The organism is Kribbella lupini, from assembly GCF_039529595.1.
Lineage (GTDB): Bacteria > Actinomycetota > Actinomycetes > Propionibacteriales > Kribbellaceae > Kribbella > Kribbella lupini.
The window spans coordinates 1-56,069 of sequence record NZ_BAAANC010000002.1; the positions used below are offsets into that span (position 1 = coordinate 1).

The following is a 56,069-nucleotide window of genomic DNA, read 5'->3' on the forward strand; positions in this document are numbered from 1 at the left end:
GTTCCTTAGACAGCTCCACTTCACAACCGGAGGCCTTCACCTGTCTCAACGACCCGCCGACTCACCAACCAACGGGACAACCTCCCTGGACATCACAGCTAGGACTTCTTCGGTACGAAGTGCAGCGCCGTGATCCCACACTCGAACCCGACCGCCTCGACGAGGTCCAGCGGCTGAGCGCCGACCGGGAACACCGGCAGCCCGGCGCCGATCGCCGTCGGGTTGACGAACAGGTGGATGTCGTCGACCAGGCCCTCGGCGATCAGCCCGGTGACCAGCGTGCTGCCGCCGTACGCGATCAGGTCGCCGCCCGGCTGGGACTTGAGCTCGGTGACCGCCTTGACCAGGTCGTTCGCGACGACCGCGTTGTCCCACGGCGACTCGGTCAGGCTCCGGCTGACGACCACCTTGGGCGTGTTGTTCATCCAGTCGATCGACGCCTCGTCCTCGTGCTCCGGGCGGGACGCCCAGGCCGGGATGAAGCCCTCGGCCAGCTTGCGGCCGAGCACGATCGTGTCGACGGGCGAGGTCAGCGCGTCGACGTACGCGCTCAGCTCGTCGGTCCAGGGGAAGCGCATCCAGTCCATCTCGTGGTTCGGGCCGGCCATGAAGCCGTCGACGGTGGTCTGGACCTGGAGCTTGAGCTTGCGCATCGGAGTCACCTTTCGAACGGATCGAGTTGATGCCGAGAAGCATCGCCCGACCCGTTTACGGCTTCTTTACGGCCACTCCGGAAGCGGCCGAAAGCCGTCCGAGCGCGGCCCGCCGGAGCCGCGGCGGGTCGAGGTCGGCCGCCCGCTGCTGGGCGTACGCCAGCACGAGGCTGTGGAACCTGTAGCGACCAGGTCCGGCAGTCTCCAGCAGGTGGTGCCGGCGCAGCTCGTCCAACACCGACGAGGCCGCACCCGGGTCCAAGTCGCCCAGCGCAGCAGCGTCGTACGGACCGAAGTCCGGGCCCGGGTGCAGAGTCAGCAGCCGGAGCAAACGCCGCAGATCGTCCGGCAGCCGCTGGTACGACAGGTCGAGGGCCAGCGTCACCTCGGTGTCGAGCCGCTGGTCGCCGTGCCGCTCGTCCAGCCGGTCCGCGTGGTCGGTCAGCGTCCAGCCCGCCATGGTCCGCATGTGACCGGCCACCAGGCCGAGTGCCAGCGGCAGGTGTCCGCAGCGGCGAGCAATGCGCGCAGCCGCGTCCGGGTCTGAGCCGACCTCGACACCTGGCACAGCCAGCGCCAGGTACTCGATTGCTTCCGCAGTACTGAAGCTCTGGACAGTCAGAGAGCGCCCGACGTTCAGATCGCGCCTGCTGGTGACCAGAGTGCGGCTACTGGGCACACCCGGCAGCAGGTGCTCGAGCTGGAGCTCGTCGGCCGCGTTGTCCAGGATCACCAGCGTGCTGCGGTCCTGCAGCCGCTGCCGGTACAGCGCGGCTCGCTCGACGAGTCCGTGCGGCACCTTGTGACCCGGTACGCCGAGCAGCCGCAGGAACCCGTCCAGTACGGCGCCCGGCTCAGCAGGCGGCTGGCTCTCGTCCCCGTGGAAGCCGCGGAGGTTGACGAACAGCACCCGCTCGACGGTCCCCCGCAGCAAGTGCCCGATCCGCGTCGCCAGCTGGCTCTTACCAACCCCGGCCATCCCCACGATCGCCACCGGCTCCGGACCGGTCAGCAGCTTGGCCAGCCGGTCCAGCTCCGCCGTACGCCCGGTGAACTCGGCCAGCTGGCCCGGCAGCTCGTCCTGCACACGGACCTGCGCCGCAGCCTCGACCTCACCGGTGATCACTCGTAGCGCCTGCCGCCAGTGCGCCATCGCGCCCGGGTCCGGGTGCAGCGCCCTGACGATGGCCGCGACCAGCTCGGTGTTCACGCGGCGGCGTCCTTGCCGGAAGCAGTCGGCGACCGTCGTACGGCGAGCCAGCTCCCCAGCCGGCCTTCCGTCGGCCTGCCAGGCAGCGTTGATCCGCGTCGTGATCACGTCGTACGACGGATCGCCGGCCCACACCTTCAACACCCGCAACCGCTCGACCAACTCCGCGAGCGTGCTCGCCTCCCCCGGGTCCGGTGGCGAGTCCACCGCACGACCACGCATCTCAACCTCCCCGGACAAGACTGCCGCTCAGCAGGGGTTGGACGCACGCCGGAACCGAAATGTTCAGCCCCAGAGATCCCTACGACGACCGATGACCCAAGAAGTGCTTCACGAGCGCCGGCGCGAGCACCTCCGGCGGCACCTCGTGGAAGCTGCCCTCCAGCGCCAACACCCGGCTGTCCCGCATCGCCCCGGCCGCAGCAGCGACAGCCCGCTGCAGCCACTCCGGACTCGCCGTACTGTGCAGCGCCAGCGTCGGCTGCTCGATCTGCCCGAGCAGCTCCACCGGCAGCTCACTGTCCCCCAGCTGCAAGGCGTCGTACACCAGCGTGTGCCCGAGGGCCTCCAGCGCAGGCCAGTACGGCGACGCCTTCATCCCGTCGACCTGGTCCTTCGGCTGCCCGACCGCCTCGACCATGAACAGCTCCAGCGCCCCACCCGGGTTGCCCGCGGCGACGAACTCCTGCAGCCGTTCCAGGTACCGCTCCGGCGCCGGCGGCGCGCCCTCGACCCGGAACGGCGGCTCCATGATCGCCAGCTTGTCGAACGCCGACCCCGCCGCGACCGCCCGGAGCAGCACCATCACCCCCGACGAGTCGGCGTACCCGTACGACGCCCGCGTGGCCGCCCGGACCGCCTCCAGGTCCTCGACCTCCCGCTCCACCGAGTAGGCCGCCTGGTCACCCGAGTCGCCCCGGCCGCGTCGGTCGTAGGTGATCACCGTGAACGACTCCGCCAGCGCCTCGGCCCGCGGCCCGTAGTACGCGCGGGCGGTGAGCGCGCCGGCGACCAGGACCAGCCCGGGCCCGGAGCCGACCGCGTCGTACGCGATCTCGGTGCCGTCGGTGGAGATGACCTTGTCCATGGAAGTCCCTTTCGTTCGGTCGACCCTTCACCAGTACGTCGAACGGCCGATCGCCGGGCGGACATCCGCACATGTGACCCAGGCCACTCCCTTCCGGTCCGGTTCACGGGCGTGTAATACTGGATTATGTATACAAGCGATCGGTATTCCGTCCGGCCGGAACGAGGCTGATCCATGTTGCTGCGCCAGCTCGAGTACCTCGTCGCCCTCGCCCGGGAACGCCACTTCGCCCGCGCCGCCGACTCCTGCTACGTCTCCCAGCCGTCGCTGTCGGCCGCGATCCGCAAGCTCGAGCAGGAGCTCGACGTCCCGATCGTGCGCCGCGGCCGCCGGTTCGAGGGCCTCACCCCCGAAGGCGAACGCGTCCTGCTCTGGGCCCAGCGCATCCTCGCCGAGCGCGACGCCTTGCGCCACGAGCTGTCCGTGATGCGTGGCGGCCTGACCGGCACACTGAGGCTCGGCGCGATCCCGACCGCGATGCCGGTCGTCTCCTTGCTGACCACACCGTTCTGCGAGCGGCACGACCAGGCCCGGGTGACGCTGGAGTCGCTGTCGTCGCGCGACATCACCCAGAAGCTGGCCGCGTTCGAGCTCGACGTCGCGATGACCTACCTCGACGACGACACCCTCGGCAGCGTACGCAAAACTCCATTGTACGAAGAGCGCTACCTGCTGCTCACCCCACAGGACAGTGAGCTGGCCAACCTGCCGGTCGCCACCTGGGCCCAGGTCGCCGAACAGCCGCTGTGCCTGTTGTCGCCGCAGATGCGCAACCGCCGGATCATGAACGGGTATTTCACCGACGACGGCGTCAGCGCCGAGCCGGCGATCGAGAGCGACACCGTCTCCGGCCTCTACAGCCACCTGCACGGCAACCACTGGTCGACCGTCATCTCGCACGCCTGGTTGCACATGTTCGGCGTACCGGACGGGATGAGGGTCGTCCCGCTGAAGAGCCCTGCGCACGGACCGCGGGTGGGTCTGGTGATCGCCGCCCGCAGCCCCGAGCCGGTGCTCGCCCGGGCACTGCTCGACGTCGCCCGGCAGGCCGGCGTCCACACCGCTCTGGACGAGTTGCTCGACGTGCACCTGATGAGTTCCGGCTATGCGCCGGAGCTGGCGGGATAGTTGCCTCCTATCACCGGATAGCAAGCAAGTCTTGGACCCGCACCCTTCGGTGCGGGCATCCTGAAAGGGAAGAAAAAAGCCCTTCTGGAAGGCACTTCCGGAATTTCGGCGCGGCCCGTGACCGAGGTCACCGCTGCCGAATCGGCGTGGTCCCGCCTGGGTACCGGGCTTGTAACCGGGATCACGTGAGACCTGGGCATATCCGGTCGGTACGCCTGGTTGAATGTATGCAGTAGGCAGTATTACCCCGAGAAACAGAGAGGCAGAAATGATCTTCACCCGTAGGTTCGGCGCTCTTGCGGCTCGCCGGCAGTTCCCGGACTCCCCGGAGCTGCAGCGGGAACTGAACCTCGACGTCGAGCTCGACCGGACCGACGAGGCCCGGCGCGACGACGAGCACCAGCAGACCGTCCGCGAGACGACGGCGGCCTGACCGACACCCCCGATCGGTGCTCCGGACACGGATGACCGGCACTGGCCGGCACCTGGATCCGGACCGCGGCGGCGGACTCCCCGCGGACCAGGATCCATGGATCCGGAGCACCGGGAGCACGGCGAACTCGAACACCGGAAACTGCCCGCTCAAGGAAGAGCGTGGCATCAGACCTGGCACTTGGTAGACTGTCTACCAAGTGCCATTACGTTGTTCGGGAAGGACCTCATGACGACCATCAGCGCGGGCCCGGATTCCTCCGCCGACACCCCCGGCGTCCGGCACGTCAAGCGGCCGACACCGCTGCGCGAGTCGGTCTACGAGGCCCTCACCGAGATGATCATCGACGGCACGCTGGAGCGCGGCCGGCACCTGGTCGAGGTGGAGCTGGCCGGCATGCTCGGCGTCTCCCGCCAGCCCGTCCGGGAGGCTCTCCAGCGGCTCAACAACGAGGGCTGGGTGGACCTGCGCCCCGGCTTCGGCGCCATGGTGCACGTCCCGGCCGAGGACGAGGTCGACCAGCTGCTGGCCGCCCGCGCGGCGCTGGAGTCGGAGTCCGCGCGGCTCGCCGCCCGGCACGCCACCAAGGAAGCGGTCGCGCAGCTCCGGGAGCTCTGCAAGGTCGGCACCGCGTTCCAGGAGTCCGGTGACATCGACGGCGCGGTCCGCACCAACGGCGAGCTGCACTCGATGATCACCGAGATGTCCGGCAACCGCTTCCTGGTCGACTTCGCCGGCCAGGTCGACCGCCGCGTCCGCTGGTACTACACGCCGGTCGCGCCCGTCCGCGGCGCCGCGTCCTGGCGCGAGCACGCCCGCCTGGTCAAGGCGATCAGCGAGGCCGACGAGGACAAGGCCGCCCAGATCATGCGCGAGCACACCGAGCACACCCGTACGGCGTACCACGAGCTCCAGTCCGGCCAGGCCCCCGCAGCCCCCGCCCCGGAGAAGAAGCCCGCCACCCGTCGCCGCCGCAGCACAGACTGAACGACGTGAAGACGATGGCTGGTGGAGCACCGCTCCACCAGCCATCTTCTCTTCGAGTCTCACTCGACTCCAGCGACCTCTTCTTCTTGTGCCTTCTCTTCCTTGGCGACCCGCGCCGACTTCATCAGGCTCAGCACCGCCGTGATCACCAGCGTCCCGAGGATGATCGACAGCGACACCACGATCGGGATCTCCGGCGCCCACTTCACCCCGCTGTGGTGCAGCGCCTCGAGGATCAGCTTCACGCCGATGAACCCGAGCACCACCGACAACCCGTACGACAGGTAGACCAGCCGATCGAGCAACCCACCGATCAGGAAGAACAGCTGCCGCAACCCCATCAACGCGAAGGCGTTGGCGGTGAACACCAGGTAAGGCTCCTGCGTCAGCCCGAAGATCGCCGGGATCGAGTCCAGCGCGAACAGCAGGTCCGTGGTCCCGATCGCGATCATCACGATCAGCATCGGCGTCGCGAACCGCTTGCCGTCGATCCGCGTGGTCAGCTTCGCCTCGTGGTAGGCCTCGGTGGTCGGCACCACCTTGCGTACCTTCGCGAGCACGACGTTCTCCTTGAACTCGTCCTCGTCGTCGTGCGACGTCGCCAGCTTCCACGCCGTGTAGAGCAGGAAGGCGCCGAAGAGGTAGAACACCCAGTTGAAGTGCGAGATGGCCTCCGCGCCGACGGCGATGAAGATCCCGCGCATCACCAGCGCCAGCGCGACCCCGACCAGCAGCACCTTCTGCTGGTACTGCCGGGGGACGGCGAACTTGCCCATGATGATGATGAAGACGAACAGGTTGTCGACCGACAGTGAGTACTCGGTCAGCCAGCCGGCGAAGAACTCCCCGCCGGACTCACCGCCGGCGGCGAGCGTCAGGCCGACGCCGAACAGCAGCGCGATGCCGACGTAGAAGGACACCCACAGGGTCGCCTCGCGCAGGGACGGTTCGTGCGGCTTCCGGGCCACGATCAGGAAGTCCAGCACCAGCAGGGCCAGCAGGGCGGCGATGGTGACGACCCACGCCGACAGCGAAACGTTCATGAACTCCTCCAGGAGGTCGTGGGGCAGCACGGCCTGGATATGCGGCCGCCCGCGCCTGGCAGTGAGCAGACGCGGGCGGTCGAGGCGGTGCTTGTCAGGCGGTGCGTTCCCGCCTCTTCTTGCGGTGACGGTCGGTGGCCGCCTTGCGTTCGGCCAGCGAGTCGGCGAGCTCGACGTACTGCGCGACGACCCGGTGGGCGTACGGGTTGTGGTCCAGGATCCTCGGCCACCAGTGCCGGCCGAGCTGCTCGTGCATCCAGATGAAGCCGATCGCGAAGCCCATGCTGAGCAGGGCCCGGAACGCGAGGAACTTCCACGGTTCCGCCGGCAGCCCCGGTGTCCCGGCCACGGTCCACTCGGTGACCACCGAGTGCACCAGCAAGGACAGCGGGAACCCGATCACCCAGTAGACCGCGGCCGGGGCGAACACCCCGGCCGGGATCTTGCCGAGCGCCAGCAGTACGGCGTACCCCGCTGCGAACAGGGCGAGCGGGACCGCGAGACCGAGGCCGGTGAGCAGGGCCCAGCCGACGGGCTGACCGACGAACGCGGCCAACCCACCGGCGACGAGGCCTGCGGCGACGCCCACACTTGCGGCAGGTGCGGAGAACTCGGCCAGCTGCCGCGCCTGCGTCGTGGTGGCCATCTCAGCCCACGACCACGCCGAAGCGCACCAGGCTGTAGAACAGCATGCCCAGGTAGAACACCGCGCCGAACCCGATGATCACGTTGCGGATCGGGCCGGGCCGGATCGGTTTGGGCAGCAACTTGTTGTTCACCAGGAGCAACACGATGCAGTACGCGCCCATCGCGAACGTGGACAGGAAGGCCAGGACGTCCAGGATGCCCGCCGGGCCGTCGGCCGGCCCGAACAGAAGGATCAGGATGCCGAAGGTGATGACACCCCACAGGAACCCGGCGTACAACCGCGACATCGAGAAGCGCTTGGCGCCCGGGACGAAGTAGTACGTCATGTCCGCCTGGCCCCGGGAGAACGAGTCGAACAGACCCAGGGTCGCGTTCAGGCCGATCAACGCGATGAAGGCGAAGAACAACGTGCCCAGGATCGGGCTGCCGGCCGAGGCGAAGGCGTCCGACATGGCCTTCAGCGCGGCCTCCCGGTCACCACCCTCGATCAGCCCCGCCACGTTCGGGTTCTCCCGCGCCGCCGACATGGCCAGCACCGTGAACGAGATCGTGACGAGCATCGTGATGCCCCAGAACAGCAGCAGCGCGTCGAAGGTGACCCACTTGCGCCAGCCCTTCCACTTCTGCATCTCCTCGGGGTTCTCGGTGTCGAACATGTACCCCCGCGAGGGCATCGACTCCGCCTCGTCCGCCGACCGCAGTCCGCGGATCTTCGGGATGTGCGCGCCCATGCCGGCCCCGGAGTCGCGCAGCTGCAGCGTGTACCACATCTGCTGCATGCCGGACGGCCCGGCGAAGGCGATCGAGCCGACCAGGATCGGGAACCAGACGTCCGACAGGGCCTTGTCGGGAAGGAACCCGAACGCGAACATGCCGGAGATCGTCTGGGCCAGGTCGTCCCAGCTGCCGACGATCGCCGCGATGATCGAGGTACCGACCACCAGGAAGCCGATCAGGAAGCCGAGCAGCTTCTCCAGGAAGTTGTAGATCACCGAGAGCATGCTGAACAGCACGCCGACGAAGACCAGCGCGACACAGGCCGACGCCTGCCAGGGGATGCCGGAGATCTCCTCGAACGCGGCCGCCCCGGCCGACAGGTGCCCCGGCCAGATGTAGATCAGGATCGCCGCGACGTAGAAGAACCACATCAACGGTTTGAACACCCGGGCGGCGCCGAAGAAGATGCTCTCGCCGGTCGCCATCGCGTACCGGGCCATCTCGAGCAGGACGAACGCCTGCAGGGTGACCCCGACCATGAACAGCCACCGGATGTCCGGACCGAACACCAGGACGAGCCGGGGCCACATGTAGGACTCACCCATGCCGACGCCCAGCGCGACCAGGAAGACGGTCGGACCGAGGATGTGCAGGGACGGAGGGGCCGGCGGCAGCGGGCGGATCGGCATCGGCTCCAGCCGGCCTGCTTTCCAGACCCGCTCGGTTCCGGCCGCTGACGCGGGCTCTTCGGGTACTTCTGAGGTCTTGCTTGTGACGTCCAAGGCGGACTCCTTAGATCGACGTCAGCTGACGAGAATTGACCAAACCCCCGTGCACTCCCCCCGGACCAGACGCATCACCGGCTTTCCTGTGGTTGACGGAGCAGCTGACTAGGAGCCGAGCGGTCCCGCGTTGCGGGCCCACCGGTACTTGGCGCCGAGCACCTGGACGGGCGTCTCGGTGGTGTAGGGGTAGGCGACCACGCCGTGCTCGAACAGGTACTGACTGGCCTCCTCGACCTCGACGTCGCCGGACAGCGAGGCGACCACGGGCTTGTCGATGCCCTGGGCCCGGTACTCCTCGACCACCTCGGCGACCAGCTTCGCGAACACCATCGGAGGGGTGACGATGGTGTGCCAGTAGCCCAGGATCAGGGCGTGGATCCGGTCGTCCTGCAGCCCCAGCGCGACCGTGTTCCGGTACGTCGACGGCGGTTCGCCACCGGTGATGTCGACCGGGTTGCCGGAGGCCCCGAACGGCGGGATGAACTTCTTGAACGCCGCGTCCAGATCCTCCGGCATCGCCATCAGCTGCAGCCCGTTGTCGACGCAGGCGTCCGACAGCAGGACGCCCGAGCCGCCGGCGCCGGTGATGATGACCACGTTCTCGCCCTTCGGCGTCGGCAGCAGCGGGATGCCCCGGGCGTACTGGAGCATCTCGTTCAGTCCCGGCGCGCGGACCACGCCGCTCTGGCGCAGGATGTCGTCGTACACCTTGTCGTTGCCGGCCAGCGCGCCGGTGTGCGAGCTCGCCGCCCGGGCGCCCATGTCGGTGCGACCGGCCTTGAGCACGATCACCGGCTTCTTCTTCGACACCCGCGCCGCGGTCTCGGCGAAGGCCCGGCCGTCCTTGAGGTCTTCCAGGTGCATGGCGATCAGGTTGGTGTTGTCGTCGGTCTCGAAGAACGTCAGGAGGTCATCCTCGTCGATGTCGGCCTTGTTGCCTACCCCAACGATCGCGGAGACGCCCATCCGGCTGGACCGGCTGAACCCGAGGATCGCCATCCCGATCCCGCCCGACTGCGACGACAGCGCCACGCTGCCCTTCACGTCGTACGGCGTGCAGAACGTCGCGCAGAGGTTCTCCGGCAGGTAGTAGTAGCCGTAGATGTTCGGCCCGAGGATCCGCACGCCGTGCTTCTTGGCGATCGCGACGACCTCGTCCTGCAGCTCCTGCTCACCGGTCTCGGCGAACCCGGACGGGATCAGGATCGCGCCCGCCACGCCCTTCTGGCCGCACTGCTCGAGCGCCCCGCCGACGAACTTGGCCGGTACGGCGAACACCGCGACGTCGACGTCACCCGGGATGTCGGTGATGCTCGGGAACGCCTTCAGCCCGAGGACCTCGCCACCCTTGGGGTTGACCGGGTAGATGTCACCCTTGTACCCGCCGTTGACCAGGTTCTTCATCACCGAGTTGCCGATCTTGCCGTCCTCGTTCGAAGCGCCGATCACGGCGACCGCCCGGGGCTTCATGATCCGGGTCATCGCGGTCTGGATCTGTTCCTGGGTGTAGCGCTCGACCGGCTTGCCGGCCTCGGGGTCGACGATGATCCGGAAGTCCACCGCGGTGGCCCCGTCCGGCCCGGCCAGCACCGGGTTCAGGTCCACCTCGGCGAACTGCGGGAAGTCCTCGACCAGGTCGGACAGCTTGGTGATGATCTGGGCGATCGCCTCCTTGTCCACCGGCTTGGCGCCGCGCACGCCGTTCAGCATCTCGTGCGCGCCGATCCCCTCGATCATCGAGCGGGCCTCGTCCGGCGAGGTCGGCGCCAGCCGGAAGGTGACGTCCTTGAGCACCTCGACCAGGACACCGCCGAGGCCGAAGGCGACGATCTTGCCGAACGTCTGGTCGGTGACCGCACCGACGATGACCTCCTGCACGTCACCGCCGGTGACCAGCATCTTCTGCACCTGCACGCCGGTGATCTCGGCGTCCGCCTGGTACGCCGTCGCGTTCGCGACGATCTTGTCGTACGCCGCCCGCGCCGCCTCGGCGCTGTCGACGCCGACCACCACACCGCCCGCCTCGGTCTTGTGCAGGATGTCGGGCGAGACGATCTTCAGCACGACCGGGAAACCGATCTCGGCGGCCAGCGTGGCCGCTTGGTCGGCGGTGGTGGCCAGCCCCTCCCCCGGGGTGGGGATGCCGTAGGCGTCCGCGACCTGCTTGGCCTCGGGTGCGCTCAGCGAACTGCGGCCCTCGGCCAGCGCCTGGTCGAGGATGGACTGGACCACTGCCTTGTCATAGGTCATGCCTGAAGCTCCTTGGAAGCGGGGTGGGTGGGGCGCTCAGACGACGCCGGCGGCCTTGAGCTCTTCCAGCTCGGCGGTGTCGATGCCGAGTCCGCCGTAGATCACGGAGTTGTGCTCGCCGAGGCCCGGTGAGGTCTCCACCTGGACGGGCGAGTCGGACAGTTTGATCGGGCAGCCGACGGTCTTGAACGCGCCCCGGGCCGGGTGCTTGACCTCGACCACGGCACCGAGCTCGGCCAGCGTCTCGTCCTCGATCAGTTCCTTGGTGGACAGGATCGGGCCGCACGGCACGTTCAGCGCGTTCAGCTTCTCCATCACCTCGAACTTGGTGTGCTGCTCGGTCCACTGCTCGATCAGCGCGAACATCTTGTCGAGCTTGTCGAGCCGGGCGGCCGGCGTGGACCAGTCGGGGTCGTCGGCCAGCTCGGGCTTGCCGATCAGGTTCGCGATCGGGGCCCAGCCGGGCGGCTGGACGATCACGTAGATGTAGTCGTTCGGGCCGCCGGGCGCGGTCTTGACCGCCCAGCCGGGCTGCCCGCCGCCGGAGGCGTTGCCCGAGCGCGGCACCTCGTCGCCGAAGTTGTCGTTCGGGTACTCGCGCAGCGGGCCGTGGGCCAGCCGCTGCTGGTCGCGGAGCTTCACGCGGGTCAGGTTCAGCACGGCCTCCTGCATCGCCACGCTGACCCGCTGGCCCTTGCCGGTGGTGGTGCGCTGGTACAGCGCGGCCAGGATGCCGGCGACCAGGTGGATGCCCGTCCCGGAGTCACCGATCTGAGCTCCGGTGGCGGTCGGCGGCCCGTCCTCGAACCCGGTCGTGCTCATCGCGCCGCCCATCGCCTGGGCGACCACCTCGTAGGCCTTGAAGTCCTCGTACCGGCCCGGGCCGAAGCCCTTGATCGAGGCGTAGATCAGCTCGGGGTTGATCAGCTGCAGCCGGTCCCAGGTGAAGCCCATCCGGTCGATCGCGCCGGGGGCGAAGTTCTCCACCAGGACGTCGGAGTTCTTCACCAGGTCGGTGAAGATCTCCTTGCCGCGCTCGGACTTCATGTTCAGGGTGATGCTGCGCTTGTTGCAGTTCAGCATCGTGAAGTAGAGGCTGTCGACGTCCGGCAGGTCGCGCAGCTGCTGGCGGGTGATGTCACCGGTCGGCGCTTCGAGCTTGACCACGTCGGCGCCGAGCCAGGCGAGGATCTGCGTGCAGGACGGTCCGGACTGCACGTGGGTCATGTCGAGTACGCGGACACCTTCAAGGGCCTTACCCATAGTGGTCCTCCAGTACTGGGTGGCGGCCCGCCCCGGGGGGACGGACCGCCGCCGGGGATCGCTACTTGTACATGGTCTGGTTCATGGTTCCGGGCGCGTACGCGTCCGGGTCGACCCACACGTTGATCAGCGACGGCAGCCCCGACTCGCGGGCCCGCTGCATGGCCGGCCCGATGTCCTTGGGGTCGCGGACCTCCTCGCCGTAGCCGCCGAGCATCTTGGCGAACTCGTCGTACCTCACGTCGCCGAGGGTGTTGCCGATCCGGCCGCGGTCGTGGCCGTACTTGGCCTCCTGGCCGTAGCGGATCTGGTTCATCGAGGAGTTGTTGCCGACCACCCCGACGAACGGGAGCTTGAACCGGACCAGCGTCTCGAAGTCCCAGCCGGTCAGCGAGAAGGCGCCATCACCGAACAGGGCGACGACCTCCTTGTCGGGGCGGGCGTACTTGGCCGCCATCACGAACGGGATGCCGACACCGATCGTGCCGAGCGGGCCCGGGTCCATCCAGTGGCCGGGCGACTTCGGCTGGACGACGCCGCCGGAGAACGTGACGATGTCGCCGCCGTCGCCGATGTAGATCGAGTCCTCGGTGAGGAACTCGTTGATCTCGTGGGCCAGCCGCAGCGGGTGGATCGGGTTCGCGTCCGACAGCTGCTTGGGCAGCCGCTTCTGGTACGCCGCGTCCTCCTCGGCCCGCAGCTCGTTGAACCAGGCCTTGCGGTCACCGGCCTTCTGCACGCGGCCCGACGCGGCCTGGGTGACGGCGGCCAGGATCGCGCCCGGGTCGCCGACCAGGCCGAGGTCGATGTCGCGGTTCTTGCCGACGGTGCGGTAGTCCATGTCGATCTGGACCACCGTCGCGCCCTTGGGCAGCCGGCGGCCGTAGCCCATCCGGAAGTCGAACGGCGTACCGACGATCAGGATCAGGTCGGCGTTGTTGAAGCCGTAGCGCCGCGACAGGTGGAAGTGATGCGGGTCGCCGGGCGGCAGGGTGCCGCGGGCCGAGCCGTTCATGAAGGCCGGCACGTTGTTCTTGCGGACGAACTCGATCGCCGCGTCGCTGCCGCGCGACGTCCAGACCTGGGTGCCGAGCAGCACGACCGGCTTCTCGGCCCGGGCCAGCAGGTCGGCCAGCGCCTCGACCGCGGCCGGGTCACCGATCGACTTGGTCGAGCCGCGGTAGCGGCCGGCCTCCGGCACGGTCGCGGAGTCCACCGGGACGGAGTTGTCGAGGATGTCGCGCGGGATCTCCAGGAACGACGGGCCGGGAGCGCCGTTGTAGCACTCGCGGAAGGCCATCGACACCATGTCGGCGACCCGCGCGGTGTGCGGCACCGTGGCCGCGAACTTCGTGATCGGGGTCATCATGTCGACGTGCGGAAGGTCCTGCAGGGACCCCATCTTGTGCTGGTTCAGCGCACCCTGGCCACCGATCAGCAGCATCGGGCTCTCCGCGCGGAACGCGTTCGCGACGCCGGTGACGGCGTCCGTCGTACCGGGTCCCGCGGTCACCACCGCGCAGCCGGGCTTGCCGGTCATCCGGGCGTAGCCGTCGGCGGCGTGCGCGGCGACCTGCTCGTGCCGGACGTCGACGACGGCGATGCCCTCGTCCACGCAGCCGTCGTAGATGTCGATGATGTGACCGCCGCAGAGGGTGAAGATCACGTCGATCCCCTCGGCCTTGAGGGCCTTGGCCACCAGGTGCCCGCCCGAGATCATGGCGGTCTTCGGCTCCGGCTCGGTCGGGTGGGCGACCGCGTTCGATTCGGACACTGTTTGGGCCATCTGTGCAGTCATCTCCTCGTGGAAGGGTCCGGTCTCTGCCCGGCTGGATCGGGCCGCACTGCCTGTGCTGCTGCGAGATCTATGAGTTCGGTAGATTGCATACCGTATGGTGTAGTCGTAGTCATATCGCACCGCCGAACCCGTTGTCCAGGCTTCGACACCCAGCAGAAACTTCTAGGACGACTGTATGCAGTATCCCGTATGCTTGTACAGACCAGTCGGCGGAGAACCGCGATCCAGGGGAGCTGCGATGAGCATTCACGACGAACTCGACCGGACCCGGCAGGCGCTGCAGGCCCTGGACCAGGCGGTGGCCGGACTGCGCAGCCGCCTCGGCCCGCACCTCGACGTCCTGCGCCTGATGGACGACGTCGCCCGCTGCACGGCGGACCTGCGCCGGCTCGAGGAGCAGGTCCGGGCACCGCGCCGCCAGGAGCTGGTGGTCATCCCCGACGACGACCGCGACCACGGCCTGTGGGGCGCCGGCGACGTCGACCACGAAGGTCTCGGCGCGCCGGGCCGCAGAGCTCCTTAGGACGCGAGCGACAAGCACTGCCTCAAAAGCCTTTTCAGCCGTACGTCGTGGTCGCCGCCCCGCGCGGCGACCACGACCGCTTCCGCGGCGTGCTCGGTAGCGACGACCGTGCGGTAGAACGGCTCACTGAGCTTCAGCCGGTCCAGCGCGGGCAACCACCACCGTGCAGGCCCGCCGGGCGGAGCGCCCGCCCGTCCCGCCAGCAGGTACGACGCCGTCTCCTGGGCGTTCAGCAGCCGGGTGCGTTCGTCCCCGGCCACCTCCCCCGGCGCCGCGAGCGCGGTCGACACGCACAGCGCGACCAGCCGCGCGGACAGGTCGAACCCCGGCCGTGCGGTGTCGAGGAACAAAGGGGCCAAGGGCAACAAAGCCCGCCGGCCGCGCGGGCCGCAGTGGTCGTGCACGACCCGCGCGACCGAACCGAGGACCGGATGCACGCAAGTCGGCCGGTCTGTCCAGGGCTCCCGGGCGAGCTTGGAGACGAGCTCGAGAACACAGGGCTCCGGGCGCCGCACCCAGGCATATTCAGAAATGAGGTCGGCCCCCACCTCTGTCCGGCTCACTCGCCCGGCCTGATCGCACCGGTGACCGGCGTACCCAAGTGGGAGCTCACCGACAGCGCGGGCCGCCCGGGTTGCTTCAGGAAGCGGACGATCAGGGCGGTGATCAGCCCGAGCAGCCCGGCGGCGAGGAAGACGGGACGGTAGCCGACCGTGGCCACCAGGCCCGCCGCACCACCGACACCGAGCAGGCCACCGACCGCCTTGGCGCTGTACAGGATGGACTGGTTCTGCAGCAGGCTGTTCTCGCCGAAGAACTCCAGTACGAGGTTCGCCATGATCGCGTAGAAGGCGCCACCGCCGAGTCCGGCGAACATCGCACACAGGACGAACACGACGCCCGCACCGGCCTCCCCCGCCAGCACCAGACCGACGTGGGTGAAGCCCTCCACCATCAGTACGGCGGCCAGCACGCGCCGCCGGCCGAACCGGTCCGACAGCGTGCCCGCGAAGGAGCGACCCAGACCGTTGACCGCGGCAAGCATTCCGGCGGCGAGTCCGGCGACGGCGACACCGAGCCGGGCCTCGGTCGCGTAGCTGACCACGAACGCGATGCCGAACAGCGACAGCGCGGTACTGATCGCCAGCGTCAACCACATCAGCGGCAAGGCGCCCGTCTTCATCGCCTCGGCCGGGCGGTAGTACCGCACGGCGGGCAGGTTGTTCGGGATGCTGCGGTTCAGCCTGCGGTCGACAGCCCAGGCCTGGGCGTCGATGTGGGCCGGCCACCAGTGCCGCGGCGGGTCCTTGAGCAGGCCGCCCGCGGTCATCACGATCAGCAGGGCGACCACAGCGGTCAGGTCGAAGACGTAGCGCTGACCACCCGTGGTGTCGAAGATCGTGAGCAGCGCGATGCTCGGCACCGCGCCGACGGCGAAGCCGCCGGTGACGAACCCGATCGTCGAGGTCCGCCGGTCGGGGAACCAGCGCGCCGCGGTGGTGATGCACGCGGAGTAGACGAGTCCGGCGCCGGCGCCACCGACCACGGCGTACCCGAGGAGTGCACCGGCGTAGCTGCCGGCGTGCGCCAGCGTCACCAGCCCGACCGCGGCGAGGAACCCACCGAGTACGACGAGCTGGGTCGGCGTCACCCGGCGTACGCGCTGGAGCCAGGCGGCTGGAATGGCGACGAGTGCCTGGAACGCCACGAAGACGGCCAGCAGCCACATCGTCTGAACCGCACCCCAGGCGCGGCCCGCGTCGAGGCCGAGTGCGGCCGATCCGAAGGAGTACTGCAGCGGGCTGATCGCCGCCATGCAGGCCCAGGCGGCCCACACCTGCCACCGGCGGGAGTGCCCGGTCAGTTCACGAGCGTCCTCGCCGATCCGGTACCGCCGGCCGTACACGTCCCGAACGTCCCGGGGAGGCGTACTGGTGGTCGCGTCCTTCATGATCGCCTCCTGACTACTGCATACCGTATGGAACTTTGGTACTCCTCTCCGCTACCCCTTGTCCAGACCTCACGGCCCTTGTATGTGAACTTGCATACAGCATACAGTCGCCATACTGACCAGAGCAGGTGCTGTGTGAGGAGAGGACTGCCCCCGTGGACCTGATGGAGTACCAAGCCAAAGAACTCTTCGCCCGGCACGCCGTGCCGGTCACCCTCGGCCGGGTGGTCGAGGACGCCGCCGACGCGGCCGCGGCGGCCGAGGCGCTCGGCGGCCGGGTGGTCGTGAAGGCGCAGGTGAAGGCCGGCGGCCGCGGCAAGGCCGGTGGCGTCAAGCTGGCCGCCGACCCCGCCGAGGCGACCGCCCGGGCCGGGGACATCCTCGGGATGGACATCAAGGGCCACACCGTCCGGCGGGTCCTGCTCGCCCCGGCGGCCGACATCGCCGACGAGTACTACCTGTCGTTCCTGGTCGACCGGGCCAACCGCGGTTACCTGTGCATCGCGAGTACCGAAGGCGGCGTCGAGATCGAGGAGGTCGCGCACACCACCCCGGACGCGATCGCCAAGATCGCGATCGACCCGGCGGTCGGGGTCGACGACGCGAAGGCGGCCGAGATCGTCGCCGCGGCCGGTTTCCCGGACGGGTCCGCCGAGGTGGTCAAGAGCCTGTGGACGGTGTTCGTCGCCGAGGACGCCTCGCTGGTCGAGGTGAACCCGTTGGTGCGACTCGGCGACGGCAAGCTGGAGGCGCTGGACGGCAAGGTCACGCTGGACGAGAACGCGGCGTACCGGCACCCCGACCACGCCGCCTTCGAGGACAAGGCCGCGGCCGACCCGCTCGAGGCCGCCGCGCAGGACAAGGGCCTCAACTACGTCAAGCTCGACGGCGAGGTCGGGATCATCGGCAACGGCGCCGGCCTGGTGATGTCGACGCTCGACGTCGTCGCGTACGCCGGTGCGGCGCACGGCGGCGTGAAGCCCGCGAACTTCCTGGACATCGGCGGTGGCGCGAGTGCCGAGGTGATGGCCAACGGGCTGGGCATCATCCTCGGCGACGCGCAGGTGAAGAGCGTGTTCGTGAACGTCTTCGGCGGGATCACCGCCTGCGACGCGGTCTCCAACGGCATCGTGCAGGCGCTCGAGCTGCTCGGCCCGGCGGCGAACAAGCCGCTCGTCGTCCGGCTGGACGGCAACAACGTGGACGAGGGCCGCAGGATCCTCGCCAAGGCGAACCACCCGTTGGTGACGGTGGTGGACACGATGGACGGCGCCGCCGACCGCGCCGCCGAGCTGGCCGCGCAGGCCTGAGAGGAGCTGGACAGATGGCGATCTTCCTGACCGAGCACAGCAAGGTCATCGTGCAGGGCATGACCGGCGCCGAGGGGCAGAAGCACACCTCACGGATGCTTGCCGCCGGCACCAACATCGTCGGCGGCGTGACGCCGGGCAAGGGCGGCCAGTCGGTCGACTTCGCCAAGCGGTCGATCCCGGTCCACGGGTCCTGCGCCGACGCGGTGAAGTCCACCGGCGCCGACGTGTCGGTGGTGTTCGTCCCGCCACGGTTCGTCAAGGGCGCGGTGATCGAGGCCGTCGACGCGGGCCTCGGTCTGGTCGTGGTGATCACCGAGGGCGTGCCCGTGCACGACACCGCCGCGTTCTTCGCGCACGCCGAGGCGAACGGGACCCGGATCATCGGCCCGAACTCCCCCGGCCTGATCAGTCCCGGCCGCGCCAACGCGGGCATCATCCCGGCCGACATCGCCGGCCCCGGCCGGATCGGGCTGGTCTCGAAGTCCGGCACGCTGACGTACCAGATGATGTACGAGCTGCGCGAGTACGGCTTCACCACCGCGATCGGCATCGGCGGCGACCCGATCATCGGCACCACCCACATCGACGCCCTGCGGGCCTTCCAGGACGACCCCGACACCGAGGCGATCGTGATGATCGGCGAGATCGGCGGCGACGCCGAGGAGCGGGCGGCGGCGTTCATCGCCGAGTACGTGACCAAGCCCGTGGTCGGGTACGTGGCCGGCTTCACCGCGCCCGAGGGCAAGACGATGGGCCACGCCGGCGCGATCGTCTCCGGCTCGTCCGGTACGGCGGCCGCCAAGCAGGAGGCCCTTGAGGCGGTCGGCGTGAAGGTCGGCAAGACGCCGTCCGAGACCGCCCGGCTGATGCGGGCCGCGCTCGAGCAGAGCCTGAACCCCGTCTGAGAGGTGAACTGATGGCGACGAAGATCGGATTCATCGGCCTCGGCATCATGGGGTCGCACATGGCGGCCAACCTGGTCCGGGCCGGGTACGACGTCACCGGGTACGACGTGGTGGCGGCCTCGGTCGAGAAGCTGCTGCAGGCCGGCGGCAAGCCCGCGCCGACGATCGCCGAGGCGGTCGCGGGGGCCGAGGTGGTGATCACGATGCTGCCGGACTCGCCGCAGGTGGCCGAGGTGGTGCTCGGAGCGGGCGGCGTACTGGAGTCGGCTCCCGCCGGGCTGCTGCTGATCGACATGTCGTCGATCGCGCCGGAGACCTCGCTGGAGGTCGCCCGCGCGGGCGCGGAGCGCGGCGTACGGGTGCTGGACGCGCCGGTCAGCGGTGGCGAGCAGGGCGCGATCAAGGCCTCGCTGTCGATCATGGTCGGTGGTGACGAGGACGTGTTCGCGCAGGCACGGCCGATCTTCGAGGATCTCGGCCGGACGATCGTGCACGTCGGTGGTCACGGCGCGGGCCAGACGGTGAAGGCCGCCAACCAGCTGATGGTGGCCGGGATCATCTCGCTGGTCAGCGAGGCGATCGTGCTGCTGGAGGCGTCCGGCGTCGACGGCGAGCGCGGGCTCGAGGTACTGGCCGGCGGCCTGGCCGGGAACCGCATCCTCGACCTCAAGGCGTCGACGATGCTCGGCCGGGAGTTCACGCCCGGCTTCCGGATCGACCTGCACCACAAGGACATGGGCATCGCGTTGTCCGCCGCCCGCGCGGCCGGTGTCGCGCTGCCGGTGACCGGCCTGGTCGCCCAACTGGTGTCCGCGGCCCGCGCCATGGGTCACGGATCTCTCGACCACTCGGCACTGCTGAAGGTGGTCGAGGAACTGTCGGGACGGAACACCTGACACGGGACCGCTGGTGGGGGCGGCCGGCTCCCCCACCAGCGGTCCTCAGGACCTGCGCGGCGGCGCGGTGCTGCTGCGCACGATCAGTTCGGTCGGTACGGCGACCGGCTGGTGGTGGTGCTCGCCGGCCTGGATCTGACCGATCAGCGCGTCGACGCTGCGCCGGCCCACCTCCGCGAACGACTGGCGGACGGTGGTCAACGGCGGCCAGTAGTGGGCCGACTCGGCGGTGTCGTCGAAGCCGACCACGCTGATGTCGCCCGGGACCGCGCGGCCCTTCTCGTGCAGGGCGCGGAGGAGTCCGAGCGCCATGTGGTCGTTGGCCACGAAGATCGCGGTGACATCGTCGTTCTCCGCGAGCTGCAGACCGGTCGCGTAGCCGGAGTCGGCCGACCAGTCGCCCACGATGATCGGCGGTACGGCGCACCGCCGCGCGGTGAGCGTCTGCTGCCAGGAGCGCGCCCGCCGGTCGGCGGCGAACGACGACGACGGTCCGCCCAGGTGCCAGACCGTCGCATGACCCAGGTCGAGCAGGTGCTCGGTGGCGAGCCGGGCGCCCTGCGCCTGGTCGGTGTCCACGACCGGGTAGTCGTAGTGGGCGCTCGAGTCGACCACGACGACCGGTAGCCCGTCCGGGAGCATGACCTCCGCCTCGTCGAGCTCGTGCGCCTCGATCAGGATGATGACGCCGTCGACGGCCTGCTCGCCGAGCCGGGTGAACGCGGTCGAGACCGCTCCCTGGGTCGCGTCGAGCACGGGCAGCAGGTTCACGGCGTACCCGCTGGAGGTCGCGGCAGTCGCGACGGCGTCCAGCGTGCGGGTGTTGCCGAAGCTGGACAGCTCGAAGACGATCACGCCGATACTGCGGAACTGCCCGTTGCGCAGCGCGCGGGCCGCGCTGTTGGGCCGGTAACCCACCTCGCGCATCGCGGCGAGCACCCGGTCGCGAGTGGTGGCGTCGACGTTGTGCTTGCCGTTCGCGACCCGGGAGACCGTCTGGCCGGAGACGCCGGCGATCCGGGCGACGTCAGCCATCGACGAACCCCGGCGGCGCCGTACCGGGCTGTCCCCTGCTGTCATCGCACTCTCCTCCGGCTCAGAACTGAACCATAGACATGTTGACGTAAACACGCTACCGTCACGGCGATTCATGTTGACGTCAACATCGACGTGTCCCGCGCGTCGATCGAGCAGAAGGAGGGCGGCGCGCCGATGGCCGACTCCGTTGTCCTGCGTCCCCGGCGAGGCCGGCCGCACCGCGATGCGAAGGGCTGGATCTTCGTCGGCCCGTTCCTGGCGGTGTTCGCGCTGACCTTCCTGGCCCCGATCGGGTACGCGATCTACCTCAGCCTGTTCCGCGAGCAGGCGTTCTTCGGGGGCACCACGTTCGTCGGGCTCGGCAACTACGCCGACGTCCTGCGCGACGCCAAGTTCTGGGAGTCGTTCGGCCGGGTGGGGCTGTTCCTGGTCGTCCAGGTGCCGGTGATGCTGGTGCTCGCCCTGCTGGCCGCGCTCGCGATCGACAGCGCCCGGCTGCACGCCGCGGGCTTCTTCCGGATCGTGATCTTCCTGCCGTACGCCGTACCGGGCGTCGTCGCCGTGCTGCTGTGGGGCTACCTGTACGGCACCAACTTCGGCCTCGCCGCCGACCTCAACGACCTGCTCGGCAGCACCGTGATCCAGCCGCTCAGCCGGTCCTGGATGCTGCCGTCGATCGCGAACATCGTCACCTGGGAGTTCGTGGGTTACAACATGCTGATCTTCTACTCCGCCCTGCGGACCGTGCCCGAGGAGCTCTACGAGGCGGCCGCGATCGACGGCGCGAGCCCGGTCCGGACGGTGCTCGCGGTCAAGCTGCCGGCCCTGCGCGGCGCGATCGTGATCGCCACCATCTTCTCGATCATCGGCAGCTTCCAGCTGTTCAACGAGCCGAACATCCTGCGCACGCTGGCGCCGAACGTGATCACCACCTACTTCACGCCGAACATGTACGCCTACAACCTGTCCTTCGCGGGTCAGCAGTTCAACTACTCCGCGACGGTGGCCCTGGTGATGGGCGTCATCACGGCCGTGATCGCGTACGTCGTCCAGCTGCGTGGTTCCCGGGAGGCGCTGTGAGTACGACGACCTCGCCGCTGCGGCCCCGCCGTTCGCCGCTGCTCACCGGCCTGATGCTGCTGTACCTGGTCTACACGCTGGTCCCGCTGATCTGGCTGTTGCTCAGCGCAACGAAAACCCAGGCCGACCTGCTGGACAGCCCGGGGCTGTGGTTCGGCGACCACTTCGCGCTGTTCGCCAACATCAAGGACACCCTCACCTACGACGGCGGCATCTTCGTCCGCTGGCTCGGCAACACCCTGCTGTACGTCGTGGTCGGCGCCGGTGGCGCGACGCTGCTGTCGACCGCGGCGGGCTACGGCCTGGCGAAGTACAAGTTCGCCGGCCGCCGGATCGTCTTCGCCGTCCTGCTCGGTGCGGTCGCCGTGCCCGGTACGGCGCTGGCGGTCCCGACCTTCCTGATGTTCTCCGACCTGGGGCTGACCAACACGGTCTGGGCGATCATCATCCCGTCGCTGATCAGCCCGTTCGGCCTGTACCTGATGTGGGTCTACGCCGGCGAGGCCATCCCCGGCGACCTGCTGGAAGCGGCCCGGATCGACGGCGCCGGCGAGATCCGGATCTTCTTCACCGTCGCCCTGCGGCTCCTGGCCCCGGGCGTCGTCACGGTCCTGCTGTTCGCGGTCGTCTCGACCTGGAACAACTACTTCCTGCCGCTGATCATGCTCAGCAAGCCGAGCCTCTACCCGCTCACCGTCGGCCTCACCCAGTGGAGCAACCAGGCCACCGGCGTGGGCGCGCGGCCGATCTACAACCTGGTGATCACGGGGTCGTTGCTGACCATCGTGCCCCTCGTCGTCGCCTTCCTCCTTCTCCAGCGGTTCTGGCAGTCCGGCCTGACCGCGGGCAGCGTCAAGCAGTGAAAGGGAAACCATGAGAACAGCAGCTCGGCGGATCGCCGTCGCCGCGGCGGTCCTGGTGACCGCGGCACTGGCCGTCCCCGCCACCGCCCAGTCCGCCACCTCCCCGTCGGTCACCGCCCAGAAGAACACCAGCGAGTTCCGTGGGGTCAACTGGGCGGACCCCCGGGACAACTACGCCTCCGACGAGGTCGTGCCGTCCGGCCTGAGCACCGCCGACGACTACGCGACCACATACCGCCGCGCCACCGGGATCGTCGGCGAGTTCGGCCGCGAGCTGAGGGCGAACACGATCCGGATGCCGATCAACCCGTCCAGCGTCGGCACCGCCTGGTGGACGTCGTACCGCGGTGCGATCGACGCCGCCACCCGGCAGGGGTTCAAGGTGATCCTCAGCTACTGGGAGGCCGACGACGCCAAGGACGGCCGGGTCGACGACCAGGCCGCGTACGACGCGATGTGGAACACCACCGTCGCGACGTACCGGACGAACCCGCGGGTGTACTTCGAGCCGATGAACGAGCCGTTCGGCTACTCGCTCGACGAGTGGGTCGGGCTGACCTCCTCCTGGCTGGCGAAGCACCGTGACGTCCCGCGCGGCCGGGTGGTCATCTCCGGCACCGGGTACAACGACGACGTCACCGGCGTCGGCGCGGCCCGGCAGCTGAAGGGCACGTTGCTCTCGCTGCACTTCTACGGCTTCTGGGACGACGCCACCACCGAGGCGGAGTGGCTGGCCAACCTGCGGCCACGGATCGGCCCGTACGGCGCGCGCACGATCATCGACGAGGCCGGCGCACCGATGACGACCGGCCTGAACTACGGCAACCACGAGGGCAACGTCTACACGTCGTACTTCGGTGCGCTGACCCAGACCGCGCGGGAGCTCGGCATGGGCGTCGTCTACTGGCCTGGACTGCGGACCGGTGACGCGTACTCGCTGACGACGCTGGTCGGCGAGCGGGACCTGGAGGTCAACAGCGCGTCCGGTCTGGCGCAGCTGCAGTGGGGCTGGGGGCTGCTGAAGAAGGAGCCGGTGAACGATCTGCCGCCCGCGCCGCCCGGCGAGGTGCTGCGTGGAGTGGCGAGTGGCCGCTGTGTCGACGTACCGGGCTTCTCCACGAGCAACGGCACCGCCCTCGACCTGTGGGACTGCAACGGCGGCGGCAACCAGTCCTGGAACCTGACCGCCGAGCAGCAGCTGACCGTCTACGGCACCAAGTGCCTGACGATCGGCGGTGACGGAGCGAGCGCCGGCAGCCCGGCCGTCATCACCGACTGCACCGGAGCGCCCAACCAGGCCTGGCAGCTGAAGGACGACCTGTCCGTCAGCAGCGTCGCCCATCCCGACCTCTGCCTCGACGCCGCGGGTGCGGGCACGGGCAACGGGACAGCGGTCGACGTCTGGCTCTGCAACGGCGAACCGAACCAGCAGTGGACCCGGTCGTGATGAAGACGTCTGAGAAGTCGAACAACGAGAGGAACACCGCAATGAAGACCACTCATCGGCGGAGCGCGAGGCGGCTTCTGCTCGCCACCGCCGCCGTCACCGCCGCGTCGGTCCTGCTGGCCGCGTGCGGAGGATCGGACAAGACCGACAGCAGCGGCAGCCCGCAGGGATCGGCCGCGGCGGTCGACGAGGCCCTGACCAAGGGCGGCACCATCACGTACTGGAGCTGGACGCCGTCGGCCGAGGCCCAGGTGAAGGCGTTCGAGAAGCAGTACCCGAACGTCAAGGTGAACTACGTCAACGCCGGGACCGGCAACGACCACTACACCAAGCTGCAGAACGTCATCAAGGCCGGCTCCGGGGCTCCGGACGTCGCGCAGATCGAGTACCAGGCCATCCCGCAGTTCGCGCTGCCCGGCGCGCTGGTGGACCTGCGCGAGTACGGCTTCGGCAGCCTCGAATCCGCGTACACACCGTCCACGTGGACCGCGGTGCACGCCGGCGAGGGCCTGTACGGACTGCCGCAGGACTCCGGCCCGATGGCGCTGTTCTACAACAAGGAGGTCTTCGACAAGTACGGCCTGGCCGTGCCGAAGACCTGGGACGAGTTCATTGCCGAAGGCAAGAAGCTGCACCAGGCCGACCCGAAGAAGTTCATCACCAACGACACCGGCGACGCGGGCTTCGCGACCAGCATGATCTGGCAGGCCGGCGGGAAGCCGTTCAAGACCGAGGGCAAGAACGTCACGATCAACCTGGCCGACGACGGCACCAAGAAGTGGACCGGCGTCTGGAACCAGCTGGTCACCGGCGGCCTGGTGGCGAGCATCCCCGGCTGGTCCGACGAGTGGTTCAAGGCGCTCGGCGACGGCACCATCGCGACGCTGCCGATCGGCGCCTGGATGCCCGGCGTCCTGGAGTCGTCGGTCGAGGCCGGCGCGGGCAAGTGGCGGGTCGCTCCGCTACCGACGTACGACGGACAGCCGGCCACCGCGGAGAACGGCGGCAGCGCCCAGTCGGTGCTCAAGCAGAGCGCGAACCCGGCGCTCGCGGCGGCCTTCGTCCGCTGGCTCAACCACGACGAGGGCGTCAAGCCGTTCCTGGCCAGCGGCGGCTTCCCGTCGACCGTTGCCGACCTCAAGGACCCGGCGTTCGTCGACAAGAAGAGCGCGTACTTCGGTGGCCAGGCGGCCAACCAGGTGCTCACGGCCGCGGCCGGCACGGTGGTCAAGGACTGGAGCTACCTGCCGTTCCAGCTGTACGCCAACAGCATCTTCGGCGACACCGTCGGCAAGTCGTACCAGGCGAAGTCCGACCTCGACCCGGGGCTCAAGTCCTGGCAGGACGCACTGGTGACCTACGGCAACCAGCAAGGCTTCCAGACCAACAGCTGAGTTGCCCCCACGCCTCACGGCAGAAAGAGAAGCATGTCCGACTTCGCGATCGGTGAGTCCGATTTCCTGCTCGACGGCGAGCCGTTCCGGATCCTGTCCGGGGCACTGCACTACTTCCGGGTCCACCCCGACCTCTGGGCGGACCGGATCGACAAGGCGCGCCGGATGGGGCTCAACACCATCGAGACCTACGTGCCGTGGAACGCGCACAGTCCACGGCGTGGGGTCTTCGACACCACCGGGATGCTCGACCTGGGCCGGTTCCTGGACGAGGTCGCGGCGGCCGGACTGCACGCGATCGTGCGGCCGGGTCCGTACATCTGCGCGGAGTGGGACAACGGCGGTCTCCCCGCCTGGCTCTTCCAGGAGCCGGGTGTGGGAGTCCGCCGGTACGAGAAGCAGTTCCTGGCCGCCGTCGAGGAGTACCTCGGGCAGGTGCTCGCCGTCGTCCGGCCGCGCCAGGTGGACCAGGGCGGACCCGTGCTCCTGGTCCAGGTCGAGAACGAGTACGGCGCCTTCGGCAACGACCAGGAGTACCTGGAGGCCGTGGCGGCGATGATCCGGGAGACCGGCATCACGGTCCCGCTGGTGACCGTCGACCAGCCAGTCCCGGAGATGTTGACGGCCGGTGGGCTGGACGGCGTACTGCGGACGGGGTCGTTCGGGTCGCGCAGCGTGGAGCGGCTCCGGACGTTGCGGGAGCACCAGCCGACCGGGCCGTTGATGTGCATGGAGTTCTGGGACGGGTGGTTCGACCACTGGGGCGGCCCCCACCACACGACCGGCGTCGAGGAGGCGGCCCGCGAGCTGGACGCGTTGCTGGCCCAAGGAGCGTCGGTGAACATCTACATGTTCCACGGCGGGACGAACTTCGGGCTGACCAGCGGCGCCGACGACAAGGGCGTGTTCCGGCCGACGGTCACGTCGTACGACTACGACGCGCCGCTGGACGAGGCGGGCCGGCCGACCGCGAAGTACGAGGCCTTCCGCGAGGTGCTGTCCCGCTACTCGTCGACCCCGGTCGACGCGTCACCGCCCCGAGCCGAGGCCCCCGCACCGCGGTTCACCGTGGCACTCGGCGAGCCGGTCCGTCTGCTGGCGGATCCGGCCTGCTGGGGTGCCGAGACGTGCCACGAGGTGATGCCCTCGCTCGACGACCTGCAGACCCGCTTGGCGCTCTTCCGGACCGAGATCACCGTGGACGGCCCGGCGCTGCTGTCCGTCGGCGAGGTCCGCGACCGGGTCCTGGTCTTCCTCGACGGCGCCCCCGTCGGCGTCCTGGAACGCGAACGCCGCGACCGCGCCCTGATGCTTCCGCACGGCCGGGGCCGCCTCGAGCTCGTCGTCGAGGACCAGGGCCGGGTCAACTACGGTCCCCGGATCGGCGAACCGAAGGGGCTGCTCGGCGACCTCCGGCTCGACGCGGAGCCGCTCACCGGCTGGACGGCCTGGGCTGTGGACCTCGACGCCGTACCGAACCTGTGGACGTCCGCACCCCCGGCATCTCCCGCGGGCGTGGGCCCGACCGCCTGGCGAACGTCCTTCCCCGTCGGCGAACCGGTCGACCACTTCCTGCGAACGGATGCCTGGGGCAAGGGAATCGCCTGGGTCAACGGCTTCTGCCTGGGCCGCTACTGGCACCGCGGTCCCCAGCACACCCTCTACGTCCCCGGTCCCGTGCTCCGCCCGGGCGACAACGAACTGGTGGTGCTGGAGCTGGAGACCATGGTGGACCCGACGGCGACGTTCGCCGCCGGGCTGTCGCTGGGACCGGTGGAGGACTAGATCTCCCCCGGCGACACGGTCAGGACCAGCGAACCGTCGAAGTGCTGCTGGTTGCGGAGGTGGCCGTACTTGGCGTCCCACGTCCCGTCGGCCAGGTCGCGGGTCAGGTGCTCGGTGAAGCGGTCGTGGACCTCGGGCGGGACGAAACTCCAGGCGGAGTTGGCCTGGCGGGCGCCGGGATCCAGCAGTCGTTCCGGCCGCCCGTAGTACGCCTCGCCGAAGCCGTCCGTGCAGTGCAGCGGGATCGGCACGTTGAACGCCTGCCCACCGCCCAGGATCGCCGCGATCCGCTCGACGGGCGGGTACCGACGGGCTTCGGTCTCGATCGCCTCGGGGGCGTACTCGTGCAGCCAGAAGCGCCGCAGCAGGGTCGGGTCGCAGGTCAGTACGACGACCGGCCCGCGCGTCACCCGGCGCACCTCGGTCAGGCCGGCCTCGAGGTCGTGCCACTGGTGCACGGTGAACGTCGCCATCGCGCCGTCGAACGTGTCGTCGGCGAACGGCAGGTGCTCCGCCGTCGCGTCGATCGCCTCGACCAGCCCGGCCGGACGCTGCGCGCGCATCCGCGCCGACGGCTCGACCGCCACCAGGTCCACGTCGGTCGGCTCGTACGCACCGGCGCCGGCACCGACGTTCAGGACCTTCCGGACCGGACCGAGCGCGTCCCGGATCGCCGCGGCGATCTGCGGCTCCGGCCGTCGGTAGGTGATGTAGTCGACGCCGATCCGCCCGTAGTCCGCGTCTCCCGCACTGCCGTCCGGTGCCCGCTCCGGGGCGTGGTGGTCAAGCCTCATGCTCGCTCCTTTGCGACGTGAGATTCCACCTCGACCCTACGGCAGGACCACAGAGACCACTGGGCTGATGAGAAGACCACTGGTCCTGCTGGTCGGCCGGCGTGACACTGCGCCCGAAAGACCTCGCGGAGTCCTTCGGGCGCAGCGGGTGGAACAGGTGGGTCCGGAGGGCTGTCGGCAGGGCTCGCCTCCGGACCCGCCTGGCTAGGGCGTGGCGGCCGGAGCCACCGCGGCCGGCGCGAGGCCGGGGATCCGGCCCGAGGTCGGTGCGTGCGCGACCTTCCCGGTCGACGTACCGACCTTGCTGGACAGCAGGTCGGCGACCGCGTGGACCGCGCGCAGCGTGGGTGCCTTGGTGCCGGTCAGGTCGGCCAGCTCGACCACCGCGGCGAGGATCACGTCGAGCTCGAGCGGCTTGTCCTTCTCCAGGTCCTGGAGCATCGACGTCTTGTGCTCGCCGACCCGTTCGGCGCCGTCGATCCGCTTCTCGACCGAGATCTCGGGTTCGCTGCCGACCGCGCGGGCGATCTCGAGGGTCTCCTCCATCATCAGCTTGACCATCGCGCGGGTGCCCTGGTGGGTGGCGATCTCCACCATCGTCGCGCGGGCCAGCGCGCTGATCGGGTTGAACGCCGCGTTGCCGAGCAGCTTGATCCAGATGTCGTTGCGGACGTCGTCCTCGACCGGGCACTTCAGCCCGCCCGCGACCATCGCCTGACTGAACTCCAGGCACCGCTCGCTCTGCCCGCCGACCGGCTCACCGATCGAGAACCGGGTCCCTTCCAGATGCCGTACGACGCCCGGTCCGTCCAGCTCGGTCGAGCAGTACACGACGCAGCCGATCGCGCGTTCCAGCGGAATCACCCGGGTCACCTCACCACCTGGGTCGACCGACTCGATCCGATGCCCTTCGTACGGTCCCGGCAGTCCGTGGAAGTACCACCACGGGATGCCGTTCTGGGCCGCGATCACCGCGGTCTTGTCGTGCAGCAACGGTTCCAGCAGCGGGCCGCTGGTCGCGTACGAGTTGGCCTTCAGGCCGAGGAAGACGAAGTCGACCGGCCCGATCTCCTGCGGGTCGTCGGTGGCCGGGGTCCTGGCCAGCCAGTCGCCGCGCGGGCTGTGCACCTGGACGCCGTTCTTGCGGATCGCCTCGAGATGGGCGCCACGAGCAACGAGGTGGACCTCGGTCCCCCCGCGGTGCAGGGCCGCGCCGACGTACGCGCCGATCGCTCCGGCGCCGAGAACTGCGACTCTCATCGTGTCCCTCCTTCAGTCTCGTAGGCCGGAGGCGGTCGGCATCGGGTCGACCACGCCGTCCAGCTCGTCGAACTCGACGACGTTGTCCAATTCGGTGCCCATGGCAACGTTCGTGACGCGTTCCAGGATCACCTCGACGACGATCGGCACCTCGTGCTCGACCATCAGCTTCTTCGCCTCTTCCAGGGCGGGCAGGATGCCGTCCGGCTCGAAGACCCGCAACGCCTTGCAGCCCAGGCCTTCGGCCACCTTCACGTGGTCGACGCCGTACCCGCCCAGCTCGGGGGTGTTGATGTTGTCGAACGAGAGCTGGACGCAGAAGTCCATGTCCAGCCCGCGCTGCGCCTGCCGGATCAGCCCGAGGTAGGCGTTGTTCACCACCACGTGGATGTAGGGGATCTTGAACTGCGCGCCGACCGCGAGCTCCTCGATCAGGAACTGGAAGTCGTAGTCGCCCGACAGCGCCACGACCGTGGACTCCGGATCGGCGACCGCGACGCCGAGCGCGGCCGGACCGGTCCAGCCGAGCGGACCCGCCTGCCCGGCGTTGATCCAGTGCCGCGGCCGGTAGACGTGCAGCATCTGGGCGGCCTGGATCTGCGACAGCCCGATCGTGGAGACGTACCGGACGTCGGGTCCGAAGGCATTGTTCATCTCCTGGTAGACCCGCTGCGGCTTCACCGGGACGTCGTCGAAGTCGGTACGCCGTACCAGCGTGCGCTTGCGCTCGCGGCACTCGGCCGCCCACTCGGAGCGGTCCGGCAGCGGCCCCTCGGCCATCCGGGTCCGGGTGACGTGGATCAGCGTCTCCAGCGCCGCCTTCGCGTCCGACACGATGCCGAGATCGGGCGCGAACACCCGGCCGATCTGAGTCGGCTCGACATCGATGTGCACGAACTTGCGCTCGCCCCGGTAGACGTCCAGGCCGCCTGTGTGCCGGTTCGCCCAGCGGTTGCCGATGCCAACGACCAGGTCGGAGGCGAGCAGCGTCTGGTTGCCGTACCGGTGCGAGGTCTGCAGACCGACCATGCCGGCCATCAGCCGGTGGTCGTCCGGGATCGTGCCCCAGCCCATCAGCGTCGGCACCACCGGTACGCCGTGCAGCTCGGCGAACTCGACCAGGAGGTCCGCCGCGTCGGCGTTCACGATGCCACCACCGGCCACGATCAGCGGGTGCTCGGCCTCGGCCAGCAGGTCGAGGACCTTCTCGGCCTGGGCGACGCTGGCGCGCGGCGTCGCGATCGGCAGCGGCACGTACAGCTCGGGATCGAAGTCGATCTCGGTCAGCTGGACGTCCAGCGGCAGGTCGATCAGCACCGGGCCGGGACGCCCGCTGCGCATGACCTGGAACGCCTTCTGGAAGGTGCCGGGGACCTGGGCGGCCTCGAGCACGGTGACCGCCATCTTGGTCACCGTCTGGGCGATGGACGGTACGTCGATCGCCTGGAAGTCCTCCTTGTGCAGCTTGGCCACCGGCGCCTGCCCGGTGATGCACAGGATCGGGATCGAGTCGGCCGAGGCGGCGTACAGGCCGGTGATCATGTCGGTCCCGGCCGGTCCCGACGTCCCGACGCAGACGCCGATGTTGCCGGCGGCGGCGCGGGTGTACCCCTCGGCCATGTGCGAGGCGCCCTCGACGTGCCGGGCCAGGACGTGCTTCAGCTCGCCCTGGGCCCGGACGGCGGCGTAGAACGGGTTGATGGCGGCGCCGGGAAGGCCGAACAGGTGGGAGACGCCCTCGCGCCGGAGGATCTCCACCGCCGCGCGGGCGGCAGTCATTCGTGGCATGCCAGCTCCTTGTCGGTCAGGACGATGCGCGGTCGGTCAGCCAGCCGAAGCTGTCGGTCGTGCGGCCGGAAGGCTTGTACTCCAAGCCGATCCAGCCGTCGTACCCGGTCTCGGCCAGCTCGCCGAGGTGCTGAGCGATCGGGATCGTGCCGGTACCGGGCTCGTTGCGCCCGGGTGCGTCCGCGATCTGCACGTGCGCGATCCGGTCGGCGTACGTCGTGATCGCTTTGCTCACGTCGTCCCCGTTGACGGTCAGGTGGTACAGGTCGGCCAGCAGTCCGATGCTCGTGACACCGGACTCGGCGACCACGCGGTCGATCACCGCGATCGCGTCGGCCGCGGTCAGCAGCGGGTAGCGCTCGGCGCCGCTGACCGGTTCGACCAGGACCGTGGCGCCGAAGGAACCGGCCGCGGTGGCGGCCAGCGCGAGGTTCTCGGCGGCCAGGTCGTCCTGGGCCTGGGGCGCGAACCCCTCGACCCGGTTGCCGTACAGCGCGTTGAACGCACGGCAGCCGAGGCGTTCCCCGATCCCCAGCGTGACCGCGATGTTGTCGCGGAACTCCAGCGATCGTTGCGGCCAGGACACCAGGCCCCGGTCGCCGCCCGGCAGGTCGCCGGCGGCGAAGTTCAGTCCGGTGAGCTGGACGCCCGCCTCCAGAATCGCGCGTTCGAAGGCGTCGACGTCGGCGTCACCGGGCAGAGCGGAGTCGAACGGCCACCAGAACTCCACGGCCTCGAAGCCGGCAGAACGAGCGGCCGCAGGTCTTTGCAGCAAGGGCAGTTCGGTGAACAGGATCGAGCAGTTCACGGCGAACTTGGGCACAGCGGTCTCCATGGGTCCCTGCCTTTCGGAGGGGCTTGGTATACCGCATACAGTAGGCTGGCGCCCAAAGGCGGTCAAGGCATGACCAACGTCACATTCGGCGTCGTCCGATAGGCCTTGCCTACCAAGGTTTCAGGAAAGCGCTCGCCCGCTGCCCGGGGCGCACGAAAGGCCCGCAGTCCGTCGTACTGCGGGCCTTCGGTTGGGCGATCAGCTGTGCGTCGACCGGAGCGCGAGGGCCAGTTCCTCCAGCGCGGGCAGGGCGTCGATGATCGTCCGGGCCGACTCCTGCGGCAACTGGTCGAGGCACTTGCCGATCGCCTCGGTGCGCAGCAGCTTGATCCGCTGCTGGAGCTCGCGCCCCAGATCGGTGGCCTCGACCTGGATCGCCCGCAGGTCGGCGGGGTTTGGGTCGCGCTGGATCAGGCCGAGCTCGGTCAGCCGGCCGATCACGCGGGAGACCATCGTCGGGTTCAGGCCCTCCAGCCGGGCCAGTTCGGTCAGCCCGAGCGGGCCGCGGAACGCGATCAGGCCGAGCACCGACGCCTGGGTCGGCGTCAGACCCTCGTCGGTGGCCGTGGCGTTGAGCTCCCGCGCGAGCCGCGAGATCACGCTGCGCAGCTTGTTCAACGTCTCGGTGTCGGACATCGTCTACCCCTTTATTGCCTGCTGGCAAGCAATGTACTCTGGCTGGTGATGGAACCCCAGAGTCTCCCAGCCGCCACCGGCCCTTCCAGCGATGGGCCGACGGCCGTCGTCGACAAGCCCGGACTTGGCGGGGACGAGCCGTCGCCACGCCGGTGGGTGGTCTTCCCGATCGTCTCGATCGCGCTGCTGATGGCCTCGATCGACCAGACCATCGTGGCCACCGCGCTGATCGCGATCCAGCGCGACCTCGGCGCCCAGCTGAACTGGAGCGGCTGGACGATCACCATCTACGCCCTCGGCCAGATCCTGGTGATGCCGGTGGCCGGCCGGCTCGGCGACCAGTTCGGCCGGAAGAAGATCTTCCTCGGCGCCGCCGTGCTGTTCACGGTCGCCTCGCTGGCCTGCAGCCTGGCCGACAGCATCTACCTGCTGGTGGTGTTCCGCGCGTTCCAGGCCATCGGCGGCGGCGCGTTCATGCCGACCGCGACCGGCATCGTCGCCGAGCAGTTCGGCCGCGACCGGGACCGTGCGGTCGGCATGTTCACCTCGATCTTCCCGATCGGCGGCATCCTCGGCCCGATCATCGGCGGCGTGATCGTCACGTACTGGTCGTGGCGGGAGATCTTCCTGGTCAACGTCCCGGCCGGGGTGCTGCTGATCCTGCTGGCGTGGAAGTTCGTCCCGCACAGCGCGCCGAAGAAGGCGGCCCGGATCGACCTGGTCGGTGCGGCGTTGCTCGCGCTGACGATCCTGCTCGGCATGTACGGGATCAGCTCGCTCGGCAGCGGCGGCGCGTCACCGACCGATCCGCTGTTCATCGCGAGCGAAGTACTGGCCCTGATCTTCGGCGTCCTGTTCGTCCGGCACGCCAACCGCGCGGCCAACCCGTTCATCCCGGTCCAGCTCCTGCGCGGCCGCGGCTTCGCCGTGATGAACGCGATCAACCTCCTGTACGGCGCCGCCGTGCTCGGCTTCGGCGCCCTGGTCCCCCTGTACGCCGAAGCCCGCTACGGCATCCAGCCGCTGCAGGCCGGAACGTTGCTCACGGCAAGGGCTGTCGGGATGATCTGCGTGGCCGGCCTGGCCGTGTTCGCGCTACGCCGTACCGGCTACCGCGCGCCGATGATCGGCGGCTTCCTGCTCGTCGCGGGCGGGATGACGATCATGTCGCTGGCCCCGCACGGCCTCACGCCGTACGGGTGGCTGGCCGCGGCCGCGGCCGTGACGGGCATCGGGATGGGATTGTCGATCCCCGCGTCGAACAACGCGTCGCTGCAGCTCGCGCCGGACCAGATCTCCGCGATCGCGGGGCTGCGCGGGATGTTCCGGCAGTCCGGCGGCATCTTCGCGGTCTCGGTGACCACGGCGATCCTGTCGCACGCGGCGACGCCGGGGATCGCGCAGGCGCACAGCTTCATCGTGTTCGCGGCGGTCCTGGTGCTGATCGTCCCGTTCGCGTTCATGGTCCCGGACCACCGCGGATCGTGGTGATCTCCCGCCTCGCGACACCGGTCCGGGCGGCTCTGTACAGACAGTGAATCCGTGCTACCGTTCTCTCGGTTGCAGTTTTGCAGTTCCACGTTCGTTCTTGAAACGCCCGCGGGAAATGTGATCCGCAGGGCGTTTTTCTCATTTCCGGGCCACGGTCCGGGTGGGAGGGCTCGTTCAGCAACCCAGGTGCCGGCACCCGCCGGACCTGATACCCGCCCCACCAAAGGAGCAGATCATGGCTAGCGGAACAGTGAAGTGGTTCAACGGCGAAAAGGGCTTCGGCTTCATCTCGCAGGACGGCGGCGGCGCCGACGTGTTCGTGCACTACTCGGCGATCGCGACGGACGGCTTCCGGACCCTCGACGAGAACCAGAAGGTCGAGTTCGACCTGGCCCAGGGCCCGAAGGGCCCGCAGGCGGAGAACGTCCGCCCGGTCTGAACCCCAAGCGCGTAACAGGCTCGCTCCGTTCGCCGGAGCGGGCCTGTTCCGTTTGTAGGGGGTTGTTGTTCAGCCTTCCCAGCGCTGTTCCCCGTCGTCGTCCAGCTCGCCGGTAGCCCTGAGCCCCGCCGCCGCGGCCACCTTCGCCGACGCGACGTGCTCCGGATGCACATGGGCCAGCAGTAGACCCGCACCCTGCTCCCGCAGCCACCCCGCCAGCCCGACCGCCGCCTCCCGCGCGATCCCCCGCCCCTGCCAGTCCGCGCCGACCACCCAAGCGATCTCCGCCTCCGCGCCGATCACCGTCGCCTGCACGTAGCCGACCAGTACGCCGTCCAGGCTGATCACCCAGTTCAGCCAGTACTCCCCCGCCCGGCCCGGCCCCGCGACCTGCCGGCGATAGCGCTCCGTCAACTGCTCCACCGACGGCGGCTCACCCCCGGTGAACCCGTACAGCTCCGGCGCCGCCAGCACGCCCGCCATCTCCCCGGCGTACTCGACCGCCAACGGCAACAACTCCAGCCGCCCGGTCGAGAACCTCGTCGCAATCATCCGCCCACGGTACGACGAACCGCCCGGAGCTCATCGCCCTCGCCCGGCGCAGGCCTCGCCGTACTGTTCGTCCGAAGGCACACGTCGGACGACCGTGATCCGTGTGATCCGCGACACTGGGCGCATGACCGAGATCGACTGGGCTGCTCACGCCGAGCACCTACGCAAGTCCGCTGCCGACGAAGCCGGCTGGAACGCCCTCGTTGCCGCCGACCTGGTCCGCGGTACCGACCGGCTGATCGTCGACGTCGGCTGCGGAGGCGGCGGGATGGCGAAGGCTCTCGCGACCGCCGTACCGGAAGCCACTGTCGTTGCCCTCGACGCGGACGAGGAGGTACTCCGGCAAGCCCGCGAGCACACCGCCGGCCTGGTCCGTTGTGAACTCGTCTCGATGGACGACGGCCCCGAGCCCCTCCGCGCCGCGATCGGCGCACCGGCTGACCTGATCTGGGCCTCGGCATCCGTGCACCACGCCGCCGACCAACAGGCCGCGGTCACCGCACTCGCCTCGCTCCTCGCCCCCGGCGGCCGTCTCGCGCTCGCTGAGGGTGGCCTGCCCACGCGCATGCTCCCGTGGGACCTCGGCCTCGGCGAACCCGGTCTCGAACTGCGCCTCGATGCCGCGCAGGACCGCTGGTTCGCCGCCATGCGCGCCGGCATCCCCGGATCCGTGCCCATGCCGTACGGCTGGACCGAAGCCCTCCAGCGAGCCGGCCTGACCGGCGTCACCACCCGCACGATCCTCACCGAGAAACCCCACCCGCTGTCGGAAGCCGACCGCGACCAGGTCATCGAACAGCTCCGCCACCGAGTAGCCCGCCTCGACCCGGAGGACGCCGCGTCCGCCGGCCACGGACATGGCCACGGTCACGGCCACGGCCACGGCCACGGCGACGGCGACGGCGACGGCGACGGCGGACGAGGGCACGGCCACGCCGACCTCGATTCGACGGCGCCGGAGATGCCGATGCTCGGCGCCGACGACCTCGCCGTGTGGCACCAGCTGCTCGACCCCGACAACCCCCACTTCCTCGGCCGGCGTACAGATCTGGCCTCGCTCTCCGCCCGCAGCATCCACCTCGGCCAGGCACCCGGCTGACCCGCTGCCGACCTGCTCGCCCCCCGCGTACGCCGTACCGGACGAACCGCCACGCCCGGCGTTTGGGCTGCCGGGCGCGACGAGGCGACAGGCTCGCCGTAAGGTGGGTGCCCATGAATGACCGGCTGGTGTGGATCGACTGCGAGATGACCGGCCTCGACCTGGTGAACGATGCCTTGATCGAGGTCGCTGTGCTCGTCACCGACTACGAACTCAACGTCCTCGGCGACGGCATCGACCTCGTGATCGCCCCACCCCCGCAGGCGCTGGAGCAGATGGGCGACTTCGTCCGCGACATGCACACCGCCTCCGGCCTGCTCGAGGAACTGCCCGCCGGCATCCCCCTCGCGGACGCCGAGCAGCAGGTGCTCGACTTCATCAGCGGCTACGTCAAGGAACCCCGCAAGGCCGCCCTGGCCGGCAACTCCGTCGGGACCGACCGGACCTTCCTGGTCCGCGACATGCCCAAGGTCGAAGCGCACCTGCATTACCGCAACGTCGACGTCAGCTCCATCAAGGAACTCGTCCGCCGCTGGTACCCGCGGGTCTACTACGCCACCCCCGCCAAGACCGGCAACCACCGCGCCCTGGCCGACATCACCGAGTCGATCGCCGAGCTGCGCTACTACCGGCAGACCGTTTTCGTGCCCCAGCCGGGCCCCGACTCCGACACCGCCCGGGCCGCCGCCAGCCTCGTCACCACCCCGATTTCCGACAACTGACCAACGTCGCTATGATTACCGAGCCGTCGCAGTCAGGGCGGCAATGGTGGGTATAGCTCAGCTGGTAGAGCACCTGGTTGTGGTCCAGGGGGCCGCGGGTTCAAGTCCCGTTACTCACCCTCAGGCGAGGGCGACTCTTGTCCGCGGAAAGCGCGGACGGGGTCGCCTTCGGCATTTTGTGCGGCTGCGCTTCGCTTGCCGCGTTGCGGGGGCTTCGCCACCCGCACCCCCTGGGGCCTTCGCTTCGCTCGGCTGCTGAGGCTGGGGTGGGATTTGGTACGGCGTTGGGGTGCACCATCTTTGGGTGTCTCGGCCGTTGGCCTTCGCTTCGCTCGGCTGCTGGGGCTGAGGTGGATTCTTGGTACGGCGTTGTGGTGCACCTTTCGGGTACGTCCGCCTTCGCTTCGCTCGGCTGCTTGGGGGTGACGTGCCGAAAGGTGTCGTCTGCGGCGGATCACCCGCACTGTTGGTGAGGTCGTGATCGCGTTGACGCTACGCTCGGGTGGTGCCTGAGCTTCCCGAGGTTGAGGCGGCCCGGTCGGTGGTCGAGCAGCACGGGCTGCGGCGGCGGATCGTCGAGGTCGACGACAGCGATTCCTTTGTGTGCCGTCCGCACCAGCCTGGGGAGATCCGCGCGGCGCTGGTCGGCGGCACGCTCGTGAGCGCGCAGCGCCGGGGGAAGAGCATGTGGTGCGAGGCCCTCGGGCCCGGGAGCGCGGTCACGCTCGGCATTCATCTCGGGATGTCGGGGAAGATCGTCGTCGCCGATCCCGACGGTACCGAGACCGACGGTGGTGACTACTGGGAGGGCCGGCGGCAGCTCGGCGACTACAGCTGGGCGCGGTTCACGATCACCTTCGAGGACGGCGGGCGGCTGATGCTCGTCGATCCCCGCCGGCTCGGGCGGGTCCGGCTCGATCCTCCGGTGGATCGGCTCGGTCCGGACGCGCAGACGATGACGCCGGCGGAGTTCCGGACGGCGTTGACCAGCGGTGGATCGACCGCGGTCAAAGCACGGCTGCTGGACCAGCACCGCATCGCGGGAATCGGTAACCTGCTCGCCGACGAGGTGCTGTGGCGAGCGCGACTGCATCCGGCCACGGCCGTCCGGGACCTCTCGCCGGCGCAGACCACGAAGCTGCTGCGATCGATCCGGACCGCGATCGCGGCCGCCTTCCGGGGCGGAGGTGTGCACACCCTCACCGTCGTTCCCCATCGGCACCCAGGAGGCACCTGCCCACGCGACCACGCACCGATGACCACCGGCACCGTCGGAGGACGGACGAGCTGGTGGTGCTCGGCCGAACAACTGCTCCCGCAGAACTGACCCGGAACCGCCCGACCGCACCGCGTTCAAGGGCACCGGTTCAATCGCTCGCGGTGGACGACCCGCGCGGTGGATCCGTTTCCGGTACGGCGCCCGACAGCGCCTCCAGACGCTGGTGCAGCCGTCGTGGCCACAGCAGGAAGGAACCGAACAGCACGGCTCCAGCCGCCGGGAGCACCGTCTGCGTCCATCGGTCGCCATCCAGGACGTGCAGCACCAGACTCGTCACCTCGACCACGAGCAACCCGGCGGCGAGCACCCTGAACCACCGCGACCGCACCCGCTCGAGCTGGACGCGCGTCAGCTCCGCGGCCAACGCCCGGACCGCTGGATCATCCGGAACCGTCCCACGCCAGGTCGCGCGCTGCGCCGCCCGCTCCTGGCCAGCCGTCAGGTTCATCGCCCGGAAGCGACCCATCAACTGTCGTTCCCGCCGGCGAAACAGAGCCATCGACAAGCCGAACGCCGGCGCCGTCAGAGCGGCGGAGACCAGCGCCGCTGTCCAGGTTTCGCCCATCAGATATCTCAGTCCGAGGCCGAACAGCACTCCGAACAACCCGCCGCAGCACACTCCGAACTGCCAAGCCGCAGCGTTTTTCAGAAAGTTCCGCACAGCTCTGAGGTTCCCGCTGCTCCCTGAGTCACACCTCAGGCCCCGACGATTGCAGCATCTGACATGACTTCCGCCGAGGCGTCCTCGACCGGGCGTGCCCCGCCGCCTCGCTCGCCAACCCGGGCCGTGACCGCGTTTCGGAGCGGACTTGAGCTGGGGTGTTTGAGAGGATCGGCCGGATGAAGTCCTCAGGAAGCGTCTGGTTCGTGTACGGGGTCGCCGTGGTGGTGACCTTCCTGATCGGGCTGCTCGCTTTCTCCGTCTTCGTCCTCGCCAAGGTCTTCGGGTCCTCCGAGCCCGACCCCGCGCCGGCTCCGCCCGCGGTCACCCAGGCGGCGCCCACGCCCGCTCCGGCCCCGGCTCCGAGAACCACGGTCGCCAAGGTCTTCGAGATCCGGCCGGTGGTCGCCGACGACCGGCAGCTCGTCCTCGTCGTCGCCACGCCCGCGGGGTGCACTCGCTTCCTGCGCGCGACGACGTACGCCGAAGGGCCCGGCGCGGTCGCCATTCGGGTGACCCAGCAGGCGGACCGCGCGGGGTGCACGTGGCAACGGAAACCGGTGCTCGCCACCGCGGCCCGGGCCGTCGGAGGGCGGACGCTCATCGTCAACGGCACCGTGTGGACCCCGACCGCGGGCGGCGTCTACCGGCTTGCGCTGGCCGACGCCACCCGCACCAGTGGCTAGCGATCCAGCGGCAGGTTGAACTCCCGGATGCTGACCGGCTGCCCTGTCTCCAGCGAGCGGTTGGCGGCGATTCCCACCGCCACGCTGCGCAGGCCGTCCTGGTAGCCCGCTCGGTGGTGGAGGGGATCCGGGGTCGTGGTCGGGCGGAAGATGTCGTCGAGCAGGTGGTTGTCGCCGCCGCCGTGGCCGCCTTCGCCTGCGGGGATGGGGATCTCCTGGGCGGGTTCCCAGTGGCGCTGGAGCAGGATGCGTTCGCCGGCCGGGCGGGGGTTGGTGGCGGTGGCTTGCGGGTCGTCGGGGTTCATGCTGGGGTCGACCGCGGCCGCCGTACCGACGAAGCTGCGTTCGACGACCTCGAGCTCCAGGCGGCCTTCGGTGCCGTTGATGGAAACGCGGTAGCCCTCCCACGGGGCGTGGGCGTTCAGTGAGTAGGTGAGGATCGCGCCCGACCGGTACGTGACCAGCAGGCCCATGTTGTCCTCGATGGTGATGCCGGGGCTGAACACGTCCTGGTCGCGGATGTAGCCGTCGTCGGCCTCGGCGTCCAGGTAGAGGGCGCGGAGCTTCTCGTCGGCCGCCATGTCCAACGCGAACGGATCCGAAGACAACCCTGCAGACCCGGCCGAGCGCGCGGGGCGATCGGTGAGCCCGCGTTCGGCCGCGTTCTTGTCGCCGTAGAAGCGCAGACCGCCGGCCGCGGTCACCACCTCGGGGACGTCCGCGAGCCACCAGTTCACCAGGTCGAAGTGGTGGCTCGACTTGTGCACGAGCAGGCCGCCGGAGATCTCCTTGCGGCGGTGCCAGCGGCGGAAGTAGTCGGCGCCGTGCACGGTGTCCAGCGCCCACTCGAAGTGGATCGAGGTGACCTTGCCGATCGCGCCGTCCGCGATCAGCCGCCGGACCTCGCTGTTGCGCGGCGAGTAGCGGTAGTTGAAGGTCACCACCAGGTCCCCCGACGACCCCTCGACCGCCTCGACGATCTGCTGGGCCGGCTCGAGCGAGGTGGTGAGCGGCTTCTCCACCACCACGTCACAGCCCGCGTCCAAAGCAGCGGTCGCGTACCGGTGATGCGTGGCATCCGGCGACGTGACGATCACGACGTCCGGGCGCTGCTCCTCGAGCAGGCGCGCGAAGTCGTCCGGCCCGTAGTGCGGCGGCGCGGTCCCGCCCGCGGCCGTCACCACCTCGTCGTAGTACGCCATCCGCGTCGGGTTGGTGTCGCACCAGGCCACGAGCGTGCCGACATCGGCGTACGTCGACGTCAGGGCGCCGACGTACATGCCGGCGCGCGAACCGGTCCCGACCAGGGCGTAGCGGCGGTTCTTGGTGAGCGTCACGTGTCTCCTTGGATTCATGGTGAGCGGTGCAGTCCTTCGTGCCGGACGGTCCAGTCCTGGGGAAAGGCGGGGGCGACACCGTCGGCACCCGCCGCCAGCAGCGCGACCGCGGCCAGCAGGCCGCCGTTGCCCGGCAGGTAGACCGGCAGCGACGAGGTCTGCCGGTTGTGCCCGTTCGGCAGGAAGTCGTTCTTGGTGGCCTTCAGCAACAAAGCGTCGACCGCGAGCTCCGGCTCGCCGAGCCGCGCGGCCGTCATCGCGATCGCCGGGTAGTCCCACCCCCACGTACTGTCCCAGTCCCAGTCAGCCAGTACGCCGGCCAACGTCCGCCGCATCACGGCCTGGTCGACGTACCCGGTGTCCGGCACCACCCCGAGCGCGTACAGCATCGACGGATGGTCCTCCCGCACGGTCCACGGCTCCCCGTCGATCGCCGCGTAGCAGCCGTCGCGGGCCGGCGCCGGAACCAGCCCGTCGGCTACCTCGGCCCAGCGTGGATCCGGCGGCAGCCCGAGGTACGCACGCCACTCCTGCGCGACCAGGAGTCCCCACCGCCAGTACGCCAACTCGAATGTCGGGTTCACCAACGAGCCCCGGATCGCCGAGTACGACTCCTGCGCCGGGATCAGCGGCGGCCCCAACTGATAGCCGCGCGCGGTCTGCACGGCGTACGACGCCATGAACTCCGCACTCTCCAGCACGATCCGCCCGTACCGCTCGACCGCGTCCGCCGATCCCGTCCGCCGAATCAGCTCCGCCAGGTAGATCGGATGCGGCTGCTGCCAGACCAGGAACGGCCCGATGCTGCTCGGGCTCTCCCGCCCGTCCGGCGCGACCTGTTTCGGCCACCGCACCCCGCCGTACCCCTGGAGTCGCGCGGTCTCTCGCGCCTCCGGCAGGATCCGCTCGTACCAACCGAGGCTCCGCTCGAGCAGCTCAGCCCTTCCCCACAAGGCGAAATGCGCGCCGTGCCACCAGTGCATCTCGAGATGGAACCGCCCCCGCCAGCTGTTGCACATCAGCCCGGTCTCCTGCGGTGGCAGCGATCCCGCGCAGTTGATCGCCGTCAGGTACTGCGAGAGCACCACCCGCCGCTCGATCTCAACGGCGCGCTCGTCCCCCTCCAACGAAACAGCCGCTCCGGACTCCCAGAACCTCTCCCACGCTTCTCGGCAGTCCGCCTCCAGCGCCGCAAACCCGCCCGGCAGCTCCCGCCGCTCCCCCGAAAACCCGACCCGCAACTCCAAGACCTCAGTCTCGGAGGTCAGCAACAACTCATGCGCTCCCACCACGGCCAGCTGCGCATGATCGGCCCCGACACCCACCCAGTGCTGCGTACCGTCCAGCCGTCGCTCGACCTGCCAGCCACCGGCCACCTCGTGCACCGTCGTCGTGTGCGCCTCCGGCCGGCTCCAGTCAGCACCGTTGCCCCAAGCCCCCGACCCGTACGGAAACGCGAACCGCACCGCAAGCCCCTCGGTCAACGCCCGAGACTCGATCCGTACGGCGATCACGTCGTCCTCCGGCGCGCACAGCGTCCGCACCCGCACCACGTGCCCGTCGACGACGAACGAGCTGTCGATCACCCCGCCCCACAGATCCAGCCGCTGCCGAGCGTCCTCCGGTGACCCAGGGAACACGAACCCGAGCTGCCCCAGCTCGAGCCGGTGCGGGTTCGCCCGCAGCCACTCCTCGGCCGGCGTCTGTCCCGGTTCGTTGGTCGTCGCGAGATCCATCTCGCCGCCCAGGTCGACGTACGGCACGGGCCCGCGCGGCGTCGAGTACACCCGCCGCGTCTCGTCGAGCTCGTACGACCCCGGAAAGCTGTGCCAGCCCCACTGCGACAGCGTCCCGAGCAGCGTGCCGGCAGGCTCGTCCCCAGTCCGGGGCTCGACCGGGTAGCGCTCGGGCCAACTCTGCAGCCCAGTCACATCGACCGTGAAGCAGAGCTCCCCGTTCCCCACCGACAACGGCGACTCCGGCACGACGCCCACCACGTGGACGTCGTGCCGCCGTACCAGCTCCCGCCGGTCGATCGGGGTCACTGAATCGCCGCCCCCAGCTCCTCGAGGAACCGCTTCGCGCCCTGCGCCGGGGTCTGCCGGTTGAACAGCACCTCCGCGTTCGTCCGCTCCAGGATCTTCACGCTCTCGGTCGACCCGGTCGGCCCGATGATCAGCGCCGGCCCGACCTTCGGCGCGATCTTGGCGATGAAGTCCGCCGACGCGGCCTCGTCCTTCGGCAGCGACGGCTTCACCGCGGCGAGCACCTCGGAGTTCGCCGGGATGCCGCGGTTGGCCAGCGTGATCTTGCCCGCGGCCGGATCGTTGACCAGGAAGTTCACCAGCTTCGCCGCCGCCTCCTGGTGCTTGCTCCGGGCGCTGATCGTGTAGATCTGCGAGGCCTGCAGCCACATCCCCGGCTTGGCCGCCGCGCCCTCACCGGGAGCGCGCATCAGCAGCAGCTCCGCACCCGATGCCTTGCGCAACGAACCGAGCTGGTTCGTCCAGTCCAGCTGCATCCCGGCCAGGCCGCGACCCATCAGGCTCTGCTCCGGCGCCGGCTGCCCGACGAGCTCCGACGTCACCGCGGCCGGCGGCGTCGCGCCCGCGTCGCGCAGCGCGGTCGTCATCGTGAACCAGTCGGTCAGCGTCTGCTCGCTGATCCCGACCTTGCCGTCCTGGGTGTAGAGCGACTCGCCCCGCTGCCGCGCGTACAGGTCCAGCATGTCGGCGCTGGTCGGGTCCTCCGCGCCGTACGTCCCCTTCGGCGACGCCTTGGCGATCTGCTCGGCGATCCGCCGGAAGTCGTCCCACGTCCAGGTGTTGTCGTCCGGCAGCGGCACCCCGGCCGCCTTGAACACCTTCGGGTTCACCACCACGCCGAACGCGTTCACGCCCGTCGGTACGCCGTACTGCTTGTTGTCGAAGTTGCCGTTGGACAGCGACGCCGGGTCGATCTTGTCGGTCTTCAGCGTGTCCTTGACCTCGGCCAGGTCGAGCAGCGCGCCACGGTCGCCGTACTCGCGCGGGTACGCGCCGCCGAGCGTGATCACGTCCGGCGCGTCGTTGGCCGCGACGCTGGTCGCCAGCTTGTCGAAGTACCCGTTGAAGTCGCCGTACTCCGGCTTGACGGTGATGCCGGGATTGGCCGTCTGGAAGGCGTCGATCGCCTTCTGGGTCAGCGCGGCGCGGTCCTGGTTGCCCCACCAGGAGAACCGCAGCGTGACCGGCGCGTTCGGGTCGTCCGAGCCCCCGCCGGAGTCCCCGCCGCAGCCGGGCAGCGCGAGCAGCAGGCCGGCCAGCCCCAGCGCGGCGATCCGCCGGTACGACGAATGCTTCATGATCGTGGTCCTTTGTCCGGTGGTCATTTGAGCCCCGTGGTGGCGATGCCGCGGGTGAGGTACCGCTGGCCGGCCAGGAAGAAGCCGAAGATCGGCACCAGCGCGACCACCGACATCGCGAACAGCGGTCCCCACGACGTCCCGCTCTGGGCGTCCATGAAGGAGCGCAGCGCGACCGGCACGGTGTACTTGTCCGGGTCGGTGAGGAAGATCAGCTGGCTGAAGAAGTCGTTCCAGGTCCAGATGAAGGTGAACACCGCGGACGTCGCCAGCGCCGGCAGGCACAGCGGCATCACGATCCGCGCGTAGATCCGGAAGTGCCCGCAACCGTCCAGCCGGGCCGCCTCGTCCAGCTCGCGCGGCAGCCCGCGGATGAACTGGACCATCAGGAACACGAAGAACGCGTCGTGGGCCAGGAACTTCGGCACCACCAGCGGCAGGATCGTGTTGATCCAGTCCAGCTTCGAGAACAGCACGTACTGCGGCACGATCAGCACGTGGATCGGCAGCATGATCGTGCCGAGCATCAGCGCGAACCACAGCTTCTTCAGCGGGAACTCCACCCGCGCGAACGCGTACGCCGCCAGCGAGCAGGTCAGCAGGTTCCCGACGATCGCCAGCACCGCGATCAGCGCCGAGTTCCACAGGTAGTGCTGGAACGGGTGCGCGAGCGCCGTCCAGCCCTCGGTGTAGTTGCTGAACTGCACCTTGCTCGGCAGCAGCGACGGCTCGCGGAAGATCACCTCGGTCGGCTTGAACGAACTCGACAGCAGCCAGAGCAGCGGGTAGAGCATCACGAAGCCGAAGCCGATGATCATCGCGTGCTTGAGCAGGCCCTTGCCGCGCGGTTCGATCCCGGGCGGGCGGCCTGCGCGGACCCGGGGCAGCGTCTCACTCGTCACCGTAGAACACCCATCGCTTGGCGAACAGGAAGTTGATCGCGGTCAGTGCGGCGATGATCGCCAGCAGCACCCAGGCCATCGCGGAGGCGTAGCCCATGTGGAAGGAGCCGAAGCCCTCGTCGTACAGGTAGAGCGTGTAGAGCAGGGTCGAGTCGGCCGGGCCGCCCGTGCCGCCGCTCACCACGAAGGCCTGCGTGAAGCTCTGGAAGGCGCCGATCACCTGGAGCACCAGGTTGAAGAAGATGATCGGGGTCAGCAGCGGCAGCGTGATGTGCGCGAACGTCGTCCACCGCCCGGCGCCGTCGACGGCGGCGGCTTCGTAGTACGACGCCGGGATCTGCCGCAGACCGGCCAGGAAGATCACCATCGGCGCACCGAAGGTCCAGCCGTTCAGCAGGATCAGCGTGCCGAGCGCGAAGTCCGGGTGCGCGACCCAGCTCTGCCCCTCGATGCCGACCTTCGCCAGCACGTCGTTGACCAGGCCTTCCTGGCCGAAGATCTGCCGCCACAGGATCGCGATCGACACGCTGCCGGCCAGCAGGGACGGCAGGTAGAAGACCGAGCGGTAGAAGCCGAGGCCGCGGATGCCCTTGTTCAGCACGATCGCCAGGCCGAGCGCCATCAGCAGCTGCAGGGGGACGGAGATGAACACGTACTGGAAGGTGACCAGCAGCGACTTGTGCAGGCGCCGGTCGGACAGCATCTCCTGGAAGTTGGCCAGGCCGACCCACTCGGGCGGCCTGAGCAACGAGTAGTCGGTGAACGCCAGGTACAGCGAGGCGAGGATCGGGCCGAGTGTGATCGCCACCAGGCCGATCAGCCACGGCGTCAGGAACAGGTAGCCGGTCACCGCGTCGCGGCGGCGCTGGCTGTACCGCGTGTAGGGGCTCAACGCCTCACCTCCGGATCGAGTAACCGGTTTCTAGCAGTCCAGCTTGAAACGTGTCAATGCCTCACCAACGACAGCGACAATGTTTCGTTACAAGGGATTCGTTGTCCACAGATGACCGAGAGACCGGTTTCCCAACTCGGCTTTCGGGAGCTATCTTGGCCGTGCCCGGCGGCACGCGCCGCCGGACCTGAGGGGAGGATCGCGGTGGACCAGAACGCGAGAGTGTCGGCCAACATCAAGCTGGTCGCCGAGGCCGCGGGGGTGTCCAGGGCGACGGTCTCGCGGGTGATGAACGGCCGGTCCACGGTCGCGCCCGAGCTCGCCGAGCGGGTGCTCGCGGCGGCCAGCGCGCTGGACTACGCGCCCAGTCAGGTCGCCCGCAGCCTCGCGCTCGGGCGGACGTCGACGATCGCGCTGATCGTGCCCGACCTGTCGAACCCGATGTTCCAGGACGTGCTGCGCGGCCTCAGCCAGGCCGCCGGCGAGGACGGGCACCGCCTGCTGATCGCCGAGTCGAACGAGCACGTCGAGGACGAGGAAGTGCTCGCACTCGAGGCCCGTCGGCGCTGCGACGGCGTGGTGCTCGCCTCGCCCCGGTTGCCGACCGCCGACCTGGAGCGGCTCGCGCCGCAGCTCGCGCCGCTCGTGCTGATCAACCGCAAGCTCCCCGGCGTACCGTCGCTGTCGGTCGACTACGCGGCCGGCATCCAGGATCTCGTCGCGCACCTGCTCTCGCTCGGCCACCGCCGCATCGTCTACCTGGCGGGACCACCAGCCAGTACGTCGAACCGCGACCGCCTCGACGCGCTGCTCCGGCTGTCGCAGGAGGGCCGGGAGTTCGAGCTGATCCAGGTGGCGTGCGGAGCCATGTTCGAGAACGGGCACGCGGTCGCCGGTGGGGTCGCGGCCAGCGGGGCGACCGCGGCCGTCGCGTACAACGACATGGTCGCGTTCGGCGCGCTCAGCGGCTTGCACGAACTGGGCGTCTCGGTGCCCGGCCAGATCTCGATCACCGGGTTCGACGACATCCCGTTCGCCCGGTTCACCACCCCGCCGCTGACCTCGGCCGCCGTCCCCAGGAACACGCTCGGCCGGCGCGCCTGGGAGCAGTTGCGGTCCCAGCTCGACGGCCACGACGGCGGCGGTTCGGCCGACTTCAGGCCGCGGCTGCTCGTCCGCGGCAGCACCGGCCGCACCGCCGAGGGGTGACCAGGTCAGCCGCGAGGTTCGTAGCCTGAGGCAAGCAGTTCCACAACGTACGTCGCGGTGTCCTCGGCACCCCACCCGTACTGACCGTGCAGCGCGCGCAGGTGCACGTAGGTGAGCAGCACCAGGTTGGTGAGGGCAACGACGTACCGCTCACGGTCGTCCGGCGGACTCAGCGTTCCGTCGGCGGCGGTCAGCCGCTCTCGTCCAGTGCCCGTAACGGGCTTCAGGTGTTCGCGGTAGTCGGCGGCGCGCCGCCGCAGCCTGGGTGGGTACGGTCCGACGCGCCGCCCGGCGGGCTGACCAGCCAGTCGTTCGGCAGCTCGGTCGTCCACGTCTATCAAGCAGTCGGCGCCAGGCCCGGGGCTCCGCTGGTCGTGCTGTTCGACGGCGGCCGGTGGCTCGACCTGGGGATCACCACCCTGCTCGACAACCTCACCGCGGACGGGCTCGTCGAACCGGCGATCGTGGTCCTGGTCGACAAGATCGGCACCGCGGCGCGCTACCGGGGACTGACGCTGCCGCGGTACTTCGAGCCGCTGCTTGCCGACCTGATCCCGTGCGTGACCGACGGCTGGAAGGTCACCACCGACCCGGCGCGAACGGTCGTCGCGGGGCAGAGCCTGGGCGGGCTGCTCGCCACGTATCTCGCGCGGACCCAACCGTGGCGATTCGGCGCGGTGCTGGCGCAGTCGACGTCGTACTGGTGGCCGGGTCAGGACGAGCCCGGCGAGCTGTGCGGCGAGGCGGAGCTCGCGGCGGCGGACGGACCGCGTACCAGGTTCGTCCTCAGCGCCGGGAAGTTGGAACGTGACGTGCTCACCGGCAACCGCCGGATGCGTGACGCGCTGTCCGGCGAGATCGTCTACCGCGAGTACCAAGGCGGCCATGACTTCGCCTGCTGGAAAGGCGAGCTGGCCGACGGTCTGATCGCGCTCCTGCCGGGCTGACGCCTACCGAACCACCGGCGACAGGCAACTGCTCGGCAGGTCGAACCAGCGCAGGTGGTCGAACTCCGTGTTGACCGTGCCCTCGGCCTCGGTGTCGGCGTGGTGGCAGGCGGCCAGGAGCTCGCGGGCCTCGGCCAGGTAGCCGGCCAGGGCCGACTCCGGCGCCGTGGTGTCGTGCCGCGGGTACCGCAGAGCGCCGTCCCGGTCGTACCCGACCTGCGACAGCCGCATCGGCGGCTCGACCGGGCCCCGATGGTGGCGCCACAGCCCGTTCGACGGGTCGAAGCGGTAGTCGCCGAGCAGTCGCCAGCCCTCCTGCGCGACCAGGCGGACCGCCTCCACGACGTACTCGAAGACGGCCTCGGAGATGAAGTAGTTGAAGTTGACCCGCACCCAGCCCGGCTTGATCCCCTCGCACCCGTGCTCGATCTCGTGAGCGAACTTCGCCGATCTGGCCAGGTCGATGTTGAGCAGCGTGTGCCCGTACGGACCGGCGCAGGAGCAGCCGCCGCGCGACTGGATCCCGAACAGGTCGTTGAGCAGCGCGACGACGTAGTTGTGGTGCAGGTAGCGCCCGGACGGCGCCTTCACCACGAACGAGACGATCGACAGCCGCTCGGAGTCCAGGTTGCCGAGGATCTCCAGGTGCGGCTCGGCCCGCCACGCCTCGACCGCGCGCCGCAGGTACGCGTCCTCGTGCGCGCGGATCACGTCGATGCCGACCGCCTGCTTGAGCTGGAAGACCAGCCCGGCCCGGATCGACTCGATGATCGCCGGCGTCCCGCCTTCCTCGCGGTGGATCGGGTCGTCGAGGTAGCGGTGCTCGACCGGGTTCACGTACGCGACCGTCCCACCACCCGGTACGTCGGGCACGCGGTTGCGCAGCAGCTCGCGGCGCGCGACCAGCACGCCGGGCGTCCCGGGCCCGCCGATGAACTTGTGCGGGCTGAGGAAGATCGCGTCCTTGTACGCCAGCGGGTCGTCGGCCTGCCCGCCGTACATGTCGATCTCGATGTACGGCGCGGCCGCGGCGAAGTCCCAGAACGACAGCGCGCCGTACCGGTGCAGCAGCGCGGAGACCCGTGGGGTGTTGCTGACGATGCCGGTCACGTTGCTGGCGGCCGAGAACGAACCGATCTTCAGCGGGCGGTCGGCGTACTCGATCAGCTTCGACTCCAGCTGCGGGATGTCGATGTGCCCGTCGGCGTCCTGCCCGATCACGATCACGTCGGCGATCGACTCGCGCCAGGGCAGCTCGTTGCTGTGGTGCTCGTACGGGCCGATGAACACGACCGGCCGCTGCGCGCGCGGGATCTCGTCGCTCAGGTGGTACTCGTCGTCGAGCTGCGCCGGGATCCGCAGGCCGAGAACGCCGATCAGCTTGTCGATCGCGCCGGTCGCGCCGGAGCCGCAGAAGATCACCGCGGTCTGGTCGTCACCGCCGACGCTGTCGTGGATGATCCGCCGGGCGTCCTCGCGCAGCCGCGTGGTCTGCAACCCGGTGCCGCTGGACTCGGTGTGCGTGTTCGCGTACCGCGGCAGCACCTCGTCGCGGATGAAGTCCTCGAGGAACGTCAGCGCGCGGCCGGACGCGGTGTAGTCGGCGTACGTGACCCGGCGTGGTCCGTACGGGCCGGGCATGACCTGGTCGTCACCGATCACCGAGCCCCGGATCCGGCGCAGCAGCGGGGTGTCGGGCGGCATGGTCATGGCAGGACCGTAGGGCGGCCGGATAGACGGCCCGTCGACGTCCGATCGGTGTTCCCCCATGGCGTCAGGGTAAGGCCGGGGAGTGATTTTCGTCTCGTGTACGACGGGCCGGTGCTCGCTAGGGTCGTGGCAGTCGAGCGCGAGGAGTCGAGGATGACGTTTTCCACCGAGCTGTGGGACGCCGGGGCCGCCAAGGTGTACGCCGAGATCCTCCGGCACCCGTTCATCACCGGGCTGACCGACGGGACGCTGCCGCATTCCAAGTTCCGGTACTTCATCGTTCAGGACAGTCACTACCTGCGCGCGTACTCACGGTCCCTGGCACTGGCCGCCGCCCGGGCCACCGACGAGGACGCGGTCAGTATGTTCGCGCGGCACGCGGCCGAGGCGATCGACGTCGAGCGCGAGCTGCACACGTCGCTGCTCGGGTCGCTGGGGCTGACCTCGGCCGATGTCGACGCCACCGGTTCGGGACCGACGACGACGGCGTACATGTCGTACCTGACCGCGGTCTGCGCGACCGGGACGTACGCGGAGGCGGTGGCCGCCGTACTGCCGTGCTACTGGATCTACCGCGACGTCGGGCGGGAGCTGCTGAAGCAAGGCTCGCCGGACCCGGTCTACGCGGAGTGGATCGCGACGTACGGTTCCCCGGAGTTCGACGCGGTCGTAGAGTCGGTGCTGGCGGTGACGGACGCACTCGGTGCCGAGGTCGGCCCCGGCGAACGCGATCGTTGCCATCGGCACTTTTCCACGACGACCCGGTACGAGTGGATGTTCTGGGACGCCGCCTACCACGAACTGGAGTGGCCGGTCCGATGAGGGATTTCTACGACGTCGTGATCGTCGGCGGCGGGCACAACGGTCTGGTCGCCGCCGGGTACCTGGCCGGCGCCGGCCTGAGCACGCTCGTCGTGGAGCAGCAGTCGCACACCGGTGGCGCCGCGGTCAGCCAGCAGGTCTTCCCCGGCATCGACGCGCGGCTGTCGCGCTACTCGTACCTGGTCAGCCTGCTGCCCGACAAGATCGTCGCCGACCTCGGGCTGTCGCTGCAGCTCCGGTCACGCTCGGTCGCGTCGTACACGCCGGTACGCCGGGGCGGCCGCGATCTGGGGCTGATGGTCGAGCGGCCTGAGGGCGCTGCGACTCGCGAATCGTTTGGGGTTTTGACGGGCAGCGATGCCGAGTACGACGCGTGGCAGCAGTTCTACGCCTCCGTGTCCGATCTGGCCGCCGTCATCGCCCCGACTCTGCTCGAACCCCTGCAGTCCGCCGCCACCCTCCGCCAACGCATCGATCCCACCCTCTGGCACGAACTCGTCGAACGCCCCTTGGGCGAGACGATCGAACACCGCTTCACCGACGACACCGTCCGCGGCGTCGTCGCCACTGACGGAGTGATCGGCACGTTCGCCCGGCTGCGCGACGAGTCGCTGCTGCAGAACCGGTGCTTCCTCTACCACCTGATCGGCAACGGCACGGGCGAGTGGCGGGTGCCGGTTGGCGGCATGGGTGCGGTGACCGACGCGTTGCTCGACGCCGCCCGGCGGGCCGGCGCCGCGGTGGTGACCGACGCGGCCGTCTCCGCGATCGAGGCCGACGGCAAGCGCGCCTCGGTGACCTGGCTCGGCGGCGACGGGGAACGCAGCGTCGACTGCTCGTACGTGCTCGCGAACGTGGCGCCCGCCGTACTGGATCGGCTGCGGGGGCGCGCTGCCGGCCCGACGCCTGAGGGCTCGCAGCTGAAGATCAACCTGCTGCTCTCCCGGCTCCCCCAGCTCAAGTCCGGCGACGACCCGCGCCGCGCGTTCGCCGGGACGTTCCACATCGACGAGGACTACAGCCAACTCGAGACCGCGTACGCCGAAGCCGCGGCCGGCGAGCTCCCCGCCGTACCGCCGTCTGAGGTGTACTGCCACTCCCTCACCGACCCGTCGATCCTGAGCCCCTCACTCGTGGCCTCCGGCCACCACACGCTCACCGTCTTCGGCGTCCACTTCCCCACCCGCTTGTTTGCCCAGGACAACGAAGCCGCCCGCACCGAGGCGGTCCGTCGCGTGCTGGCCGGCCTCGACAACCACCTCGCCGAACCCCTCGAGTCCTGCATCGCCCGCGACGCCGACGGCAACCCCTGCATCGAGGCCAAGACCCCCGTCGACATCGAGTCCTCGGTCGGCATGCCCGGCGGCCACATCTTCCACGGCGACCTCCAGTGGCCCTGGTCCGACGACGAGGCCGAAGCCGGCCGCTGGGGCGTCGAGACCGACGTCGCCAACCTCCTGATCTGCGGCTCCGGAGCCCGCCGAGGCGGCGCCGTCAGCGGCATCGGAGGCCACAACGCAGCCCAGGCGATCCTCGCCCTGCACCCCTGACCCACCCACCCCAGAACCGATTTTTCTTCTCCCCCGATCCCCTGCTACTGTTCTCTTCGTTCGAAGGAAACACCAAGCGCCGCTAGCTCAATTGGCAGAGCAGCTGACTCTTAATCAGCGGGTTCGGGGTTCGAGTCCCTGGCGGCGCACCAGCATCGAGGCCCAGGCAGACATCGCATCTGATCCTGGGCCTTTGTGCGTTCCCACGCACGCTTTGGGCCGCGGCACTCACGAGACTGATCCGGCTCACCGCTGTCGACCGGCTCAGGCCGCCGGCAAAGAAGATCTGAAAACGACCTCGTGCGACGGACAGGTCAGCGGATCAAGCCCGTTCAGCCCGCCGCTTGACGAAGGTGCTGTTTGGCCGTTCGCTCCACGAACAACGGAACGAAGTCTCTGATCGGCGCCTGCTCGAACGCCGGTTGCGCATCCTGGACGACCGCCGCCACGCTCTCGGTCGGCACGTCCGGAAACTGCCTCGCCAGTCGATCGACTGGCTTTGGAGGTCTCCACCAGCACCGTTTGTAGGTCAGTGCTGATACCACCCGGACCAGGAGGACACCCTAGTGTTGGTGGGAGTTGACACACCCTGGCGGGCGCGCAAGCGGAGCGAGTCCGAGCAGATTGAGCGGAGGTGGGCGCATGTCGGCGACGAAGCTCCTGGTACTCGGTGTCGTGCACCTCTCCGGCGGCGCGCATGGCTACCAGGTGCGGTCCGAACTGCAGAGCTGGGGTGTGGAGAGTTGGGCCAAGATCAAGCCCGGCTCGATTTATCACGCGCTGAAGAAGGCGGCGGCTGATGGCCTCCTCACCGAGCACGCCGAGCCGGGCAACTCCGGGCCGGAGCGCGTTCTGTACCGCGCGACAGCTCGGGCACGTGACGAGATAGTCGAACTGGTCCGCGACGGTCTGCGGCGCACCCACGACCCGGCCATGCTCAACGCGTCCATCGCCATGTTGCCCATGCTGACCAGGACAGATGCCATCGCGCACGTCAACGAGCGGGTCGCGCGCCTGGAAGCGGAGCTCGTAGTGCAGGACAAGTGGCGGGAGCACCCCAATCGGGACACCCCCGAGCACGTCCGCGATCAGGCCGAACTGTGGGCGGGACACACACGCACCGAACTGGAGTGGGCGAAGAGGCTGAGTAAACGACTGTCTGAGGGCGCCTACACCATGGCCGATGATCCGGGTTCGTGGCGAACGGTCCCCGATCCCCTCACGATGCGCTTCTAATCAAGCTTGACTAGCGGTTTCCTCCTCGGGTACTTTGGCGAAGTAGTCAAACTTGGCTAGTGCTCAACCAATCCGTTCGCAACACCGGGAGAGGGAATCGAACCGATGGGAAAGCTCGCGATCGAGACGAGAGGGTTGAAGAAGAGCTTCGGCAAGACCCACGCGGTCGCCGGTGTGGACTTGGCCGTGAGCGCCGGGGGCGTGTACGGCGTGCTCGGTCCGAACGGGGCAGGCAAGACCACCACGATCCGCATGCTGGCCACGCTCCTGCACCCCGACGCCGGAGAGGCGCAAGTGCTCGGCTACGACGTCGTGCGCGACGCCCAGGCGGTGCGAAACAGGGTGGGCCTCACCGGGCAGTTCGCGTCGGTCGACGAGGACCTCACCGGGGTGGAGAACCTGTTGCTGCTCGCCAGGCTGCTCGGCTACTCACGCCGCCGAGGCAGGGAGCGTGCGGCCGACCTGCTCGACGCGTTCGGTCTTGCCGAGGCGGCCGACCGGCAGGTGAAGAAGTACTCCGGCGGGATGCGCCGGCGCATCGACATCGCGGCGAGCCTTGTCGTCACCCCCGAACTGATCTTCCTCGACGAGCCCACGACCGGGCTCGACCCGCGCAGCAGGAACCAGGTCTGGGAGATCGTCAGGGGCATGGTCGCCGAGGGCGCCACCGTGTTGCTGACCACGCAGTACCTCGACGAGGCCGACCAGCTGGCTGACCGGATAGCGGTGATCGACCACGGGAAGGTGGTCGCCGAGGGCTCGAGCGGCGAGCTCAAGGCATCGGTCGGCGCCGGCTCACTGCACGTACGGCTACGTGCGCCCGAGCAGCGGGCCGAGGCAGAGCGGGTCCTCGCCGGCGTCCTCGAGGTGCCGGCCGAGCCGTCCGCTGACCCGGCCGCGCTGTCCGCGCGGATCTCCGACCCCGAGCGGGTCGCCCGTTCCCTGGCCGAGTTGTCCCGCAGCGGCATCGACGTCACCGAGTTCGCGCTCGGTCAGCCGAGCCTGGACGAGGTGTTCCTCGCCCTGACCGGACACGCCGCCGAGGAGACAACCGAGGAGGATGCCGCATGAATGCCACGTCCACGGAGCAGGCGTCGGCGCCGGTCACCGAGGACGCGCTGCGCAGTGTGCTGTCGGCCGGTGAGCGCCCGCCCCGACCCGGTCCGGTGAGCACCTCGTTGACGTTCGGCTGGCGCGCTTTGCTGAAGATCAAACACGTCCCGGAGCAGCTCGTCGACGTGACCATGTTCCCGATCATGTTCACGCTGATGTTCACCTACCTGTTCGGTGGCGCGCTCGCCGGGTCGACGCAGGAATACCTGCAGTTCCTGCTGCCCGGCATCCTGGTGCAGGCGAACGTCATGATCACCATGAACACCGGCATCACGCTGAACACCGACATCCAGAAGGGGGTGTTCGACAGGTTCAGGTCACTTCCGGTGTGGCAACCGTCGCCGCTGGTCGGCGCCCTGCTCGGCGATCTGGTGCGCTACTCGATCGGGTCGGCGATCGTGATCACGCTCGGCCTGGTCCTAGGGTTCCGGCCGGAGGGTGGCGCCGTCGGGGTGGTGCTCTCGGTGGTGCTGCTGCTGGTGTTCTCGTTCTGCCTGTCGTGGCTGTGGACGATGCTCAGCCTGATCCTGCGCACGCCGAACTCGGTGGCGGGAGTCAGCATGATGGTGATGTTCCCGCTGACGTTCGTGAGCAACATCTTCGTGGACCCGAAGACGATGCCCGGGTGGTTGCAGGCGGTCGTCGAGGTCAACCCGATCACCCACCTGGCGACCGTGGTGCGCGGCCTGATGCACGGCTCGGTGCCCGCCGGGGAGATCGGCTGGGTGCTCGTCTCGTCCGTACTTCTCGTCGCGGTCTTCGGTCCCACCACCATGGTCCTCTACCGCAACAAGAAGTAGATGCCGCTACGAGCACTGGGTCGAGATCAACTCCGACAACCCGGCCCACTCGGCCAACGCCCCGGCCCGGACACGACAAGGAGAGTCGAATGAGCACCATCCCCAAGAACAACTCGGAAACCGTTGCGCACACGCCCGGGCGGGCGATCAGCATCGGGGTCTGGATCCTGCAGGTCGTGCTGGCGGCGATCATCGCCGGCGGCGGAATCTCGAAGCTCGCCGGCGACCCGGTCATGGTGGACATGTTCGCCGACATCGGGGCTGGCCAGTGGCTCCGGTACCTGGTCGGAGCGCTGGAGGTCTCGGGAGGGGTTGGACTTCTGATCCCGGCTCTGGCGGGCCTGGCCAGTCTCGGGTTGGCGGCATTGCTGACCGGTGCTGTCATCACCGATCAGTTCGTGCTCGATCAGAGCCCTTGGCTGGCGCTCGCCCTTCTCGTCGTGGCGGCCGTGATCGCAAGGGCGCGGTGGTCGCGCACCGTGGCCGTCGTCGGCACGCTGCTCAGGCGATGAGACAAACCTCTCGAACGGAGATGTGAGATGAACGAGATGGACTTTCGCGTGACATCAAACGATGGCACCACCATCACCTACGACCGGAAGGGAAGCGGCCCGGCTGTCGTCCTGGTAGGCGGCGCACTGGACGACGGAGCCGAGAACGCTTCCTTGGTACCTGCTCTCGCCGAGCGCTTCACGGTCTACAACTATGCCCGTCGGGGACGCGGCGCGAGCGGCTTCACCGAGCCCTACACCGTGGAAAGAGAGATCGA

Annotated in this window: 54 protein-coding genes and 2 tRNA genes (1 of these 56 running past the window's edge); 29 read left to right on the forward strand and 27 right to left on the reverse strand. The window is 69.3% G+C overall.

Going from position 1 to position 56,069, the window contains the following annotated elements; translation table 11 throughout:
• Positions 1–98: 98 nt before the first annotated feature.
• The 3 genes from ABD235_RS13160 to ABD235_RS13170 all read right to left on the reverse strand — a co-directional run bounded on the left by ABD235_RS13160 (position 99) and on the right by ABD235_RS13170 (position 2,950).
• Positions 99–653, reverse strand: a complete 555-nt coding sequence (locus ABD235_RS13160; protein ID WP_344173753.1) for a dihydrofolate reductase family protein — start codon at positions 651–653, stop codon at positions 99–101.
• Between the two features lie 55 nt (positions 654–708).
• A complete protein-coding gene (locus ABD235_RS13165; RefSeq protein WP_344173755.1) occupies positions 709–2,085 on the reverse strand; it encodes an NB-ARC domain-containing protein in 1,377 nt (458 codons plus the stop codon).
• Between the two features lie 79 nt (positions 2,086–2,164).
• A complete protein-coding gene (locus ABD235_RS13170) occupies positions 2,165–2,950 on the reverse strand; it encodes an alpha/beta fold hydrolase (protein ID WP_344173757.1) in 786 nt (261 codons plus the stop codon).
• Between the two features lie 174 nt (positions 2,951–3,124).
• Here ABD235_RS13170 and ABD235_RS13175 point away from each other — a divergent pair, with 174 nt between their 5' ends.
• The 3 genes from ABD235_RS13175 to ABD235_RS13185 all read left to right on the forward strand — a co-directional run bounded on the left by ABD235_RS13175 (position 3,125) and on the right by ABD235_RS13185 (position 5,498).
• Positions 3,125–4,078 (forward strand): LysR family transcriptional regulator, encoded by a 954-nt coding sequence (locus ABD235_RS13175; protein ID WP_344173759.1) that lies wholly within the window; start codon positions 3,125–3,127, stop codon positions 4,076–4,078.
• 268 nt (positions 4,079–4,346) lie between these two features.
• Positions 4,347–4,511: a hypothetical protein gene (locus ABD235_RS13180; RefSeq protein ID WP_344173761.1), complete on the forward strand. Its 165-nt coding sequence runs from the start codon at positions 4,347–4,349 to the stop codon at positions 4,509–4,511.
• A 228-nt stretch (positions 4,512–4,739) separates the two neighbouring features.
• Complete coding sequence (locus ABD235_RS13185) at positions 4,740–5,498, forward strand: GntR family transcriptional regulator (protein WP_344173763.1); 759 nt, start codon at positions 4,740–4,742, stop codon at positions 5,496–5,498.
• Between the two features lie 59 nt (positions 5,499–5,557).
• Here the strand turns inward: ABD235_RS13185 and ABD235_RS13190 are convergent, their stop codons facing one another.
• The 6 genes from ABD235_RS13190 to ABD235_RS13215 form a co-directional block, all read right to left on the reverse strand.
• The gene (locus ABD235_RS13190; protein WP_344173766.1) at positions 5,558–6,541 is read right to left on the reverse strand and encodes a TerC family protein; all 984 of its coding nucleotides are present in this window, start codon (positions 6,539–6,541) and stop codon (positions 5,558–5,560) included.
• 94 nt (positions 6,542–6,635) lie between these two features.
• Entirely contained in the window at positions 6,636–7,187 is a 552-nt protein-coding gene (locus ABD235_RS13195; protein WP_344173769.1) for a hypothetical protein, read from the reverse strand.
• Between the two features lies 1 nt (position 7,188).
• Complete coding sequence (locus ABD235_RS13200) at positions 7,189–8,688, reverse strand: Nramp family divalent metal transporter (RefSeq protein ID WP_344173771.1); 1,500 nt, start codon at positions 8,686–8,688, stop codon at positions 7,189–7,191.
• Positions 8,689–8,796: 108 nt separating this feature from the next.
• On the reverse strand, positions 8,797–10,941 hold the full coding sequence (locus ABD235_RS13205; protein ID WP_344173773.1) for an acetate--CoA ligase family protein: 2,145 nt from the start codon (positions 10,939–10,941) through the stop codon (positions 8,797–8,799).
• 36 nt (positions 10,942–10,977) lie between these two features.
• Positions 10,978–12,204, reverse strand: coding sequence for a formyl-CoA transferase (gene frc, locus ABD235_RS13210; RefSeq protein ID WP_344173775.1), 1,227 nt, complete (start codon positions 12,202–12,204; stop codon positions 10,978–10,980).
• Between the two features lie 61 nt (positions 12,205–12,265).
• Entirely contained in the window at positions 12,266–14,002 is a 1,737-nt protein-coding gene (locus tag ABD235_RS13215; protein WP_344173777.1) for a thiamine pyrophosphate-binding protein, read from the reverse strand.
• Positions 14,003–14,240: 238 nt separating this feature from the next.
• Here ABD235_RS13215 and ABD235_RS13220 point away from each other — a divergent pair, with 238 nt between their 5' ends.
• The gene (locus tag ABD235_RS13220) at positions 14,241–14,525 is read left to right on the forward strand and encodes a hypothetical protein (RefSeq protein ID WP_344173780.1); all 285 of its coding nucleotides are present in this window, start codon (positions 14,241–14,243) and stop codon (positions 14,523–14,525) included.
• Here ABD235_RS13220 and ABD235_RS13225 read toward each other — a convergent pair.
• Both ABD235_RS13225 and ABD235_RS13230 read right to left on the reverse strand, forming a co-directional pair.
• Positions 14,522–15,040: a hypothetical protein gene (locus ABD235_RS13225; protein WP_344173782.1), complete on the reverse strand. Its 519-nt coding sequence runs from the start codon at positions 15,038–15,040 to the stop codon at positions 14,522–14,524. The genes ABD235_RS13220 and ABD235_RS13225 overlap by 4 nt on opposite strands.
• A gap of 44 nt (positions 15,041–15,084) precedes the next feature.
• Complete coding sequence (locus tag ABD235_RS13230) at positions 15,085–16,476, reverse strand: OFA family MFS transporter (RefSeq protein WP_344173784.1); 1,392 nt, start codon at positions 16,474–16,476, stop codon at positions 15,085–15,087.
• A 155-nt stretch (positions 16,477–16,631) separates the two neighbouring features.
• Here ABD235_RS13230 and sucC point away from each other — a divergent pair, with 155 nt between their 5' ends.
• The 3 genes from sucC to ABD235_RS13245 are packed head-to-tail and all read left to right on the forward strand — an operon-like array spanning position 16,632 to position 19,590.
• Entirely contained in the window at positions 16,632–17,786 is a 1,155-nt protein-coding gene (gene sucC, locus ABD235_RS13235) for an ADP-forming succinate--CoA ligase subunit beta (RefSeq protein WP_344173786.1), read from the forward strand.
• A 14-nt stretch (positions 17,787–17,800) separates the two neighbouring features.
• Positions 17,801–18,694, forward strand: coding sequence for a succinate--CoA ligase subunit alpha (sucD, locus tag ABD235_RS13240; protein ID WP_344173789.1), 894 nt, complete (start codon positions 17,801–17,803; stop codon positions 18,692–18,694).
• An 11-nt stretch (positions 18,695–18,705) separates the two neighbouring features.
• Positions 18,706–19,590, forward strand: coding sequence for a 2-hydroxy-3-oxopropionate reductase (locus tag ABD235_RS13245; protein WP_344173791.1), 885 nt, complete (start codon positions 18,706–18,708; stop codon positions 19,588–19,590).
• 45 nt (positions 19,591–19,635) lie between these two features.
• On the opposite strand, the gene ABD235_RS13250 is transcribed toward ABD235_RS13245, so the two are convergent.
• The gene (locus ABD235_RS13250) at positions 19,636–20,670 is read right to left on the reverse strand and encodes a LacI family DNA-binding transcriptional regulator (protein ID WP_344173793.1); all 1,035 of its coding nucleotides are present in this window, start codon (positions 20,668–20,670) and stop codon (positions 19,636–19,638) included.
• 132 nt (positions 20,671–20,802) lie between these two features.
• On the opposite strand from ABD235_RS13250, the gene ABD235_RS13255 reads away from it, so the two are divergent.
• The 5 genes from ABD235_RS13255 to ABD235_RS13275 are packed head-to-tail and all read left to right on the forward strand — an operon-like array spanning position 20,803 to position 27,197.
• Positions 20,803–21,708, forward strand: a complete 906-nt coding sequence (locus tag ABD235_RS13255) for a carbohydrate ABC transporter permease (protein WP_344173795.1) — start codon at positions 20,803–20,805, stop codon at positions 21,706–21,708.
• A complete protein-coding gene (locus ABD235_RS13260; protein WP_344173797.1) occupies positions 21,705–22,571 on the forward strand; it encodes a carbohydrate ABC transporter permease in 867 nt (288 codons plus the stop codon). Before ABD235_RS13255 ends, ABD235_RS13260 begins: the two co-directional genes overlap by 4 nt.
• 10 nt (positions 22,572–22,581) lie before the next feature.
• A complete protein-coding gene (locus ABD235_RS13265; RefSeq protein ID WP_344173799.1) occupies positions 22,582–24,018 on the forward strand; it encodes a ricin-type beta-trefoil lectin domain protein in 1,437 nt (478 codons plus the stop codon).
• A gap of 41 nt (positions 24,019–24,059) precedes the next feature.
• Positions 24,060–25,412 carry an ABC transporter substrate-binding protein gene (locus tag ABD235_RS13270; protein WP_344173801.1) on the forward strand — a complete coding sequence of 451 codons (1,353 nt, stop codon included), beginning with the start codon at positions 24,060–24,062 and terminating at the stop codon, positions 25,410–25,412.
• A 33-nt stretch (positions 25,413–25,445) separates the two neighbouring features.
• The gene (locus tag ABD235_RS13275) at positions 25,446–27,197 is read left to right on the forward strand and encodes a glycoside hydrolase family 35 protein (RefSeq protein ID WP_344173804.1); all 1,752 of its coding nucleotides are present in this window, start codon (positions 25,446–25,448) and stop codon (positions 27,195–27,197) included.
• Here the strand turns inward: ABD235_RS13275 and ABD235_RS13280 are convergent.
• From ABD235_RS13280 to ABD235_RS13300, 5 genes are all read right to left on the reverse strand, one after another.
• Positions 27,194–27,991 carry a class I SAM-dependent methyltransferase gene (locus tag ABD235_RS13280; protein ID WP_344173806.1) on the reverse strand — a complete coding sequence of 266 codons (798 nt, stop codon included), beginning with the start codon at positions 27,989–27,991 and terminating at the stop codon, positions 27,194–27,196. The genes ABD235_RS13275 and ABD235_RS13280 overlap by 4 nt on opposite strands.
• Before the next feature lie 204 nt (positions 27,992–28,195).
• A complete protein-coding gene (locus ABD235_RS13285) occupies positions 28,196–29,251 on the reverse strand; it encodes a 2-dehydropantoate 2-reductase (RefSeq protein ID WP_344173808.1) in 1,056 nt (351 codons plus the stop codon).
• A 12-nt stretch (positions 29,252–29,263) separates the two neighbouring features.
• Positions 29,264–31,039 carry a glyoxylate carboligase gene (gcl, locus tag ABD235_RS13290; protein ID WP_344173810.1) on the reverse strand — a complete coding sequence of 592 codons (1,776 nt, stop codon included), beginning with the start codon at positions 31,037–31,039 and terminating at the stop codon, positions 29,264–29,266.
• A gap of 16 nt (positions 31,040–31,055) precedes the next feature.
• Complete coding sequence (locus tag ABD235_RS13295) at positions 31,056–31,874, reverse strand: hydroxypyruvate isomerase family protein (RefSeq protein ID WP_344173812.1); 819 nt, start codon at positions 31,872–31,874, stop codon at positions 31,056–31,058.
• A 198-nt stretch (positions 31,875–32,072) separates the two neighbouring features.
• Entirely contained in the window at positions 32,073–32,510 is a 438-nt protein-coding gene (locus tag ABD235_RS13300) for a MarR family winged helix-turn-helix transcriptional regulator (RefSeq protein ID WP_344173814.1), read from the reverse strand.
• A 48-nt stretch (positions 32,511–32,558) separates the two neighbouring features.
• On the opposite strand from ABD235_RS13300, the gene ABD235_RS13305 reads away from it, so the two are divergent.
• A complete protein-coding gene (locus ABD235_RS13305) occupies positions 32,559–34,001 on the forward strand; it encodes an MFS transporter (RefSeq protein ID WP_344173816.1) in 1,443 nt (480 codons plus the stop codon).
• A gap of 235 nt (positions 34,002–34,236) precedes the next feature.
• Positions 34,237–34,440 (forward strand): cold-shock protein, encoded by a 204-nt coding sequence (locus ABD235_RS13310; RefSeq protein ID WP_012919747.1) that lies wholly within the window; start codon positions 34,237–34,239, stop codon positions 34,438–34,440.
• A 69-nt stretch (positions 34,441–34,509) separates the two neighbouring features.
• Here ABD235_RS13310 and ABD235_RS13315 read toward each other — a convergent pair whose 3' ends face one another.
• Positions 34,510–34,992 (reverse strand): GNAT family N-acetyltransferase, encoded by a 483-nt coding sequence (locus ABD235_RS13315; RefSeq protein ID WP_344173821.1) that lies wholly within the window; start codon positions 34,990–34,992, stop codon positions 34,510–34,512.
• Between the two features lie 124 nt (positions 34,993–35,116).
• Between ABD235_RS13315 and ABD235_RS13320 the strand changes: the two genes are divergently transcribed.
• The 4 genes from ABD235_RS13320 (at position 35,117) to ABD235_RS13335 (ending at position 38,140) form a co-directional block, all read left to right on the forward strand.
• Complete coding sequence (locus tag ABD235_RS13320) at positions 35,117–36,091, forward strand: class I SAM-dependent methyltransferase (protein WP_344173823.1); 975 nt, start codon at positions 35,117–35,119, stop codon at positions 36,089–36,091.
• A 113-nt stretch (positions 36,092–36,204) separates the two neighbouring features.
• Positions 36,205–36,813, forward strand: a complete 609-nt coding sequence (gene orn / locus ABD235_RS13325) for an oligoribonuclease (protein WP_344173825.1) — start codon at positions 36,205–36,207, stop codon at positions 36,811–36,813.
• Positions 36,814–36,859: 46 nt separating this feature from the next.
• Positions 36,860–36,932: transfer RNA gene (locus ABD235_RS13330), tRNA-His, on the forward strand.
• A gap of 386 nt (positions 36,933–37,318) precedes the next feature.
• On the forward strand, positions 37,319–38,140 hold the full coding sequence (locus ABD235_RS13335; protein WP_344173827.1) for an Fpg/Nei family DNA glycosylase: 822 nt from the start codon (positions 37,319–37,321) through the stop codon (positions 38,138–38,140).
• Positions 38,141–38,180: 40 nt separating this feature from the next.
• Here the strand turns inward: ABD235_RS13335 and ABD235_RS13340 are convergent, their stop codons facing one another.
• Complete coding sequence (locus ABD235_RS13340) at positions 38,181–38,540, reverse strand: hypothetical protein (RefSeq protein ID WP_344173829.1); 360 nt, start codon at positions 38,538–38,540, stop codon at positions 38,181–38,183.
• Between the two features lie 392 nt (positions 38,541–38,932).
• Between ABD235_RS13340 and ABD235_RS13345 the strand changes: the two genes are divergently transcribed.
• Positions 38,933–39,439 carry a hypothetical protein gene (locus ABD235_RS13345; RefSeq protein ID WP_344173831.1) on the forward strand — a complete coding sequence of 169 codons (507 nt, stop codon included), beginning with the start codon at positions 38,933–38,935 and terminating at the stop codon, positions 39,437–39,439.
• Here the strand turns inward: ABD235_RS13345 and ABD235_RS13350 are convergent.
• Genes ABD235_RS13350 through ABD235_RS13370 form a run of 5 tightly spaced genes read right to left on the reverse strand, consistent with a single transcriptional unit; the run spans position 39,436 to position 45,913 of the window.
• Complete coding sequence (locus ABD235_RS13350) at positions 39,436–40,776, reverse strand: Gfo/Idh/MocA family oxidoreductase (RefSeq protein ID WP_344173833.1); 1,341 nt, start codon at positions 40,774–40,776, stop codon at positions 39,436–39,438. The genes ABD235_RS13345 and ABD235_RS13350 overlap by 4 nt on opposite strands.
• 14 nt (positions 40,777–40,790) lie before the next feature.
• Entirely contained in the window at positions 40,791–42,821 is a 2,031-nt protein-coding gene (locus ABD235_RS13355; protein WP_344173835.1) for a hypothetical protein, read from the reverse strand.
• Positions 42,818–44,119 (reverse strand): ABC transporter substrate-binding protein, encoded by a 1,302-nt coding sequence (locus ABD235_RS13360; protein ID WP_344173837.1) that lies wholly within the window; start codon positions 44,117–44,119, stop codon positions 42,818–42,820. Before ABD235_RS13360 ends, ABD235_RS13355 begins: the two co-directional genes overlap by 4 nt.
• A gap of 23 nt (positions 44,120–44,142) precedes the next feature.
• A complete protein-coding gene (locus tag ABD235_RS13365) occupies positions 44,143–45,021 on the reverse strand; it encodes a carbohydrate ABC transporter permease (protein WP_344173839.1) in 879 nt (292 codons plus the stop codon).
• Positions 45,011–45,913, reverse strand: coding sequence for a carbohydrate ABC transporter permease (locus ABD235_RS13370; RefSeq protein WP_344173841.1), 903 nt, complete (start codon positions 45,911–45,913; stop codon positions 45,011–45,013). Before ABD235_RS13370 ends, ABD235_RS13365 begins: the two co-directional genes overlap by 11 nt.
• A 204-nt stretch (positions 45,914–46,117) precedes the next feature.
• On the opposite strand from ABD235_RS13370, the gene ABD235_RS13375 reads away from it, so the two are divergent.
• Positions 46,118–47,122, forward strand: a complete 1,005-nt coding sequence (locus ABD235_RS13375) for a LacI family DNA-binding transcriptional regulator (RefSeq protein ID WP_344173843.1) — start codon at positions 46,118–46,120, stop codon at positions 47,120–47,122.
• Positions 47,123–47,127: 5 nt separating this feature from the next.
• On the opposite strand, the gene ABD235_RS13380 is transcribed toward ABD235_RS13375, so the two are convergent.
• Positions 47,128–47,454, reverse strand: a complete 327-nt coding sequence (locus tag ABD235_RS13380) for a hypothetical protein (protein WP_344178758.1) — start codon at positions 47,452–47,454, stop codon at positions 47,128–47,130.
• Here ABD235_RS13380 and ABD235_RS13385 point away from each other — a divergent pair.
• Positions 47,350–48,069 (forward strand): alpha/beta hydrolase-fold protein, encoded by a 720-nt coding sequence (locus ABD235_RS13385; protein ID WP_344178643.1) that lies wholly within the window; start codon positions 47,350–47,352, stop codon positions 48,067–48,069. The genes ABD235_RS13380 and ABD235_RS13385 overlap by 105 nt on opposite strands.
• Positions 48,070–48,072: 3 nt before the next feature.
• On the opposite strand, the gene ABD235_RS13390 is transcribed toward ABD235_RS13385, so the two are convergent.
• On the reverse strand, positions 48,073–49,779 hold the full coding sequence (locus tag ABD235_RS13390) for an aminotransferase class V-fold PLP-dependent enzyme (protein ID WP_344173845.1): 1,707 nt from the start codon (positions 49,777–49,779) through the stop codon (positions 48,073–48,075).
• A gap of 153 nt (positions 49,780–49,932) precedes the next feature.
• Here ABD235_RS13390 and tenA point away from each other — a divergent pair, with 153 nt between their 5' ends.
• The 3 genes from tenA (at position 49,933) to ABD235_RS13405 (ending at position 52,303) form a co-directional block, all read left to right on the forward strand.
• Complete coding sequence (gene tenA / locus ABD235_RS13395; RefSeq protein ID WP_344173847.1) at positions 49,933–50,601, forward strand: thiaminase II; 669 nt, start codon at positions 49,933–49,935, stop codon at positions 50,599–50,601.
• The gene (locus ABD235_RS13400) at positions 50,598–52,151 is read left to right on the forward strand and encodes a phytoene desaturase family protein (RefSeq protein ID WP_344173849.1); all 1,554 of its coding nucleotides are present in this window, start codon (positions 50,598–50,600) and stop codon (positions 52,149–52,151) included. The genes tenA and ABD235_RS13400 overlap by 4 nt, the downstream gene beginning before the upstream one ends.
• A 76-nt stretch (positions 52,152–52,227) precedes the next feature.
• Positions 52,228–52,303, forward strand: a tRNA-Lys gene (locus ABD235_RS13405).
• Positions 52,304–52,483: 180 nt separating this feature from the next.
• Here ABD235_RS13405 and ABD235_RS39900 read toward each other — a convergent pair.
• Positions 52,484–52,696, reverse strand: coding sequence for a three-helix bundle dimerization domain-containing protein (locus ABD235_RS39900; RefSeq protein WP_425553111.1), 213 nt, complete (start codon positions 52,694–52,696; stop codon positions 52,484–52,486).
• Positions 52,697–52,793: 97 nt separating this feature from the next.
• Here ABD235_RS39900 and ABD235_RS13415 point away from each other — a divergent pair, with 97 nt between their 5' ends.
• The 5 genes from ABD235_RS13415 to ABD235_RS13435 form a co-directional block, all read left to right on the forward strand.
• Positions 52,794–53,387: a PadR family transcriptional regulator gene (locus tag ABD235_RS13415; RefSeq protein ID WP_344173853.1), complete on the forward strand. Its 594-nt coding sequence runs from the start codon at positions 52,794–52,796 to the stop codon at positions 53,385–53,387.
• Between the two features lie 105 nt (positions 53,388–53,492).
• Positions 53,493–54,458, forward strand: coding sequence for an ATP-binding cassette domain-containing protein (locus ABD235_RS13420; protein ID WP_344173855.1), 966 nt, complete (start codon positions 53,493–53,495; stop codon positions 54,456–54,458).
• Positions 54,455–55,300, forward strand: a complete 846-nt coding sequence (locus tag ABD235_RS13425; protein ID WP_344173857.1) for an ABC transporter permease — start codon at positions 54,455–54,457, stop codon at positions 55,298–55,300. The genes ABD235_RS13420 and ABD235_RS13425 overlap by 4 nt, the downstream gene beginning before the upstream one ends.
• A gap of 89 nt (positions 55,301–55,389) precedes the next feature.
• The gene (locus ABD235_RS13430; protein ID WP_344173859.1) at positions 55,390–55,812 is read left to right on the forward strand and encodes a DoxX family protein; all 423 of its coding nucleotides are present in this window, start codon (positions 55,390–55,392) and stop codon (positions 55,810–55,812) included.
• A 27-nt stretch (positions 55,813–55,839) separates the two neighbouring features.
• Positions 55,840–56,069, forward strand: partial view of an alpha/beta fold hydrolase gene (locus tag ABD235_RS13435; RefSeq protein ID WP_344173862.1) — the 5' portion only. Its footprint extends 604 nt past the window's final position; 230 of the gene's 834 nt are visible here — the first part of the coding sequence; its start codon is at positions 55,840–55,842; its stop codon lies beyond the right edge, outside the window.

Excerpts from the sequence above, each read along its gene's own strand:
- tenA (WP_344173847.1), top strand. The coding sequence starts at position 49,933 with ATGACGTTTTCCACCGAGCTGTGGGACGCCGGGGCCGCCAAGGTGTAC.
- gcl (WP_344173810.1), bottom strand. The coding sequence starts at position 31,039 with ATGCCACGAATGACTGCCGCCCGCGCGGCGGTGGAGATCCTCCGGCGC.
- ABD235_RS13265 (WP_344173799.1), top strand. The coding sequence starts at position 22,582 with ATGAGAACAGCAGCTCGGCGGATCGCCGTCGCCGCGGCGGTCCTGGTG.
- ABD235_RS13195 (WP_344173769.1), bottom strand. The coding sequence starts at position 7,187 with ATGGCCACCACGACGCAGGCGCGGCAGCTGGCCGAGTTCTCCGCACCT.
- ABD235_RS13205 (WP_344173773.1), bottom strand. The coding sequence starts at position 10,941 with ATGACCTATGACAAGGCAGTGGTCCAGTCCATCCTCGACCAGGCGCTG.
- ABD235_RS13320 (WP_344173823.1), top strand. The coding sequence starts at position 35,117 with ATGACCGAGATCGACTGGGCTGCTCACGCCGAGCACCTACGCAAGTCC.
- ABD235_RS13340 (WP_344173829.1), bottom strand. The coding sequence starts at position 38,540 with ATGAACCTGACGGCTGGCCAGGAGCGGGCGGCGCAGCGCGCGACCTGG.
- ABD235_RS13420 (WP_344173855.1), top strand. The coding sequence starts at position 53,493 with ATGGGAAAGCTCGCGATCGAGACGAGAGGGTTGAAGAAGAGCTTCGGC.
- ABD235_RS13165 (WP_344173755.1), bottom strand. The coding sequence starts at position 2,085 with ATGCGTGGTCGTGCGGTGGACTCGCCACCGGACCCGGGGGAGGCGAGC.
- ABD235_RS13415 (WP_344173853.1), top strand. The coding sequence starts at position 52,794 with ATGTCGGCGACGAAGCTCCTGGTACTCGGTGTCGTGCACCTCTCCGGC.
- ABD235_RS13430 (WP_344173859.1), top strand. The coding sequence starts at position 55,390 with ATGAGCACCATCCCCAAGAACAACTCGGAAACCGTTGCGCACACGCCC.
- ABD235_RS13285 (WP_344173808.1), bottom strand. The coding sequence starts at position 29,251 with ATGAGAGTCGCAGTTCTCGGCGCCGGAGCGATCGGCGCGTACGTCGGC.
- ABD235_RS13215 (WP_344173777.1), bottom strand. The coding sequence starts at position 14,002 with ATGACTGCACAGATGGCCCAAACAGTGTCCGAATCGAACGCGGTCGCC.
- ABD235_RS13245 (WP_344173791.1), top strand. The coding sequence starts at position 18,706 with ATGGCGACGAAGATCGGATTCATCGGCCTCGGCATCATGGGGTCGCAC.
- ABD235_RS13250 (WP_344173793.1), bottom strand. The coding sequence starts at position 20,670 with ATGACAGCAGGGGACAGCCCGGTACGGCGCCGCCGGGGTTCGTCGATG.
- ABD235_RS13300 (WP_344173814.1), bottom strand. The coding sequence starts at position 32,510 with ATGTCCGACACCGAGACGTTGAACAAGCTGCGCAGCGTGATCTCGCGG.
- ABD235_RS13310 (WP_012919747.1), top strand. The coding sequence starts at position 34,237 with ATGGCTAGCGGAACAGTGAAGTGGTTCAACGGCGAAAAGGGCTTCGGC.
- ABD235_RS13305 (WP_344173816.1), top strand. The coding sequence starts at position 32,559 with ATGGAACCCCAGAGTCTCCCAGCCGCCACCGGCCCTTCCAGCGATGGG.
- ABD235_RS13160 (WP_344173753.1), bottom strand. The coding sequence starts at position 653 with ATGCGCAAGCTCAAGCTCCAGGTCCAGACCACCGTCGACGGCTTCATG.
- ABD235_RS13400 (WP_344173849.1), top strand. The coding sequence starts at position 50,598 with ATGAGGGATTTCTACGACGTCGTGATCGTCGGCGGCGGGCACAACGGT.
- ABD235_RS13280 (WP_344173806.1), bottom strand. The coding sequence starts at position 27,991 with ATGAGGCTTGACCACCACGCCCCGGAGCGGGCACCGGACGGCAGTGCG.
- ABD235_RS13275 (WP_344173804.1), top strand. The coding sequence starts at position 25,446 with ATGTCCGACTTCGCGATCGGTGAGTCCGATTTCCTGCTCGACGGCGAG.
- ABD235_RS13425 (WP_344173857.1), top strand. The coding sequence starts at position 54,455 with ATGAATGCCACGTCCACGGAGCAGGCGTCGGCGCCGGTCACCGAGGAC.
- ABD235_RS13295 (WP_344173812.1), bottom strand. The coding sequence starts at position 31,874 with ATGGAGACCGCTGTGCCCAAGTTCGCCGTGAACTGCTCGATCCTGTTC.
- ABD235_RS13315 (WP_344173821.1), bottom strand. The coding sequence starts at position 34,992 with ATGATTGCGACGAGGTTCTCGACCGGGCGGCTGGAGTTGTTGCCGTTG.
- frc (WP_344173775.1), bottom strand. The coding sequence starts at position 12,204 with ATGGGTAAGGCCCTTGAAGGTGTCCGCGTACTCGACATGACCCACGTG.
- ABD235_RS13255 (WP_344173795.1), top strand. The coding sequence starts at position 20,803 with ATGGCCGACTCCGTTGTCCTGCGTCCCCGGCGAGGCCGGCCGCACCGC.
- ABD235_RS13220 (WP_344173780.1), top strand. The coding sequence starts at position 14,241 with ATGAGCATTCACGACGAACTCGACCGGACCCGGCAGGCGCTGCAGGCC.
- ABD235_RS13390 (WP_344173845.1), bottom strand. The coding sequence starts at position 49,779 with ATGACCATGCCGCCCGACACCCCGCTGCTGCGCCGGATCCGGGGCTCG.
- sucD (WP_344173789.1), top strand. The coding sequence starts at position 17,801 with ATGGCGATCTTCCTGACCGAGCACAGCAAGGTCATCGTGCAGGGCATG.
- ABD235_RS13185 (WP_344173763.1), top strand. The coding sequence starts at position 4,740 with ATGACGACCATCAGCGCGGGCCCGGATTCCTCCGCCGACACCCCCGGC.
- ABD235_RS13170 (WP_344173757.1), bottom strand. The coding sequence starts at position 2,950 with ATGGACAAGGTCATCTCCACCGACGGCACCGAGATCGCGTACGACGCG.
- ABD235_RS13180 (WP_344173761.1), top strand. The coding sequence starts at position 4,347 with ATGATCTTCACCCGTAGGTTCGGCGCTCTTGCGGCTCGCCGGCAGTTC.
- ABD235_RS13360 (WP_344173837.1), bottom strand. The coding sequence starts at position 44,119 with ATGAAGCATTCGTCGTACCGGCGGATCGCCGCGCTGGGGCTGGCCGGC.
- ABD235_RS13190 (WP_344173766.1), bottom strand. The coding sequence starts at position 6,541 with ATGAACGTTTCGCTGTCGGCGTGGGTCGTCACCATCGCCGCCCTGCTG.
- ABD235_RS13270 (WP_344173801.1), top strand. The coding sequence starts at position 24,060 with ATGAAGACCACTCATCGGCGGAGCGCGAGGCGGCTTCTGCTCGCCACC.
- ABD235_RS13345 (WP_344173831.1), top strand. The coding sequence starts at position 38,933 with ATGAAGTCCTCAGGAAGCGTCTGGTTCGTGTACGGGGTCGCCGTGGTG.
- orn (WP_344173825.1), top strand. The coding sequence starts at position 36,205 with ATGAATGACCGGCTGGTGTGGATCGACTGCGAGATGACCGGCCTCGAC.
- ABD235_RS13175 (WP_344173759.1), top strand. The coding sequence starts at position 3,125 with ATGTTGCTGCGCCAGCTCGAGTACCTCGTCGCCCTCGCCCGGGAACGC.
- ABD235_RS13230 (WP_344173784.1), bottom strand. The coding sequence starts at position 16,476 with ATGAAGGACGCGACCACCAGTACGCCTCCCCGGGACGTTCGGGACGTG.